Source organism: Bacillus litorisediminis (assembly GCF_022808645.1).
GTDB classification, from domain to species: domain Bacteria; phylum Bacillota; class Bacilli; order Bacillales; family JC228; genus Bacillus_BF; species Bacillus_BF litorisediminis.
Genome location: NZ_JAKZKT010000007.1, coordinates 57,672 through 115,342, shown reverse-complemented (window position 1 = coordinate 115,342; position 57,671 = coordinate 57,672). Strand labels below are relative to the sequence as shown.

47 protein-coding genes, 1 pseudogene and 1 riboswitch (1 of these 49 only partly in view) are annotated in these 57,671 nt (G+C 41.8%); of the genes and pseudogenes, 41 read left to right on the top strand and 7 right to left on the bottom strand.

Features of this window, described 5'->3' with window-relative positions:
- The 3 genes and pseudogenes from MLE14_RS22700 to MLE14_RS22415 form a co-directional block, all read left to right on the top strand.
- Window positions 1-367: pseudogene (locus MLE14_RS22700) on the top strand (HAMP domain-containing protein) (its annotated part extends 407 nt beyond the left edge of the window); the annotation flags it as partial.
- Window positions 362-1,324 carry a methyl-accepting chemotaxis protein gene (locus tag MLE14_RS22695; protein WP_390628295.1) on the top strand — a complete coding sequence of 321 codons (963 nt, stop codon included), beginning with the start codon at window positions 362-364 and terminating at the stop codon, window positions 1,322-1,324. The pseudogene MLE14_RS22700 and the gene MLE14_RS22695, both read left to right, overlap by 6 nt.
- A 190-nt stretch (window positions 1,325-1,514) precedes the next feature.
- Window positions 1,515-1,602, top strand: a riboswitch (cyclic di-GMP riboswitch).
- 92 nt (window positions 1,603-1,694) lie between these two features.
- On the top strand, window positions 1,695-2,324 hold the full coding sequence (locus tag MLE14_RS22415) for a response regulator transcription factor (RefSeq protein ID WP_279326215.1): 630 nt from the start codon (window positions 1,695-1,697) through the stop codon (window positions 2,322-2,324).
- 81 nt (window positions 2,325-2,405) lie between these two features.
- Here MLE14_RS22415 and MLE14_RS05635 read toward each other — a convergent pair whose 3' ends face one another.
- Entirely contained in the window at window positions 2,406-2,717 is a 312-nt protein-coding gene (locus tag MLE14_RS05635) for a hypothetical protein (protein WP_243297369.1), read from the bottom strand.
- A 432-nt stretch (window positions 2,718-3,149) separates the two neighbouring features.
- Here MLE14_RS05635 and MLE14_RS05630 point away from each other — a divergent pair, with 432 nt between their 5' ends.
- The 10 genes from MLE14_RS05630 (at window position 3,150) to MLE14_RS05585 (ending at window position 15,651) form a co-directional block, all read left to right on the top strand.
- On the top strand, window positions 3,150-4,076 hold the full coding sequence (locus tag MLE14_RS05630; protein ID WP_243297368.1) for an ABC transporter permease: 927 nt from the start codon (window positions 3,150-3,152) through the stop codon (window positions 4,074-4,076).
- 12 nt (window positions 4,077-4,088) lie between these two features.
- Window positions 4,089-5,060 carry an ABC transporter permease gene (locus MLE14_RS05625; protein WP_313897599.1) on the top strand — a complete coding sequence of 324 codons (972 nt, stop codon included), beginning with the start codon at window positions 4,089-4,091 and terminating at the stop codon, window positions 5,058-5,060.
- A gap of 13 nt (window positions 5,061-5,073) precedes the next feature.
- Window positions 5,074-6,072: an ABC transporter ATP-binding protein gene (locus MLE14_RS05620; RefSeq protein WP_243297367.1), complete on the top strand. Its 999-nt coding sequence runs from the start codon at window positions 5,074-5,076 to the stop codon at window positions 6,070-6,072.
- Window positions 6,072-7,058: an ABC transporter ATP-binding protein gene (locus MLE14_RS05615; RefSeq protein ID WP_243297366.1), complete on the top strand. Its 987-nt coding sequence runs from the start codon at window positions 6,072-6,074 to the stop codon at window positions 7,056-7,058. The genes MLE14_RS05620 and MLE14_RS05615 overlap by 1 nt, the downstream gene beginning before the upstream one ends.
- 111 nt (window positions 7,059-7,169) lie before the next feature.
- A complete protein-coding gene (locus MLE14_RS05610; RefSeq protein WP_243297365.1) occupies window positions 7,170-8,780 on the top strand; it encodes a peptide ABC transporter substrate-binding protein in 1,611 nt (536 codons plus the stop codon).
- 1,082 nt (window positions 8,781-9,862) lie between these two features.
- Entirely contained in the window at window positions 9,863-10,804 is a 942-nt protein-coding gene (locus MLE14_RS05605) for a S66 peptidase family protein (RefSeq protein ID WP_313897733.1), read from the top strand.
- 274 nt (window positions 10,805-11,078) lie between these two features.
- Window positions 11,079-11,957 (top strand): UTP--glucose-1-phosphate uridylyltransferase GalU, encoded by an 879-nt coding sequence (galU, locus tag MLE14_RS05600; RefSeq protein WP_243297364.1) that lies wholly within the window; start codon window positions 11,079-11,081, stop codon window positions 11,955-11,957.
- 39 nt (window positions 11,958-11,996) lie between these two features.
- Window positions 11,997-13,316, top strand: a complete 1,320-nt coding sequence (locus MLE14_RS05595; RefSeq protein ID WP_243297363.1) for a UDP-glucose dehydrogenase family protein — start codon at window positions 11,997-11,999, stop codon at window positions 13,314-13,316.
- Between the two features lie 205 nt (window positions 13,317-13,521).
- Window positions 13,522-14,979 carry a cardiolipin synthase gene (cls, locus tag MLE14_RS05590; protein WP_243297362.1) on the top strand — a complete coding sequence of 486 codons (1,458 nt, stop codon included), beginning with the start codon at window positions 13,522-13,524 and terminating at the stop codon, window positions 14,977-14,979.
- A 126-nt stretch (window positions 14,980-15,105) separates the two neighbouring features.
- Window positions 15,106-15,651, top strand: a complete 546-nt coding sequence (locus tag MLE14_RS05585) for a plasmid pRiA4b ORF-3 family protein (RefSeq protein ID WP_243297361.1) — start codon at window positions 15,106-15,108, stop codon at window positions 15,649-15,651.
- Between the two features lie 70 nt (window positions 15,652-15,721).
- Here the strand turns inward: MLE14_RS05585 and MLE14_RS05580 are convergent, their stop codons facing one another.
- Complete coding sequence (locus MLE14_RS05580; protein WP_243297360.1) at window positions 15,722-17,023, bottom strand: M14 family zinc carboxypeptidase; 1,302 nt, start codon at window positions 17,021-17,023, stop codon at window positions 15,722-15,724.
- A gap of 369 nt (window positions 17,024-17,392) precedes the next feature.
- On the opposite strand from MLE14_RS05580, the gene MLE14_RS05575 reads away from it, so the two are divergent.
- On the top strand, window positions 17,393-17,959 hold the full coding sequence (locus tag MLE14_RS05575) for a histidine phosphatase family protein (RefSeq protein WP_243297359.1): 567 nt from the start codon (window positions 17,393-17,395) through the stop codon (window positions 17,957-17,959).
- A 29-nt stretch (window positions 17,960-17,988) separates the two neighbouring features.
- Here MLE14_RS05575 and MLE14_RS05570 read toward each other — a convergent pair whose 3' ends face one another.
- Window positions 17,989-18,825 carry an EcsC family protein gene (locus MLE14_RS05570; RefSeq protein ID WP_243297358.1) on the bottom strand — a complete coding sequence of 279 codons (837 nt, stop codon included), beginning with the start codon at window positions 18,823-18,825 and terminating at the stop codon, window positions 17,989-17,991.
- A gap of 787 nt (window positions 18,826-19,612) precedes the next feature.
- On the opposite strand from MLE14_RS05570, the gene MLE14_RS05565 reads away from it, so the two are divergent.
- From MLE14_RS05565 to MLE14_RS05520, 10 genes are all read left to right on the top strand, one after another.
- Window positions 19,613-20,803, top strand: a complete 1,191-nt coding sequence (locus MLE14_RS05565; protein WP_243297357.1) for an ROK family transcriptional regulator — start codon at window positions 19,613-19,615, stop codon at window positions 20,801-20,803.
- Window positions 20,804-20,823: 20 nt separating this feature from the next.
- Entirely contained in the window at window positions 20,824-21,891 is a 1,068-nt protein-coding gene (locus MLE14_RS05560) for an extracellular solute-binding protein (protein WP_390628293.1), read from the top strand.
- Window positions 21,892-21,953: 62 nt separating this feature from the next.
- A complete protein-coding gene (locus MLE14_RS05555; protein WP_243297356.1) occupies window positions 21,954-23,024 on the top strand; it encodes an ABC transporter ATP-binding protein in 1,071 nt (356 codons plus the stop codon).
- Between the two features lie 10 nt (window positions 23,025-23,034).
- Window positions 23,035-24,765, top strand: coding sequence for an ABC transporter permease (locus tag MLE14_RS05550; protein WP_243297355.1), 1,731 nt, complete (start codon window positions 23,035-23,037; stop codon window positions 24,763-24,765).
- Window positions 24,766-24,806: 41 nt separating this feature from the next.
- On the top strand, window positions 24,807-25,544 hold the full coding sequence (locus MLE14_RS05545; RefSeq protein WP_243297354.1) for a creatininase family protein: 738 nt from the start codon (window positions 24,807-24,809) through the stop codon (window positions 25,542-25,544).
- 19 nt (window positions 25,545-25,563) lie between these two features.
- Complete coding sequence (gene argH, locus MLE14_RS05540; protein WP_243297353.1) at window positions 25,564-27,084, top strand: argininosuccinate lyase; 1,521 nt, start codon at window positions 25,564-25,566, stop codon at window positions 27,082-27,084.
- Window positions 27,077-28,099 carry an N-acetylglucosamine kinase gene (locus tag MLE14_RS05535; protein ID WP_243297352.1) on the top strand — a complete coding sequence of 341 codons (1,023 nt, stop codon included), beginning with the start codon at window positions 27,077-27,079 and terminating at the stop codon, window positions 28,097-28,099. The genes argH and MLE14_RS05535 overlap by 8 nt, the downstream gene beginning before the upstream one ends.
- 546 nt (window positions 28,100-28,645) lie before the next feature.
- Entirely contained in the window at window positions 28,646-30,382 is a 1,737-nt protein-coding gene (locus tag MLE14_RS05530; RefSeq protein WP_243297351.1) for a phospho-sugar mutase, read from the top strand.
- A gap of 134 nt (window positions 30,383-30,516) precedes the next feature.
- Window positions 30,517-31,446, top strand: a complete 930-nt coding sequence (locus MLE14_RS05525) for a manganese-dependent inorganic pyrophosphatase (protein WP_243297350.1) — start codon at window positions 30,517-30,519, stop codon at window positions 31,444-31,446.
- A 1,203-nt stretch (window positions 31,447-32,649) separates the two neighbouring features.
- A complete protein-coding gene (locus MLE14_RS05520) occupies window positions 32,650-33,408 on the top strand; it encodes an HD-GYP domain-containing protein (RefSeq protein WP_243297349.1) in 759 nt (252 codons plus the stop codon).
- 64 nt (window positions 33,409-33,472) lie between these two features.
- Here the strand turns inward: MLE14_RS05520 and MLE14_RS05515 are convergent, their stop codons facing one another.
- Both MLE14_RS05515 and MLE14_RS05510 read right to left on the bottom strand, forming a co-directional pair.
- A complete protein-coding gene (locus tag MLE14_RS05515) occupies window positions 33,473-35,095 on the bottom strand; it encodes a glycosyl hydrolase family 18 protein (protein ID WP_243297348.1) in 1,623 nt (540 codons plus the stop codon).
- Window positions 35,096-35,133: 38 nt separating this feature from the next.
- Window positions 35,134-35,817: a hypothetical protein gene (locus MLE14_RS05510; protein WP_243297347.1), complete on the bottom strand. Its 684-nt coding sequence runs from the start codon at window positions 35,815-35,817 to the stop codon at window positions 35,134-35,136.
- A 72-nt stretch (window positions 35,818-35,889) separates the two neighbouring features.
- On the opposite strand from MLE14_RS05510, the gene MLE14_RS05505 reads away from it, so the two are divergent.
- The 3 genes from MLE14_RS05505 to MLE14_RS05495 all read left to right on the top strand — a co-directional run bounded on the left by MLE14_RS05505 (window position 35,890) and on the right by MLE14_RS05495 (window position 38,041).
- Window positions 35,890-36,087, top strand: coding sequence for a hypothetical protein (locus tag MLE14_RS05505; protein ID WP_243297346.1), 198 nt, complete (start codon window positions 35,890-35,892; stop codon window positions 36,085-36,087).
- A 316-nt stretch (window positions 36,088-36,403) separates the two neighbouring features.
- Entirely contained in the window at window positions 36,404-37,102 is a 699-nt protein-coding gene (locus MLE14_RS05500) for a gamma-glutamyl-gamma-aminobutyrate hydrolase family protein (protein WP_243297345.1), read from the top strand.
- Window positions 37,103-37,114: 12 nt separating this feature from the next.
- Complete coding sequence (locus MLE14_RS05495; protein ID WP_243297344.1) at window positions 37,115-38,041, top strand: dipeptidase; 927 nt, start codon at window positions 37,115-37,117, stop codon at window positions 38,039-38,041.
- On the opposite strand, the gene MLE14_RS05490 is transcribed toward MLE14_RS05495, so the two are convergent.
- The gene (locus MLE14_RS05490; RefSeq protein ID WP_243297343.1) at window positions 38,026-38,403 is read right to left on the bottom strand and encodes a DUF3899 domain-containing protein; all 378 of its coding nucleotides are present in this window, start codon (window positions 38,401-38,403) and stop codon (window positions 38,026-38,028) included. The two genes, MLE14_RS05495 and MLE14_RS05490, sit on opposite strands and share 16 nt — an antisense overlap.
- A 141-nt stretch (window positions 38,404-38,544) precedes the next feature.
- Between MLE14_RS05490 and MLE14_RS05485 the strand changes: the two genes are divergently transcribed.
- From MLE14_RS05485 to MLE14_RS05425, 13 genes are all read left to right on the top strand, one after another.
- A complete protein-coding gene (locus MLE14_RS05485) occupies window positions 38,545-40,218 on the top strand; it encodes a peptide ABC transporter substrate-binding protein (protein WP_243297342.1) in 1,674 nt (557 codons plus the stop codon).
- Between the two features lie 112 nt (window positions 40,219-40,330).
- Window positions 40,331-41,263: an oligopeptide ABC transporter permease gene (opp3b, locus tag MLE14_RS05480; RefSeq protein ID WP_313897732.1), complete on the top strand. Its 933-nt coding sequence runs from the start codon at window positions 40,331-40,333 to the stop codon at window positions 41,261-41,263.
- Window positions 41,260-42,321 (top strand): oligopeptide ABC transporter permease, encoded by a 1,062-nt coding sequence (opp3C, locus tag MLE14_RS05475; RefSeq protein ID WP_243297341.1) that lies wholly within the window; start codon window positions 41,260-41,262, stop codon window positions 42,319-42,321. Before opp3b ends, opp3C begins: the two co-directional genes overlap by 4 nt.
- Before the next feature lie 12 nt (window positions 42,322-42,333).
- The gene (locus MLE14_RS05470) at window positions 42,334-43,356 is read left to right on the top strand and encodes an ABC transporter ATP-binding protein (RefSeq protein WP_243297340.1); all 1,023 of its coding nucleotides are present in this window, start codon (window positions 42,334-42,336) and stop codon (window positions 43,354-43,356) included.
- The gene (locus MLE14_RS05465) at window positions 43,356-44,324 is read left to right on the top strand and encodes an ABC transporter ATP-binding protein (protein ID WP_243297339.1); all 969 of its coding nucleotides are present in this window, start codon (window positions 43,356-43,358) and stop codon (window positions 44,322-44,324) included. The genes MLE14_RS05470 and MLE14_RS05465 overlap by 1 nt, the downstream gene beginning before the upstream one ends.
- Window positions 44,325-44,913: 589 nt before the next feature.
- Window positions 44,914-45,762 carry a MurR/RpiR family transcriptional regulator gene (locus MLE14_RS05460; RefSeq protein ID WP_243297338.1) on the top strand — a complete coding sequence of 283 codons (849 nt, stop codon included), beginning with the start codon at window positions 44,914-44,916 and terminating at the stop codon, window positions 45,760-45,762.
- Window positions 45,763-45,780: 18 nt separating this feature from the next.
- Window positions 45,781-46,911: a M20 peptidase aminoacylase family protein gene (locus MLE14_RS05455; RefSeq protein ID WP_243297337.1), complete on the top strand. Its 1,131-nt coding sequence runs from the start codon at window positions 45,781-45,783 to the stop codon at window positions 46,909-46,911.
- A gap of 3 nt (window positions 46,912-46,914) precedes the next feature.
- The gene (locus MLE14_RS05450; protein WP_243297336.1) at window positions 46,915-47,748 is read left to right on the top strand and encodes a GNAT family N-acetyltransferase; all 834 of its coding nucleotides are present in this window, start codon (window positions 46,915-46,917) and stop codon (window positions 47,746-47,748) included.
- A gap of 19 nt (window positions 47,749-47,767) precedes the next feature.
- Window positions 47,768-48,877 carry an o-succinylbenzoate synthase gene (gene menC / locus MLE14_RS05445; RefSeq protein ID WP_243297391.1) on the top strand — a complete coding sequence of 370 codons (1,110 nt, stop codon included), beginning with the start codon at window positions 47,768-47,770 and terminating at the stop codon, window positions 48,875-48,877.
- A 22-nt stretch (window positions 48,878-48,899) separates the two neighbouring features.
- Window positions 48,900-50,051: a YkvI family membrane protein gene (locus MLE14_RS05440; protein WP_243297335.1), complete on the top strand. Its 1,152-nt coding sequence runs from the start codon at window positions 48,900-48,902 to the stop codon at window positions 50,049-50,051.
- A 227-nt stretch (window positions 50,052-50,278) separates the two neighbouring features.
- A complete protein-coding gene (locus MLE14_RS05435) occupies window positions 50,279-53,089 on the top strand; it encodes a M14 family metallopeptidase (RefSeq protein WP_243297334.1) in 2,811 nt (936 codons plus the stop codon).
- A gap of 850 nt (window positions 53,090-53,939) precedes the next feature.
- Entirely contained in the window at window positions 53,940-54,392 is a 453-nt protein-coding gene (locus tag MLE14_RS05430) for a hypothetical protein (RefSeq protein ID WP_243297333.1), read from the top strand.
- 771 nt (window positions 54,393-55,163) lie between these two features.
- The gene (locus tag MLE14_RS05425; protein ID WP_243297332.1) at window positions 55,164-55,976 is read left to right on the top strand and encodes a glycosyltransferase family 2 protein; all 813 of its coding nucleotides are present in this window, start codon (window positions 55,164-55,166) and stop codon (window positions 55,974-55,976) included.
- Between the two features lie 141 nt (window positions 55,977-56,117).
- Here the strand turns inward: MLE14_RS05425 and MLE14_RS05420 are convergent, their stop codons facing one another.
- Window positions 56,118-56,879 (bottom strand): SDR family oxidoreductase, encoded by a 762-nt coding sequence (locus tag MLE14_RS05420; protein ID WP_243297331.1) that lies wholly within the window; start codon window positions 56,877-56,879, stop codon window positions 56,118-56,120.
- 195 nt (window positions 56,880-57,074) lie between these two features.
- On the opposite strand from MLE14_RS05420, the gene MLE14_RS05415 reads away from it, so the two are divergent.
- Window positions 57,075-57,659 (top strand): TetR/AcrR family transcriptional regulator, encoded by a 585-nt coding sequence (locus MLE14_RS05415; RefSeq protein ID WP_243297330.1) that lies wholly within the window; start codon window positions 57,075-57,077, stop codon window positions 57,657-57,659.
- The last annotated feature ends 12 nt before the right edge of the window (window positions 57,660-57,671 follow it).

The window sequence follows — 57,671 nt, the reverse complement described above, 5'->3', positions numbered from 1 at the left end:
CGAAGTATTCGCTGAATATGACAAGGGGAATACAGAGTCGGCTATAGAAATATTGGCCACAAAAGTACAGCCTATGGCTGAGGGATTAATTAGCGGGTTTAGAACTTTGGCAAATAATCGGGAAGCGGCCATGGAAGAACAGGGACAAGAGATTGTTGAAAGTGGTGCTTCGACTATTTTAGTTGGATTAATGGTTTCGCTCGCTGTGATTATTTTAGGAATTGTAACAGCTGCCATTACTTCAAGAACCATTACAAGACCGATACAAAATGTAATGAATCGAATGAGAACCATCGCAGCAGGGGACTTAAGTCAGGAACCTTTGTCAACCACATCTAAGGATGAAATTGGGCAGCTCGTAATGGCCTCCAATCAAATGAATGAGAGTATAAGAGATCTTTTGGAAAAAATTAGCCAGGTTTCTCAAGCGGTCAACGGACAAAGCGAAGAATTAACGCAGTCGGCTAATGAGGTAAAAGAGGGCAGTTTCCAAGTAGCTTCCACGATGCAAGAACTTTCAGCTGGGTCCGAATCACAAGCAAATACGGCAAGTGCGCTTTCAGCAGCTATGGAAACCTTTTCGGCAAAAGTTCAAGAAGTCAATAGCAACGGAGAACATATTTTACATACTTCCCATCAGGTATTGGAAAAGTCCAAGGCTGGCGGTGAATTGATGAGATTATCTGTTGAACAAATGGCGAAGATCGATTCAATCGTGCAAGAGGTTGTTAATAAAGTTAAAGGATTAGAACAGCGGTCAAAAGAAATTTCAAAGCTGGTCTATGTCATTAGAGAGGTTGCAGAGCAAACCAATCTGTTATCCTTAAATGCTGCCATTGAAGCTGCAAGGGCTGGGGAACACGGAAAGGGTTTTGCTGTTGTAGCAGAAGAGGTAAAAAAATTGGCAGAACAAGTTTCACAATCAGTAACTGAAATTACTGTCATTGTAAACAGAGTCCAAAGCGAAACAGGAGCCGTCACGGCGTCTCTTGAGGGCGGATATAAAGAGGTAGAGAAAGGAACCAGTCAAATCGTAACAACTGGTGAAACCTTTGCTGAAATTGAGTCATCCGTTAATCAGATGGTCACTAGTATTCAAGGTATTGCTTCCAATTTATCTGATATTGCAGCAAGCAATATGGAAATGAACCGGTCCATCGAGGAAATTGCAGCCATTACAGAAGAATCTGCTGCAGGGATCGAACAAACCTCAGCCACCGTACAGCAAACAAGCAGCTCCATGGAAGAAGTAGCAGGCAGCGCCGACCACCTTGCCAAACTCGCCGAAGAACTAAACGAACTAATCGGCCGTTTCAAATTGTGAAACAGAGGGACGGTTCTCCCGTTTCATTTTCCGCCACATACTCATACTATTTTTTGTTAAAAAAGACCTAAGACTGTCAGAGAGTCTTAGGCCTTTTCATTGTTTAAGCTAGTACATATTTACCCTTTTACGTAATATCATTGATTTTAAGGTTCTATTATTTATAACATGTTAAAGAGGTTCGTATAAAATTGAGTAAAGGTCAACTTTCCGAAAGGGTAGGACGCAAAGTCATGGGTCTAAGGTCCAATTAAGGCTATGATAGCCGGGCTGCCAAAACAAGGTAAGTTTATTTTAATCTTTTTGGCTATTCTGTCATCGTTATGGAATAATATTTTTGCTCAAAAAGAAAGGATGTCAGTAAACAGGAATGACTAGCATATCTGTTTTAAAAGAGCCATGCCTGAAAAGGTCTTGGCTCATCAATATTTTAGAAAAACATTTAGCCGGATTTTCTATTTCAGCTTATAGTTCGTCTAAAGAAAAGGAACTTTATAAGAATGTAGCGGACTTGATTATTGTTGACCTGGATACAGATGCAAACCATTTTCAACTGGTAGACTTCTATAAGCGGAATCATAAAAAAATTATTGTAGAAACCTCAAATGTTAAACATGCCGACCTTTTGGAATGGTTTAAAAAAGGACTAAACGGCTATTTTTATAAGGATATGGAAGTACAGGAAGCCTTACACGCCATCAAATCGGTTTTACAAGGGAAAACATATATTCATCCCGAATTAGCGTCTGTTTTACTGGCGGACTACGTTAAAATCAGAACGGAACATGTAAGCAGACCAGAGGGGCTTTTGACAAAAAGGGAATGGGGGATTCTTGAGTTAATGGCAAAGGGTTATTGCAATCAAGAGATCGCCGAACTTCTCCATATTTCAGAAAGAACTGTAAAAAATCACGTAAGCTCCATTCTAGGAAAACTAGAGGTCCCAAACAGAACAAAAGCTGTACTTCTCGCCCAACAAATGAGATGGATTTCTATATGATACAAAGGGACGGTTCTCATGTTTCAAAAAGATTGAAACATGAGAACCGTCCCCGTGTTTCACCCCCCAGTTCTTCCGTATTTATCTGTTTTTTGACTCAACAGTAACATCTCCATCTTCTGTAATAACTAAAGTGTTATAGCTTTCAAAGGTTTGCATGTTTGTGATTTCATGTTCTTCAGGCTTAGGGCTGGCAAAGCTTTCCATATATTGATGGTAGACTTCAGGATTTTTAACGAGATGATACAAGTAAATTTTCCTGCCGTCTCTTGTATCGCTCCCTCTAAACAAACAATTATCCCGAAAATGCTCTTTGAGCCAGGATCTTGCTTCTTCATGATTAGTAAACTCCGGCATTTGGTCAAAAAATGAAGCTATTTCGTTTGCATCCATCCACTGCCGACTCCTTTCCAAAACTCCCAAGTATGTCTTTTGATTGATTTAAAGTTACTTTATCCAATCTATGAAAAAATATGAGGCATTTAAAGGAATGACTAGCAGATAGTGAGTTTAAATCTTTTAATTTAGAAGTGATATGAAGGGATTTGCCCCAAATTCTATCTATAATGAAAATTATGAATATTTTGTATAAAAGGATGGAAAGATACACTTTCATGTAGTATATTTGAATCTATTAAGATTTCCTGTCTTACAATAGCGTAAATCCATCAGCCAGTTTGGTTCTTTTCTTTTGTATTGGATGAAACAAGAGAACCGTCCCTCCGTTTCACTAAAATAGGTAGTTTGGCTTATCTAAATTGGGCGGGACGAGGCATATAATGGAATAAATTTCTGAAAATTGGGACTTTGAGAGGAGGTAGGGTTTTGGCGGGGTACATATTTAAGCGAATTCTTGCTGGTGTTGTTACTTTGTTTTTTCTGACTACGATTACTTTTTTTCTCATGCATGCCATTCCGGGCGGGCCGTTTAGTCCTTCTGAGCAGCGGAATGTTCCGATTAGTGTGATTGAAAAGGTTGAAGAGAAGTATGGGCTAAATGAGCCATTAATTGTTCAGTACCAGAATTACTTAAAAAGCTTAGCACAATTAGACCTGGGTATTTCATTTAAGCAGCCGGATGTCACAGTCAATGAATTAATTGAACAAGGATTTCCTATATCCGCAAAAGTAGGAATCATAGCTATTATAGTTGCCCTGATAGTTGGTATTCCACTAGGGATTATTTCCGCCGTGAAGCGGGGAAAATGGGCAGATTGGCTCTCTATGATTATTGCAACCATCGGAATTTCGATCCCCAACTTTGTCATCGCAGTTCTTCTCCTATTTTTGTTCGCAGTTGTTTTAAAAGTCTTGCCAACCTTTGGACTAACAAGCTGGGAGCACTACATCCTACCAGTGGCTGGTCTTTCCTTTTATCCGATTGCCTATATTGCCAGACTAATGCGCTCTAGTATGCTAGAGGTCATGCGCCAGGATTATATTCGGACCGCTAGAGCTAAGGGTGTCCATGAACTGAGTGTTCTCGGCAAACACGCGTTACGAAATGCCATCATTCCCATCATTACGTATCTTGGTCCTCTAGTGGCCATTCTTTTAACAGGAAGCTTTGTCATTGAACGGATCTTCTCGATTCCAGGCATTGGCCGAGATTTCGTAACGGGTATAAGCGACCGTGATTATTCGATTATTTTATCCTTAACTGTCTTTTTTGGAGCATTGATTATCATAGCGAACCTTATCGTTGATATTCTGTATGCTGTGATTGATCGGCGCGTCAAAATCAATGAGTAGGGTGGTGATGATGTGAGCCATATTTTAAAAGTTAGCAAAGAAGAGCCATTCCCAAATGACAATTGGCATGATATACCTGATGAGCTTTTTGAGAGATTAGGAGATTCAAAGAAACGGGATAATGAGGTAATTGCACGTCCCCGCAAAACCTATTGGCAGGATGCGTGGTCAAGGTTTCGTAAGGATCCGCTGGCGATGATCGGCTTGTGTGTGATCATTATCATAACGCTGGCGGCGATTTTTGGACCGATGCTTTCACCGTATACATATCATGGGCAGAATTTAGAAAACGGAAATCAGGGTCCTTCTGCTGAACATTGGTTTGGCACTGATAAGTTTGGGAGGGATATTTTCACCAGAACACTGTATGGAGCGCAAATCAGCTTAACGATTGGGTTTGTTGCAGCAGCAATTAACATGGTGATTGGGGTAATTTACGGGGGGATTTCAGGTTATTTTGGCGGCCGCGTCGATATGATTATGATGCGCATTGTTGATATGCTGATCGCGATCCCTGACCTTTTGTACATCATCCTGATGATGATGTTCCTTGGCAACTCGCTCCAAAGCATCATCATTGCATTATGTATTACTTCTTGGATTGGAACAGCACGAATTGTACGATCACAGGTGATTACTCTCAAACATCAGGAATATGCGTTAGCGGCACGATGTATTGGAGAGTCCAAGTTAAGAATCTTATTTAGACATTTGCTGCCGAATAGTATCGGTCCGATTATCGTAACGGTCACCTTTTTAGTACCTTCTGCTATATTCTCTGAAGCCTTTTTAAGCTTTTTAGGTATCGGGATTCAGGTGCCGATTGCAAGCTGGGGTACACTCGTTAACGATGCAATCCCAACAATATTTACACAGCCTTATCAAATGCTGTTCCCGGCTCTCGCAATTAGTATAACGATGTTTTCATTGAATTTTATTGGGGATGGACTAAGAGATGCGCTTGATCCGCGGCTAAAGAAATAGGGGGTGGCAGACGGTGAAATTACTTGAAGTGGAAAATTTACGGACGAATTTTCATATTGATTCCGGAAAGGTTCAGGCAGTGCGAGGCATATCTTTTCACATTAATAAAGGCGAATCAATCGGCATCGTCGGCGAGTCAGGTTCTGGCAAAAGTGTTTCGATGCTTTCAGTGATGGGGCTGCTTCCTGATAACGCAACAGTTGAAGCAGACCGGATGAGCTTTGAGGGAGTAGAACTGCTGGATATGGATCCGAAGCAAATCAGAAAGCTTCGCGGAAATGAGATTGGCATGATCTTTCAGGATCCAATGACGTCGCTCAATCCGCTTTTTACGATTGGCAATCAAATCATGGAACCGATACGCATTCACTTGCATGTATCAAAAGCAGAAGCCCGGCGAAGAGCCATTGAGCTTTTAAAGATGGTTGAAATTCCTAGTCCTGAGAGCCGTTTAAATCAGTTTCCCCATGAGTTTTCCGGCGGGATGAGGCAAAGGGTCATGATTGCGATTGCTCTTTCCTGTAATCCGAAGCTGCTGATAGCGGATGAGCCAACCACTGCTTTAGACGTAACAATTCAGGCTCAAATTTTAGACCTGATGAAAGACCTGAAAAGAAAGCTAAATACCTCTATTGTGCTGATCACCCATGATTTAGGCGTAGTTGCGAGTATGTGCGAGCGAATTATCGTGATGTACGGCGGTCAGATTGTCGAGGAAGGCACGACCCGGGAGGTTTTTTATAACCCAAAACATCCGTATACCTGGGGGCTGATTCGGTCCTTGCCTAAGGTCACAACAGGTGAGAAGAAAAAATTGATTCCGATTCCGGGAAGTCCTCCAGATTTATTGGACCCGCCTAAAGGATGTCCGTTTGCCGCCAGATGTGAGCATGCGATGAAAATTTGTGAGTTACGCCCGCCGCAGGATACGCAGGTTTCGGATACGCATCGGGTTTCTTGCTGGCTGATGCACCCTAAGGCTCCGAAAATAGCGAAGGAGGTTATGGTGTAATGGCGGCAGCAACTGAGAATTTAGTTGAAGTTAAGCATTTAAAAAAGCATTTCACCTTGAAAAAAGGCTTCTTTTCAAAAAACGCAAGCGTATTAAAGGCGGTAGATGATGTCAGTTTTACGATAAAAAGAGGTGAAACCTTTGGTTTGGTCGGTGAATCAGGCTGCGGCAAATCAACAACGGGCCGGACGCTCCTGAAACTTTATGAACCAACTGCAGGACAAATACTTTTTGACACTCATCCAATCGAAAATTTGGAACATAAGGAAATGCTGCCATTTCGCAAAAAAATGCAGATGATCTTTCAGGATCCTTATGCTTCTTTAGACCCAAGGATGACGGTTGCCGATATTATCGGGGACCCTTTAGATGTTCACCACATCGCAAAGGGGAAGGAACGGATGGACCGGATCAGAGAATTAATCGAATTGGTCGGTTTAAAAAGTGAGCATCTGAACCGGTATCCTCATGAATTTTCAGGCGGTCAGCGCCAGCGGATTGGGATTGCAAGAGCTCTAGCGGTTGAACCTGAATTCATTGTTTGTGACGAGCCGATTTCTGCTTTGGACGTATCGATTCAGGCACAGGTCGTTAATATGCTGGAAGAGCTGCAAGAGAAGTTTGGCTTAACCTATTTATTTATATCCCATGACTTGGCGATGGTCCGATATTTATCTCATAAAATTGGGGTTATGTATTTAGGATCATTGGTGGAGGTTGCCGAAGCGAATGAACTTTACACAAACATGCAGCATCCATATACAAAGGCACTGCTTTCGGCTTCACTTTTACCAGATCCAGATATGGCTGAAAAAAATGAACGAATCCGTCTCAAAGGGGATATCCCGAGCCCAGTCAATCCGCCGAGCGGCTGTGCGTTCCGAACCCGCTGCCCTTACGCGGTGAACGTCTGCAGTGAAGTAAAGCCACAATTAAAGGATATCGGCAACGGTCATCAGGTAGCGTGTCATGTTGTGGGTGACTGACTCTTGTTGCACTAAAGTATGACAGAATATGGACAGATCGCATCAATCAGGTAATAACCAGTCTCATTTCATCTGGTTATCATATAAATTTTAAAAAATAGGGGGAAAACAATGAAGAAAAAAGCTGGTTTATGGCTGCTGTTTTTGTTTAGTGCTTTTGTAATGGCCGCTTGCAGCTCTGATGAGGCTAATAACGATGATTCTGAGAAGGAGAAAAAGATTATTTACGCCCTGCCAGATGAACCTGAGACCTTAGATCCGACGCTTAACGTGTATTCACGTTCATCTGTGGTGATGCAAAACTTATTCAGAGGTCTTTACACGATTGGACCAGAGGGTGTTCCTGTTCCTTCATTAGCAGCGGAAACAATTGTTGATGAATCAGGAACCAAGTATACCTTTAAAATCCACGAAGATGCCAAATGGAGCGACGGAAAGCCCGTTACGGCACATGACTTCGAATATTCCTGGAAACGAGTATTGAATCCAGATGTAGCATCTGGTGCAGCTTTTGACTTGTATTACTTAAAAAATGGCCTTGCTTATAACGAAGGGAAGGTCTCTGCAGATGAGGTTGGCGTCAAAGCAATTGATGATCATACCCTTGAAGTCGAACTTGAAAATCCAACGCCATATTTCTTGAATCTGCTTTGTGCTACTTCTTATTACCCAGTCAGACAGGATGTAGTCGAGGGTGAAGAAGAATGGACGAAATCACCAGAAACCTATTTAGTGACAGGTCCATTCACGCTTGAAGAAATTAAGCCCAAGGAAAAGGATGTCTTGAAGAAAAATCCAAACTATCTGAATGCTGATAACGTGAAGCTGGATACACTTGAAATTGTCTTTATTGAAGCTCCTGAAGCGGAGTTGGCCGCTTATATGAACGGTGAAATCGATGTTTCCGATAACCTTAGTGCTGAAGCAATGGCTCAATACAAAGATTCACCTGAATATACAGTATCCCCGCGAATTGGAACGTATTACTTCGATATCAATGTCACGAAAGAGCCTTTTGATGATCCTCGGGTAAGAAAGGCATTTGGAATCTCGATCAACCGTCAGCAAATTATCGAAAATGTGATGCAATCTACTGAAAAGCCTGCATATGGATTTGTTCCTTATGGGATGCCGCATGGTGTTGAGACTGATAAGGAATATCGGGATGTAGTCGGGAACTTATTTGAAGAAGACGTAGAAGAAGCCAAACAATTACTTGCTGAAGCGGGATATCCTAACGGGGAAGGCCTGCCTGAAATTGAACTCTTGACAATGGCGAGTCAATCAGACAAAGATATCGCTCAGGCCATCCAAAGCATGTGGAAAGAAAATCTGGGCGTGGATGTCAGCATCCGTACCATGGAGTCTAAGGTCTATTGGGACGAACTTTCAAATGGAAACTTTATGATTGCCCGGGATGGCTGGACAGGTGACTACCTCGACCCAATGACAAACTTAACCTTATTTGAATCGGTTAACACAGCGGATGATACACGCTGGGTAAATGAAGAGTATGATGCCTTATTACAAGAGAACAGGGAGATTCTTGATCAGGAAAAGCGGATGGATAACTATGCGAAAGCCGAAAAAATCCTAATGGACGAAATGTCTGTCATCCCACTCTACTTCTATGAAGACTCCTTCCTTGTCAAACCGCATGTCAAAGGAGTCGTCAAGAACTATATTGGCCACACATACTTTGAGTATGCAGATGTAGAGTAGGTAATTTTCACTCGTAGTTCTGGGGATGGCTGTCTCGCCCTGGATTTTTAGAATTCAAAATTGGAAGTACGGGTCAGAATGTTGTTCTATCAGTCAAAATTGGTTTCTATGGGTCAAAATCCCGTTCTATCGGTCAAAATTCCGTTCTATGAGTCAAATCGGGTTGTCTATCGGTCAAAAATGAGGTTCTATCGGTCAAACCCAGGGTTCTATCGGTCAAAATTGAGCTTTTATCGGTCAAAATCAGTTTCTATGGGTCAAAATTCCGTTCTATCAGTCAAAATTAGTTTCTATGGGTCAAAATCCCGTTCTATCGGTCAAAATTGGTTTCTATGGGTCAAAATCCCGTTCTATCAGTCAAAATTGGTTTCTATGGGTCAAAATCCCGTTCTATCAGTCAAAATTGGTTTCTATGGGTCAAAATCCCGTTCTATGAGTCAAATCGGGTTGTCTACCGGTTAAAATTGAGCTTCTATCGGTCGAAATTAGTTTCTATCGCTCAAAATTCCGTTCTATGAGTCAAATCGGGTTGTCTATCGGTCAAAATTGAGCTTCTATCGGTCAAATCCAGAATTCTATCGGTCAAAATCAGTTTCTATGGGTCAAAATCCCGTTCTATCAGTCAAAATCAGTTTCTATGGGTCAAAATCCCGTTCTATCGGTCAAAATTCCGTTCTATGAGTCAAATCGGGTTGTCTATCGGTCAAATCCAGAGTTCTATCGGTCAAAATCAGTTTCTATCGGTCAAATCCAGAGTTCTATCGGTCAAAATCAGTTTCAACGGGTCAAAATCCCGTTCTATGAGTCAAATCGGGTTGTCTATCGGTCAAAATTGAGATTCTATCGGTCAAAATCAGCTTCTACCGGTCAAACCCAGAGTCTATCAGCCAAAATCAGTTTCTAAGGGTCAAATATTTGGTCTTTCACGTAGTACTAATAAAAGAACGAAAGAAAGAGGGGCTAGAGGAGGATTCCTTCTGGTCCCTCTTTTCTCTTTTTATAAAGTAGAATTATTGGTAGTTTCTACTAATATATTTAATTTAAAATAGTGGAAAGTCATTTTTTAAGAGGAGTGGTAGAAGGTGAATGGACTGAAAAAACCAAAAGCCATTAAAAAAGGGGATCGAATCGGGTTAATCGCTCCTTCCAGCCCAGTCAGTCATCCGGATCGGGTAGAGGCCTCCGTTCAAAAGCTAGAGGAATTTGGATTTGAGGTTGCAGTTGGCGAAAGCTGCTATGGACAGTATGGTTATCTGGCAGGCGAGGATTCCCTAAGAGCAGAGGATATTAATCGCATGTTCGCCGATCCAGAGATTGACGCGATTGTTTGTATACGGGGAGGCTATGGCACTCCTAGAATCATCGATCAGCTAGATTATGAGATGATTGAAAAAAATCCCAAACTATTTGTCGGCTATAGTGATATTACAACCTTACATATCGCTTTAAACCAGCGATGTAAAATGGTCACCCTGCACAGCCCAATGCCAGCGTCTGACATGCTGCGCGATTTTGATGAATATTCAGCTGCAGGTTTCCTCCAGGCGATTTCTTCATCGGAGCCATTAGGAGAAATGAAAAATCCGGAAGGGGAAGAAGTCCAATGCCTGGTCAAGGGTGTAGCAACTGGACCAATAGTGGGAGGGAATCTATCATTAATAGCCGCCACGATCGGGACTGCCTATGAAATCGATACGAAAGGAAAGCTATTATTTTTAGAGGATACCGATGAAGAGCCTTATAGCATTGACCGAATGCTCTCTCAATTGAGATTAGCCGGCAAACTGGATGATTGCAACGGGATTATCCTAGGAGACTGGAACAATTGTGTTCCAAAAGATGCTAAACCAAGCTTAACCCTTCATGAAGTATTTCAAGACTTGCTTGTTCCGACCGGTAAACCTATTATCTGCAACTTCAAAGCCGGCCACTGCAAACCAACGATGACTCTCCCCCTAGGTGTAGAAGCTATTTTAGATGCGGACCATTGCAAATTAACGATTACAGAGAGTGCAGCAGTATAGTGCAGGTAGTGCCTCCACATCCGATGCTACTGTTCACTCACCTGGTAAATCTGGTTCGCAAAGAATGTTTCATTTGGCGGAAGGTATTTTTGATCAAACGATTGATTAATGGTTTCTATGCCTTGTTTCAGTAGGTTTATAGAATTAACATAATATTTTTACAATTTGTTAGCCTAATCTTAACACCTTTCATGTTATAACTTTAATAATAACTAGTATAAATAGGTTATAAGAGCTTGGTTGAGTTGCAGAAAAATAAGTGGGGGCTGTCAAAATGATTAGAAAAGCAATTATACCTGCTGCAGGACTAGGAACAAGATTTTTGCCAGCAACGAAAGCAATGCCGAAAGAGATGCTGCCAATTGTAGATAAACCAACGATTCAGTACATTGTTGAAGAGGCGGTAGCCTCAGGGATTAGGGATTTAATCATAGTGACAGGGAAAGGCAAAAGAGCGATAGAAGACCATTTTGACCGCTCTTATGAACTTGAGCAGCGCCTGCTTGAGCGTTCTAAAATTGAAATCTATAAGGAAATTAAAAGTATATCAGACATGATTGACGTTCACTATATCCGGCAGAAAGAGCCAAAGGGTCTGGGGCATGCAATTTGGAGTGCCAGACATTTTATTGGCAATGAGCCATTTGCGGTTCTGCTTGGAGATATTATGATCCATTCAAAAGTACCATGCCTGGCACAGCTTATTCATATATACAGCAAATATCGGCAAAGTGTAATCGGATTAACTCATGTACCAGATACAGAGGTTAATAAATATGGAATCGTAAACCCCTATCAGTTTGAAGACGGACTAAGTCTGATTCAGGATGTGATTGAAAAACCCCTTCAGAAGGAAGCCCCTTCTAACTTAGCCATTTTAGGAAGATATATTTTATCGCCTAAAATTTTTGATCTGCTCGAAAAACAGGAGGCAGGCAAAGATGGAGAGGTCCAGCTGACTGATGCCATTCGTGCACTGATTGGATTAGAGCCGGTATATGGGTTGGAGATACAGGATAAAGTCCTCGATACAGGGAACAAATTAGGATTTATTAAAGCAACCATAGAGATTGCTATTCAACGGGATGACCTTAGACCAGATTTAATCGAATACCTGCAACAGGTCCTTAAGGAAGTCACGATTAATCAATAGCAGGCGAGCGGAAATAAAATGTTTTAAAAGGGTGGGCATATGAAAATTACAGTTGTTGGAACAGGGTATGTGGGCTTAGTAACAGCCGTTTGTTTAGCGGAAACGGGACATCATATAACATGCTTGGATATCGACAAAAAGAAAATTGAACTGCTGCGAAACGGTAAGTCGCCGATATACGAACCTGGTGTGGAAGAGCTAATGGTAAAAAATGCGGACCGATTAGTTTATACGACTGATCCTTTCGAGGCTTACCTGAACGCTGAGGTGATTATGATTGCCGTAGGGACACCAGAGAAAAAGGATGGATCCGCTAATTTGCGCAACGTCTACGAGGCAGGGGAGCAGATTGCAAGGATTGTCCGGCATGACTGTATTGTCGTTGTGAAATCGACAGTTCCCGTTGGAATAAATGATAAACTTGAAAAACTGATCAATGAAAATGCGAGAGACTATGTAAAAATTGAGGTTGTTTCCAATCCTGAATTTTTATCTCAAGGAACCGCAGTTAAAGATACTCTTCATGCCAACAGAATTGTAGTGGGAGTCGAATCTCAAGCAGCGGCTGAAGTGATGAATCGGGTGTACGAAGGATTTAACGTCCCGATAGTGGTAACGGATAGACGAAGCGCTGAAATGATCAAATACGCAGCTAACGATTTTCTCGCCCTTAAAATTTCCTATATCAACGAAATCGCTAACCTTTGTGAAATTGTGGGTGCCAATATTGAAGACGTCACAAAGGGAATGGGGCTTGACCCGCGGATTGGAGACCGTTTCTTAAATGCGGGGATCGGCTACGGAGGCTCCTGTTTTCCTAAAGATACAAAAGCCTTGCACTGGCTTGCTAACTTCAATGATTACGAGATTAAAACCATCAAAGCAACAATCGAAGTAAACGAAAATCAGAAATTAAAACTTATTAAGAAGGCCCGGAAATACTATGATAGCTTTGCCGGCTTAGAAGTAGCCGTTTTGGGACTCACTTTTAAACCGGGAACTGACGATTTGCGGGAAGCCCCCTCTCTCGAAAATATTCCGATCTTACTGGAAGATGGAGCGAATGTCAGAGTATGGGACCCCGTTGGAATGGAGAACTATAAAAAATTGTATCCGGAAGAATTGAGGTATTGTGACCGGATGGAGGAAGCAATTATCGGAGCAGATATCTGTTTGATTTTCACAGAATGGGATGAAATAAAGCATTTTGATATAAATAAATATCGTGAATTAATGAACACCCCAATCGTGATTGACGGGCGGAATTGTTACCGGTTAGAAGATGCAGGGCACGCCGGAATTACATATGAATCAATTGGAAGACCGGTGGTAGAGGTGAAAACAAGGGCGCTTGTTTGAGGCAGGTGCAAGGTACCTGTTTGGCCCTAAATTTTCTTGTTTCACTGGGATGCTTCACAAAGAAGATATGGGAGGGTCGAAGGAGACTCTCCTTTTTAATTAGCATGAAATTTTGTTAAAAAAATAAACTTTAAAGTGGACGTTTAAGTAATATGGTTTTATAGTTATGATGGAGAAAAGGCTACGAAAAAAAGGCGTGTCATAAATGGATTCAGGAACAATTCTGATAATAACCGTATCAACGATTACCATTATTAATATTATCCTTGCGGGCGTTCTTATTTTTATAGAACGCAGGGATATAGGGACAACCTGGGCTTGGCTTATGATTTTATTTTTCTTGCCGATTGCAGGGTTCTTTGCCTATCTTTTATTCGGGAGACAATTAAAGCAGAAGAATTTCTATAATCTATCTGCCGAAGAACGTGAATCCTTTAAATTGGCGATTGATGAGCAGGTAGAGGAAATTAAATCGAGTGAAAAATTTCGCAATAACCACCTTTTGGAGAAACATAGACAATTATTGCTCATGAATTTAAAGTCTTCTACTTCGATTTTGACAACAGATAATGATATTGAAATCTTTAGTGATGGCGAGCATAAGTTTAATGCCTTATTTGAGGATATTAAAAATGCTAAAAAGGAAATCAATATTCAGTATTACATAATTCAACGGGATGCTTTAGGAAAAAAACTGCGTGATGCGCTGACGCAGAAAGCTAAAGAAGGCATAAAAGTCAGGGTTCTTTATGATGAAATCGGTTCAAGAAGGATGACTCGAGGATTTTTCAAAGAGTTAATTAAATACAATGGCGAAGTAGAAGTTTTCTTCCCGTCCTTTGTAAAATTCATAAATCCGCGGATGAATAACCGAAACCACCGGAAACTTTGTATCATTGACGGAAAGATAGGCTATATCGGCGGCTTTAATGTTGGTGACGAATACCTCGGGAAAAATAGGAGGTTTGGCTACTGGCGCGACACACATTTAAGGGTGACAGGGGAAGCCGTCGATCACTTGCAGGCCCGTTTTATTTTAGACTGGAAACAAGCGACCCGGCAAAAAGAAACCCATTATGAGGAATTCTTTTATACGACTGTACGAAATAGCGGAAGTTCTCCGATTCAAATTGTTGACAGCGGTCCTAATACAGATACTGAGCACATTAAAAATATGTATATCAAGCTTATTTTGACTGCGAAAAAGCAGGTTTTAATACAAAGTCCATACTTTATCCCAGATGCGAGTTTTATGGATGCCTGTAAAATTGCCTTACTTGCAGGGGTAGATGTTCGGATTATGATTCCAAATAAACCGGACCATCCTTTTGTCTACTGGGCAACCCTGTCTTACTGCGGTGAATTATTGTCCTATGGAGCAAAGGTATTAATTTATGAAAATGGCTTTATGCATGCGAAAACGATTGTGGTCGATGGAGAGGTCGCTTCGGTGGGAACAGCTAATATTGATACACGCAGCTTTAAGCTCAACTTTGAAGTCAATGCCATCATATACGATGATCAGGTAGCACAGCGACTTGAAGCGCTTTTTATGGAAGATAGTCAAAAAAGTACAGAATTGACTTTAGAAAGCTATAGACAGAGGTCCAATGGCATTAAGTTTAAAGAAGCGATATCGCGTCTGCTGTCGCCAATTTTATAGAAAACATGGGGACGGTTCTTGCGTTCCATTCGTTTCGCGAAACGAATGAAACGCAAGAACCGTCCCTTTGCTTCGAAATTATGCTAAGATGAAGAAAAACGGACATTTGAAAGGGTTGGGCCTTTGATGATTTACCAGCTTAAGATCTCTTTAAAACGAACAAGTCCTCCTGTGTGGCGCAGAATTGAAGTAGATGAAAGCACAACTTTTCATTCACTCCATCATTTAATTCAAATTGCATTTGAATGGGAAGACTATCATTTTCACGAGTTTCAAGTTAGGGATCCGCAAGGGCCGAAAACAACCAGGTTTAACGAGAGCCGCATTGTGATTGGAGATTTGGACGTAGATATTGATTATACATTTTATGTCGATCAAGCTATAAGCGAAAAGCAGGCATTGTTAAATGAATGGCTGGTTCAGGAAAAAGACAAGTGCCTGTATGTATATGATTTCGGAAATTACTGGCAGCATGAAATTCTATTAGAAAAAATCAAGCCTGCCGAAGAGGGAGCTTCCTATCCTCGTTGCATAAAAGTAATGAGAGGGGCACCTTTAGAGGATAGCGGAGGCTCTTTAGACGAAGAAATCGAAATTAATGAAAACGAGGAATTGGAGCAAATTAATACGGCTTTTGCCTGGCATTCATTAGCGATAGGAGTAAAATTATAAAAATAAAAAGAGAAGTAACCGACTTCATTTTTGCGGTTACTTCTTTTTAAATATTCCTTAAAGCGCTATATTAAAAATCTCTAGTCGACGGATCTCCTATACCGCCATAAGCAGGGGGTATATCTTCGTAAAGACTTGCATCGACATCACGAATACTGCCATCTGCAAGGGCTTTCATAATTTCGTAAATTGGAGTTTTCACAGTTTCTTTTAGCATTCCGCTTTGTTTTTGTCCTAACGTTTGGGTTTGACCTTTCACTTCAATGAGTGTAGTGGCTGCGCCATTTAATTGAATGGCTCCAAGACCAGAACCTGGATAGTTCACTTGCGGATACTGCTGAATGGCGCCAAAGGAGGAATATCCTCGCTGTAAAGATTCGTATGCCACTACTGTCATTTGCTTACTTAGTTCCAGGACATCCTCATCGATTTCATACACTTTGCCTGTAAATGGATCTGTGTACGGAACAGTTGTGAATTGGCCAAGAACAGAGATGGAAACAGAACGGTCATCCTCTTCAGATAATTGATTGAAGCCACGATGATGCACGTCAATAACGGCATCAGGCTCAAACTCCTGCACAACACTTGTCACTGCCTTCGCTTCAGGTGAAACGAGGAATCCCGTATTCCAAATATTATTGGTTTCAGGGTTGTTTAGTATAGCTTCAACTTTAGCAGGATCTTCTTTCGTAATGTCAAAATTAAAGTTAGGGTGAAAATCACGGTTAAGGTCATAGCCTGGAATGCCGTAGTCAATCCGGCCATTATTTCCTTGGGCTCTTTCTGTACCCTCGTTATAGTACCAAGGTGCACTTGTGTCTGGAGCCAGCCCAAGTGCTTCTGGATTCCATTCCTGATGACTATACCGAACCGGATATTGTTCACCTTCATACTCCGTCATTGTTCCATCTGGGTTGACCCGGGGCATAATCCAAACCGAAACCTGATCAAGCAGCTCGTTGATTTCTTGCCCGCCAGAATTAAATTTCTGCATCAATTCAACCACAGCTTCTGTGCCTAAAGGTTCGTTACCGTGGATTTGCGTATAAATCAGTAATTTTTTCTTATTTGGGTCATTATCGCCGTATTTTGCTACATACAAGGGACTGCCTTCGTTGGAATAGCCGGCAATATCAAGCTCCATTTTCCCTTTGGACTGTTCTTGAAGCTGTTGCAGACGTTCGAATAATTCCTCATTTGTCATAAAACTTGAGAGTGACACATTTTGTTCAAGTTCTACATAAGGACCATTTGGAGTTGTCTGTGGCTGGGCTAGTACATTAACTGGTGTGAGCGCAAATGGTGCTGCAATGATGGAAGTAGCCAGCACTCCTGTCATTACTTTTTTAATGGTGTTATTAGGTTGCATTCCAATTCCTCCTCGTCAGCTTGGACCAAAATACTGTTTCGTTTCCAAAATACTACTAAAATTCACAATTATCAATAAATTGCGTGAAAAATAGTATAAATATACCAAACTATGTCTTTTGTCTATATATGTAATTCGCTAAAATATCTTATTTTTCTCCAAATTATTTAGTTTAAGTTTTTAAACAAACGTTTGTTTATAGAATGGGGGTTTATGGTCGAATCAAAGACTTTCCTTGTTCTTTCACAAAAACTTTTGTCAAAATTTGAATGTGAAAATTGTAATAGAAACTAGGAAAAATATACTTTATAAAAACTGGCAATTAAACTAAAGTAGTAGAAAAAGACTATCATTAAAGGTGGAAATATGATGGAGACCCGTTTGTATTTTGTAAGACATGCTCACTCTATTTACACTCCTGATGAATTAAAGAGGCCATTGTCTGACAGAGGATCAAAAGATGCAGTAAGAGTTACTGAGTTTTTAAAAAACGAGGGTATTAATCAGGTGGTCTCCAGCCCGTATCGAAGAGCTGTGCAAACGGTAGAAGGGATTGCTTGTTTGATAGGAAAAGAAATAGAAATCGCGGAGGATTTGCGCGAGCGAACCTTAAGCGGGGAACCGGTTGAAGATTTTCAGGCTGCCATTATTAGAGTATGGGAGAATGAGAATTATTCCTGGGAGGGTGGAGAATCTAATTTAGAGGCTCAACAGAGAGGTGTCAGTGCAACTTTTCATTTAATAGAAAAATACCGGGGGAAAAATATAGCCGTTGGAACGCATGGGAATATTATGGTTTTGATTATGAATTATTTTGATTCCAGGTATGATTTTCAGTTTTGGCAGAATCTCGAAATGCCCGATATTTATCAGTTAACTTTCATAGGAACGGAACTAGTCGAAGTAAGGAAGGTATGGGAAAGAAGCAATGCTTAAGTTTAGGTGAAAGCATTACTTCTTTTCTTTTATTCTGACGGGATGAAAGACTGTGCTTCGTTTTCAAGCTGGCGCATTCTTTCGATGATTCTCCGTTTCCGATACAGCATGGTTCCTGCTTCTGAAATGTCTTGCAGCATTGAGCGATTGTTAAACGCACCAAAAAGAATACCGGCAATCGGAATCATTTGAAAGAATTTCTTCCACCCGTATTGGTCGCGATAGGTATAAACCACTTCGCGCCATCCCTGAAGCTGGGAAAGCATCTCGTTAGACTGTGTTTCTCTGCTATAAAAATGTGAGAGTTGGTTCAAGATTGCCTTTTTCCCAACAATATCGGCCGAGGAAAACTGCAGACATTTGACGATAAAAACTCTTTCACTTTTATCATTGGGGTCATACCCATGAATGATAGCGATTTCCTGCAGAGTTTTAAGCGATAGGCCAAGCAGGGCGGGGATGTCAATCGCTAGCGTAAAAATTCCGCCGATACCAGTCGTAGCCCCTTGAACAGTTGCCAGCTTAATCCGGCTTTCCGACAATTCCTGACTCGCTTTTTCCATCACTTCTAACGGCAGGCTGGCAGCACCTGAAATACTGTGGACTTGGGTTCCTGTCTGTTTTTCAAGTGCACGTAAAACTAGCTTTTCAGAAGTTAAATATTGTCCTCCCGTTGAAATATAATTCCCAAGCTCATCTAGAAGAATCCCAATTTTCTTATGTATAAATTTTGGCGTAATCTTATCCAGCAGTTTAAACGGAAGCCGTCCAATCCGCTCCCAAAACCATAGCCCGCTCTGATCCTTCTCCCATTTTTCAATTTTCTTCAACTCATCCTGCAATATTTGCAACTGATCACTCGACAAGCGCCGTCACCACCTGAATATTCTTGTTTCACATAATTAATCTACGGCTTGCATGAATGTATTGTAGCATATTGGGAGGGGAAAGGCTTAATGGGGGCTGGTGATTGGTGGTGGGCTTTGAAAAAGGGGAGCTGAGTCCGAAATTGGGAGTGCTGAGTCTGGGATACGGAGTGCTGAGTCTGGGATACGGAGTGCAGAGGCTGGAAACGAGGGTGCTCGGTCCCAAATATGGGGTGTGAGTCCGGAAAAGAGAGTGCTCAGTTCGGATAAACCGATTTAAGTTCGTTTATATGAGGTCTTAGTTCTGTGAAACTGATTTAAGTTCGTTTAAATGTGGTCTTAGTTCTGTGAAACCAATTTAAGTTCGTTTAAACGGTCCTTGAGTTCGGAAAACCAGTTCTGAGTTCAGTAAAATGAAGTCTGAGTTTCGAAAAACTTTTCTGAGTTCGGTTAAATGGGTCTAAGTTCGGTCAAACGAAACTGTGTTTGATTAATTGGCTCTTCTTTTAACCAAAAGGGCAAATTTCGGAAAAAAGATCACACTCGGTACTATGAACAAAGCTTTGAAAAAATCATCCTTTTCTAAAGAAAATCCACAGTTAATCCTGGCTATAAAGACCAATCCGCGGTGTAACAGGCACTGCATGAATTCACCCTAGTCCTTATAACTATTTATTCTGAATATATTGACTTGTAAGCGATTGCCTAAGTATAATAGGTTTTAAGTTTGTTAGGTTAACTAACTAACTTTGTCCAACCCGGAACCAAAGTGTGTGGGAGGCTGGAAATGAGAGCTGTGGCAAATAATAAGGCGAGTCCGAAGCTGGTGAAGCAGATGAATCGTCAGATGATTTTAAGTGAATTAAAAAGCAATCCGCGGCAATCGCGTGCAGATCTTGCGAAGCAGACGAAGCTGAGCCGGCCATGTGTATCCGAATTAGTTAAGGAAATGATTGATGAGGGATTGATTATTGAAGTGGGTCCCGGTGCTTCAACAGGCGGGAAGCGGCCAATCTTGCTCGAGTATAATGTTAAATCCAATTTTGTGATTGGGGCAATGATTGCGAATAGCCGTCTTTCAGTCATTCTTGCGGATATGCAAGGGGAATGGATTGATCTCGTTCATCGCGATTTTACGATTCCGACGGATGGCTATTTTATCGTACAGCTAATTGAGCAAACGGTTCGAAAACTGTTAGCGGAACAGCATATCCCTCCAGAAGATGTTTTAGGGATGGCGATTGGGATTCCCGGAATTACCTCGAAAACCCAGCAAAAGATTGGTTTTTCGCCAGGGGTTGATTGGGATCAGGTCAATCTGGTTGCAGAGCTTTCTGACAGACTTTCAATCCAGGTGGTTGTTGATAATGATGTCAATATGATGACACTTGGTGAGTACCACCGCGGGTTTGGCGTAAATGTAACAAATCTTGTTTATATGTTTGTCGGTCATGGAGTTGGAAGCGGCATTATTTTAGATGGAAAATTTCACAAGGGCTCACATAGTGCTGCTGGTGAAATTGGTCTCATGCGCCTTGGCAATGATCAAAAGAAAAGTGCCAGCATGGGTGTTTTTGAGAGTAACTATGGTTTACTGGGGATTCAGGAAAAGCTCCAAGAAAGTGGTCTTTCCGCCCAGCAAAATCAGTCTCTCCTTGATTATTTGCAGCAGGCAGAAGCCAGTAATAAAACAGCGAGGTCGATTTTGCATGAAGTCATTGACCATTGGGCAGCAGCTGTGATCAATCTTTCTAGTATTCTTGATCCGCAAATGATTATATTATCTGGTGAGATGGCGATGTTAAATGAAAAGTCATTCAAGCAGTTTACCAGAATTATAGAAAGCTATTTGCCGGAAACTCCGGAAATCAGAGTAACCACTCTCGGTTCTAAAGCAGGCTTACACGGAGCGGTTCATTTAGCATTAGAAAGCTTCTCGCAAGCCGGGCTTATGAATAAAAATGGTTTACATATGTGAAGGGGGTAAAAACATTGAAGTTGAAAAAATGGCTTATTTTAGTTGTAGCTGCTGTGATGATGTTTTTAACAGCATGCAGCTCGGAAAGCAGTAACGGAAATGGCAGTGGAAATGGAGATGGTGAAGCTTCAGAAGGCGGATCTGGAAAACTGGTTATCTATACGGCACGTGATCAGACAATTGTAGATAAGGTCGTAGATATGTTTAATGAAAAGTATCCAGGTGTCCAAGTGGAAGTGTTAACGATGGGAGCACAGCAGATTTTGGAGCGGGTTCGAGCTGAAAAAGCAAACCCACAAGCTGATTTTTGGTGGGGCGGAACTCAAGCTGCACTAATGACAGCAGCAAACGAGGACTTGCTCGAATCATTCACACCTAGCTTTGATGAGTTTATTAAACCTGAACATAAAGACCCTGAAAACCGCTGGTATGGGGAAATGCTGCTTCCTGAGGTTATTATGATTAACAGTGATGTATTAACGAAAGAAACAGCACCACAGGATTGGGATGATTTGCTTGATCCAAAATGGAAGGATGAAATTATTATCCGCGGGGTAATGGCCTCTGGAACCATGAGAACGATTTATTCTGCTATGATTTACCGTCAAGGAGCGGATGATCCTGAAAAAGGATATGATTGGCTCCGTCAGTTAGATGCCAACACGAAGGAATATGCACAGGACCCAACGAACCTTTACTTAAAATTAGCACGTCAGGAAGGAACCATTTCATTATGGAATCTTCAAGATATTTTACTGCAAAAATATGAGCACAATCAGCCATTTGATTACGTCTATCCGGAAAGCGGTGCGCCTATCCTTGTCGATGGGGTTGGTCTAGTCAAAGGTGCGAAAAACATGGAAAATGCAAAGCTATTCTATGAATTTATTTTTGACCCTGAAGTAAGAACCGTATTAGCTAAGGATCTATATCAAATTCCAACTCGTACCGATATTCCTGCAGATCAAATGCCAGATTGGTATAAAGAGCTAGATCTGAAAGAATTAGATATTGATTGGCAAGTAATGGCTGATAACGAAGCAGAATGGATGCAATATTGGGACGAAAACATTAGAGATCAAAACTAAAAAGCTAAAATCAACAGGGTGAAGGATCCTTCACCCTGTTATACATAAGAGAGGTGTCAGCATTGAAAGGTGTCAAGCTTGAACAAGTAACAAAGACTTTTGGGACCGTCAAAGGTGTTGAAAATGTCGATATCCATGTAAAGCCCGGGGAGTTTTTTACGTTTCTTGGTCCCAGCGGCTGCGGGAAAACCACAACACTCCGAATGATCGCCGGTTTTTATTTTCCTTCAAGCGGAAAAATTTATTTCGATAATCAGGATGTGACTACTCTAAAACCAGATAAGCGCAATATCGGAATGGTTTTTCAAAACTATGCACTTTTTCCCCATATGACCGTTTTTGAAAATATTGCGTTTGGGCTTCAGGTGAGGAAGCTTTCTAAAAGTGTAATCCAAGAAAAGGTGGAGCGGGCGCAAAGGCTCGTTCATCTGGATGGATACGGGCATCGGAAAATTACCGAGCTCTCTGGCGGACAGCAGCAGCGGGTTGCGCTCGCGCGTGCCCTCGTGATTGAGCCGGATATTCTGCTTCTCGATGAGCCTCTTTCCAATCTTGACGCCAAGCTTCGCGAGGAGACGAGACTTGAAATCAAAAGGCTGCAAGTCGAGCTGGGTGTTACCACCATCTACGTAACCCACGACCAAACTGAAGCGATGGCCATGTCTGACCGGATTATGGTTATGAATAAGGGTGAGGTTCAGCAAATCGGGACGCCTCAAGAAATCTACAATAAGCCGGTCAACCACTTTGTTGCATCCTTTATTGGAGAATCTAATTTAATAGATAGCGAGATTGTGGAAGTCAATGGAAATAGGGTGACGGTAAAAATCGGCAACGGAACGCTGTTAGTAGGGGATAGAAACAATGCGGCCCCTAACACAGCTTTTAAAAAGGGCAGTCAGGTTAAACTCTCGATCCGTCCAGAAGTAATTGTCCAAGGTGACGGTGCGAATTCTGTCACAGGGGAAGTTCAGCTTGTTGAATTTACGGGCGTAAGCATTAACTATATCGTAAAAGTCGCGAATGAGATGATAAAGGTGATGATCATCAATAAAGGGGAAAAAATTTTAGAGCGCGGCGATTCCATTACACTTCAAGTTCCGGAACATGGAATCTATTTTATAGGCGAATGAAGGTGAGAGCATGAGTGTAGAGCAAACAGAAATACAGGCTAGAAGCAAATGGAGCCGCCTGACTCAGTCGAAGTATTTTGTCTACGTTTTAATTTCACCGCTGTTTTTAGTGTTATTGGCGTATGTAATCTATCCGTTTTACCAAACCTTTGTGCAAAGTCTGAATGGGGCAGAAGGGGGCTTGAGCGGAGGAAATTATCAGCGCTTTTTCAGTTTAGAAAGTACCGCAAACATAGAGGCGCTTTGGACAAGTGTGTATATCTCCATTATTAGTGTCATTACTTGCGCGATTGTTGGAGTCGGGATGGCGTTTTTAATGGAACGCTACAATTTCCCAGGCCGAAAAATTCTATCGGTGTTGGTGCTGGTTCCAATGGCGCTTCCGCCGCTGATTGGTGCCTTGTCCTTTACGTTCTTATATGGTGAAAGCGGGATTATTCCGCGATTCTTCCAGGCGCTTTTACATACAGAGGACGTTCCTTTTTCACTAAACGGCATCGGCGGGGTTATTGTCGTTCACACATTTACGATGTATACGTATTTTTATCTGACGGCATCAGCGGCCATCAAAGAGCTCGACCCGTCGCTAGAGGAGGCTGCCACAAGCTTAGGGGCTGGGCGAATCCGGATCTGGAGAAAGGTCATCTTACCGATGCTCACTCCTGCGATGGTGGCTGCATCTTTGCTTGTTTTTATGATCTCAATGGCTTCCTACACAGCTCCATTGATGTTCGGAGTTGAGAGAACCATGACAATGCAAATCTATCTCTCCCGTACCAATGGAAACCTTGATATGGCAGCGACGCAGTCAACGATTTTATCGATTGTGTCTATTTCCTTCTTGATTATTATGAAATGGTATCAGGGCCGGCGGAATTATCAAAACCAAAGTAAAGGAATTGGGGTTCACCGGACTGAGGTCCGCTCTAAGGCAATGAAATATATTTCCATGGTTTTATCCACGATTGGCGTCATTATTTTACTTTTGCCGATTCTCGTTATTGTGCTGATTTCGTTTTCAGTGGACGGGGAGTGGACGGTGCAAATCATTCCGACTGCATATACACTTGACCATTATATTGCCTTATTTACTGATGAACGGACGTGGAGGCCAATTTGGAATAGTATTCAGATGAGCTTTGTTGCAACCATTGGGAATGTCATCTTTGGGGTAGCTGCTGCATATGCGATGGTGCGTTTGCCGTTTAAAGGGAAAACACTGTTAGATGTACTGATTATGGTGCCGTGGGCGCTTCCCGGAACGGTAGTAGCGGTAAACCTGATTGCCGCCTTTAGTGAACCAACTGTTTTTAGTTTTAATCAGGTTCTAATCGGAACCTTCTGGATTTTGCCATTGGCTTATTTTGTCCGGCACCTGCCGCTCGTTTTCCGCTCGACTTCTGCGAGCCTGATGCAAATGGATCAGTCGATTGAAGAGGCGGCCCGAAGTTTGGGTGCAAGCTGGTGGTATACGTTTAGACGCGTTATTCTTCCTGTAACCGCGACAGGTATTTTGGCGGGAACGCTGCTTGCGTTTGTACAGGGGATTGGTGAATTTGTTGCTTCGATCTTAATCTATGGCGTTTCGACGATGCCTTTATCCGTTGCGATATTTCAAAAACTATACTCCTTTGACTTTGGGACAGCTTGTGCCTATGGCGTTCTGCAGATTGCCTTAATTATTATTGTGCTGTTTATTTCGGAAAAAATCTCTGGCGGAAAAGCAGGAGCCGCTATGTAGGCAAGGTGCCAGAACCATAGTTACAGAATGGAGAGATGCAGATGAAAGCGAGTGAAATTCACGGGAGAGATTCGGAAAAAATCCGGAACGCCAAGTTTGCTGTGCTCCCGCTAGGCAGCTTTGAATATCACGGCCCTCATTCACCCTATGGAACCGATTGTGTTTTAGCCGATGGTTTTGCGGGACGGATTGATCCCTCGCTCGGGGGGCTCGTATATCCGACGGTTCCATATACGGCCTGTCCGGGAAAAACAACAAAGTATCCAGGTACGATTACCATCCGGCCAGCGGTTATACAGGAGTATCTGACCGATATAATCGAGGGGATCATCCGGAGCGGAATCTCTTACATTATCTTGCTGAATGCCCACGACGGGAATATGGGTGTCTCGCGAACGGTAGCAGAGTACGTAACCACAAAATATGAACATGCCAGATTTCTATTAATCAATTGGTGGCAAATGGTGGAGATTAATAAAGCAGAAGAATTGGGTCTAGTAGACACAAAGGGCAGGGGACATGGGGGACCTTACGAAATGTCTGCTACTAAGGCATTTCGCCCCGACCTCGTTCATGTTGAAGAGGCTGACCAGGAATTTAAAGAAACGACACCGCTTTCCAAGCTTCCGTATATTGTAGTAGAAGGAAGTCCTAAAGCATGGGACGGCTATACAGGGATGATCCAGCAAACGTCTTTGGAGCTTGGCAATAAAATTGTAGAGGAAGCCACTCGAAATATGAATGAACTGATAAAAAACTGGCTACATGCAGATGAGTGAATCGAAAGGAAGGACAGGTATGGCACCACTCAGGGAACGACTTTTGGAAAAAGAGGGAACTCAATTTCCTTCCAAAACTTATACGGAAATGGTTTTAAAACCAGCATTTGATGAAGCGAAAGGGCATTTTGTAGAGTCGATGATTCAAATTCATTTCGCTCATTTGATTATGCTGGTGGACGTTGGACTTGTTTCAAAGGCGGATGCCCGTAAAATTATAGCCGCTATTCGGAATTTAAAGGTCAAGGATATTAAAGAAAGTGAATATGAAGCTAAATTTGAAGATCTGTTTTTTAAAATTGAACAGCTTCTGATTGAGGACGCGGGAGATATTGCCGGGAATCTCCATATTGCGAGAAGCCGAAATGATATGGGGATTGCGCTTTACCGGATGACCTTGCGTGAGAAAATTTTGGGGCTGATTGAGTCCAGCCTGCTTTTACGCGAGGCATTAATCGAAATGACCCAAGAGCATATTGATACAGTGATGATCGGCTATACCCACACGCAACAGGCGCAGCCTACTACACTCGCGCACTATTTTAATGCAATGACTGACATGCTGACTCGTGATATTGAGAGATTAAAGGCAGCTTATAAAACGGTAAACAGAAGCAGTATGGGCTCTGCTGCATTGACGACTTCAGGCTTTGCGGTGAATCGTCAGCGTGTAAAGGAATTACTGGGTTTTGAAGAATTAATTGATAATGCCTGGGATGCTGTATCGGGGGCTGATTATATAGCTGAGACTGCTACAGCTGTACAATTGTCAGCCATTAACTTAGGCCGGTCGATTCAGGATTTTCTATTATGGGGAACGCAGGAATTTGGGGCATTACTGCTGGCAGCTCCTTATGTGCAAATCAGTTCAATCATGCCGCAAAAGAGGAATCCGGTTTCGATTGAGCATATGCGGGCATTGTTATCAAGTGTAACAGGAGATGCTCAGACGGTCCTTTTAATGCTGCATAATACACCGTTTGGCGATATTGTCGATACTGAGGATGATATGCAGCCTTATATGTGGCGCGCGCTCGAGAAATTAGGCGGAATCTACCGCTTGCTGGCCAGTGTCCTGATAACGATGGAAGTTGATAAGAAAAAACTGTTGGAGAGGGCACAACAAAGCTTTGCGAATGTAACAGAACTAGCCGATACAATCGTCCGGACTGACCATTTATCGTTTCGGCAGGCACATCATGTGGTAAGTGCTACGGTTAGGGAGCTAATGGATAGCAAGCAGACAGATCTATCTGCGCTTACGCTTGCGATTTTAAATAGGCATGCAGAAAAAATTATCGGCCGTAAATTGAGTCTTACAGAGGAACAATTAAAAGAGGCACTAGATCCGGCTCACTTTGTCAAGATTCGAACGCTTGAGGGCGGACCAAGTCCCGAGCGTATGAAACAAACTATAGAAAAGAGACTTGAGGATCAAGAACATTTAGAAGCATGGCTCCGGGAAAAAAGAGACCATTTAGAAAAGGCCAACCAAGAGGTGATTACAATCTTGAAGAAGTGGATGGAAGACCATGAGTAAAAGAAGGTACCCGTTGCTTGCTGTAGATGGCGGCGGCACGAAAACAATCGCTGTCGTGACCAATGAGAAGGGTGAAATTCTGGGTACCGGCCGTGCCGGGGCGACTAATTATCAGGTGGTAGGCGAAAAGCAGTCAAAGTGTGCACTCCAGGCGGCAATACAGGCAGCAGTGGATGAGGTACTTGCAGGACTTGCGGTATGCGGGACTGCTGATGAAACCGTTGAGAAGGCTGCTGAGGATGTTCACGTTAAGAATGTAAGGGATGAGGATGTTGAATTTGACCGTGCTGTCTTTGCATTAGCTGGAATTGATACAAAACGAGACGAGGCGATTGTGTCCAACATCGTGGAGGCTGCTTTAGCTGGATTGAAGGTAGAGGTTGATAAGGTTATTGTTGAAAATGACTGTTTGTCTGCACTGCTTGGTGCAACTGGAAAATCGCCAGGTGTGCTTTTGATCTCCGGCACTGGCTCGATAGTGTTTGCTCATGACGGAAAAGGGAACTTTATTCGCGCTGGCGGGTGGGGCCACCGTGTCGGCGATGAGGGAAGCGGCTATTGGATAGGCAAGGAAGCGATACGATCCGTATTAAAAATGTATGACGGCCGCGAAAAAACGAAGTCCATTTTAGCTCGGATGATCTTGGAACACTTTGGATTTGGGCACATCGAAGACCTTTACAACTGGGTCTACGGTGAGAATTATTCGGTCGATGATGTTAGTGCCCTCTCGATGGTTGTGGAGAAAGCAGCAGAGCTGGGAGATGAGGCCGGCTGCGCGATTTTAGACAGAGCAGTAAGTGAACTCGAACAGCTCCTGTATGCAGTATTAGGAGGAAATGATGCCTTTCATAGCCGATCCTTTTCTCTCGTCCTGCAAGGAGGCGTCCTCCAGCACAATCACTATATCCGCCAAAAAATCCTAAATAGTCTTAAAAAGACCCATCCGAATCTCCAGCTTATCACGACCCACCCAACCCCCATCCACAACATCATCCAGCGGGGGCTTGGGTAACCCAACCGGAGTTCTGGTAGTTCTGAGCGTGCTTGGAACGACACAGAAAAGCTTGTTTTACAAGTAAATTTTATTCAAACGTTTGTTTAACCCCTTGAAAGCTTCGTCTTTCAGGGGTTTTGTAATTTATCCGCCAATAAAGCATTAATCAAACAGAGGGTCTCATTGTGTGAAACAATGTAACCCCGTACTGACAAGGCTAACTCTACCAGTTATCGTTCAGGGGTCGTGCTAATCTGGCTTAGGGGGGAGCAGGTGACGATCGCTAAGACGTTAACTCGGTAAACCCAAGTTTTTCGAACACTGTCAACATAACTTGCCATGATTCGTAATATATTATATGAAAGTAGTAAATCTCCCTATTTTAATAAAAGGAAAGCACTTTGTTCACAAAGAAATTGGACAACCTGCTCACGGGGACTAATGTTGATATTTAAACATTCGTTTAAATTATGATACATTTCGATGTCAAAATCGATTTTTATATTATTTTAAAATTTAAATTATTGTATGATAGAAATATATAATGAGCAGGGAGTGATCGGATTGTCTTGGGAAAAAGAGTATGAAAAATGGATCCAATTTAAAAATTTAGATGAGACCTTAAAAAAGGCCTTAACTGCAATGACTGACAAGGAAAAAGAAGATAGCTTCTATAAACATTTAGAATTTGGGACAGGCGGTATGCGCGGCGAACTCGGGCCTGGAACTAATCGGATGAACATATATACGGTAAGGCGTGCTGCGGAAGGTCTCGCCAAATATATCGTGGAACAAGGAGAAGATGCGAAGCAGCGCGGTGTTGCGATTGCCTTTGATTCACGCCGCCAATCTCCTGAATTTGCCCTGGAAGTTGCGAAAACGATGGGTAAGCATGGCATAAAATCCTATGTATTTAAAGACTTGAGGCCAACTCCTGAGCTGTCGTTTGCTGTACGCTATTATGGCGCTTTTGCCGGTGCTGTCATAACCGCGAGTCATAACCCTCCAGAATATAACGGATTTAAGGTCTACGGGGAGGATGGAGGCCAGCTTCCCCCTGAAGCAGCTGATACAATTATTCATTACATTAACAAGGTAGAAAACGAGCTGACTGTTGATGTGGCGGATGAAAAAGACCTGCTTGAACAAGGTATTCTCCATTATATTGGGGCAGAAGTCGATCAGGCCTATCTGGAAAAACTAAAAACCATTCAATTAAATCGTGAATTGGTCAGCCGCATTAGTAAAGACCTGAAAATTGTATTCACACCTCTTCATGGTACGGCGAATCATCCTGTCCGTGATGGGTTAAAGGCGTTTGGATTTGAAAATGTAACGGTTGTGAAAGAACAGGAAGAGCCAGATCCAAATTTTTCAACTGTAAAATCACCAAACCCAGAGGAGCCTGCAGCATTTGAAATTGCGATTCGCTACGGAAATGAAACAGGAGCCGACCTCTTGCTTGGGACCGACCCTGATGCCGACCGGCTTGGAGTTGCCGTGAGAAACGAAGGCGGAGAATATGTAGTCTTAACAGGAAATCAAACGGGTGCCTTAATGCTCTATTATCTTTTGTCACAAAAACAAGAGAAAGGAATTCTCCCTGCTAACGGAGTTGTATTAAAAACCATTGTTACCTCTGAACTTGGGCGTGCGATTGCCGAGAGTTTTGGATTAAAAACGATTGATGTGTTAACTGGCTTCAAATTTATCGGTGAAAAAATTAAGGAGTATCAAACAACTGGAGAGTATAGCTTCCAATTTGGGTATGAAGAAAGCTATGGCTATTTAATCGGAGATTTTGTTCGTGATAAAGACGCGGTCCAATCAGCCCTGTTTGTTGCAGAAGTGGCTGCTTTTTATAAATCACAAGGAAAAACACTATATGACGGACTGTTAGAAATCTATCAAAGATACGGCTATTACCGTGAAGGCTTAAAATCTTTAACGTTAAAAGGAAAAGATGGCGCGGAACAGATTCAAGGTATTCTCGAAAGCTTCCGCCAAGACCCTCCGACGTCTATCAACGGGGTTTCAATTGTAACCGTTGAAGACTATGATTCTAGTGAGCGGGTTCACCTTAAAACAGGGGAAAAGGAAAAAATCTATCTGCCAAGCTCGAACGTCTTGAAATACTACTTGGAGGATGGATCATGGTTCTGTGTCCGTCCATCCGGTACTGAGCCAAAATGTAAGTTTTACTTTGCTGTAAAAGGATCGTCACTAGCGGAAAGTGAAGACAGATTAAATCAGCTGCAAGACGCCGTAATGGACAAGGTTCAGGCACTTGTCAAAGCCTAATTAAGAAGCGGGGCACTAAAAGTGCTCTGTTTCTGCCATAAATGAAATTCTGGAACTTTAGAACAAGCCCGAGTATAATTTTACATGGTAATGGGTTAATACATAATGACAGATAGAAAGGAGTCGATCAATCGATGAGTAAAGTATTAGTTTTTGGACATAAAAATCCTGATACAGATACGATTTGCTCTGCCATCGCGTATGCAGAATTGAAAAATAAATTAGGGGTAAATGCGGAACCAGTCCGGCTTGGGACCATTAATGGCGAAACACAATTTGCCTTAGATTCCTTTGGTGTTGAGGTTCCCCGTTTAGTTGAAACAGTGGCTAACGAAGTGAATGAGGTCATTTTGGTCGACCACAATGAGCGCCAGCAAAGTGTAAGTGACATTGATCAAGTCCGCGTGCTTGAGGTTATTGACCACCATAGAATTGCAAACTTCGAAACCAGTGATCCATTGTACTATCGTGCAGAACCAGTTGGCTGTACCGCCACTATCTTGCTGAAGTTATATAAAGAAAAAGGAGTAGAAATCCGTAAGGAAATCGCCGGATTAATGTTATCTGCGATTATTTCTGACTCTTTATTATTTAAATCTCCTACTTGTACAGATGAAGACATCGCAGCTGCAAAAGAATTAGCAGCTATTGCAGGAGTGGACGCTGAGAGCTATGGACTCAACATGCTTAAAGCCGGAGCAGACTTAAGTGAAAAAACGATTAAGGAACTTATCTCTCTTGATGCAAAAGAATTCCAAATGGGCAGCGCAAAAGTCGAAATTGCCCAAGTCAATGCAGTCGATGTCAATGATGTTCTTTCTCGCCAAGCCGAAGTTGAAAGCGAACTCAACAAAGTAATTGCTGAGAAGAACCTAGATCTCTTCTTCTTTGTTGTGACTGACATTCTAAACAACGATTCTGTCGGAATTGCGTTGGGTGACAAAGCAAGTGCCGTCGAACAGGCCTTTGGTGTAAAATTGGATGACAATAAAGCCATTCTCAAAGGCGTAGTTTCCCGCAAAAAACAAATCGTCCCTGTATTAACAGATGTTTTGTCAAAATAAAGGTGTGAAAAAGAAACAACTCTCCGTATAGAGCGGGGGTTGTTTTTTGTTTAGGATATGGGTCGAAATCTGGTTCTATCGGTCAAAATCAGTTTCTATGGGTCAAAATCAGTTTCTATGGGTCAAAATCTGGTTCTATCAGTCAAAATCCTGTTCTATGGGTCAAATCCTGATGTCTATGGGTCAAAAAAAGGTTTCTATCGGTCAAATCACAGGTTTTATCGGTCAAAATCAGTTTCTACGGGTCAAAATCTTGTTTTATCGGTCAAAATCAGTTTCTACGGGTCAAAATCTTGTTTTATCGGTCAAAATCAGTTTCTACGGGTCAAAATCTTGTTTTATCGGTCAAAATCAGTTTCTACGGGTCGAAATCTTGTTGTATCGGTCAAAATTGGCTTCTATCGGTCAAAATCTGGTTTTATCAGTCAAAATCCTGTTCTATGGGTCAAATCCTGATGTCTACGGGTCAAAAAAAGGTTTCTATCGGTCAAATCACAGGTTCTATCGGTCAAAATCTAGTTCTATCAGTCAAAATTGGCTTCTATCAGTCAAAATCCTGTTCTATGGGTCAAAAAAAGGTTTCTATCGGTCAAATCACAGGTTCTATCGGTCAAAATCAATGGCTACAGGTCAAAATTTAGTTCTTGTTGGCGGGGTGGGGTAATGCAGCAAAACTCCAAATAAAAAAGCAACCACCCTACCCCAGACAGGGAAGGCAGTTGCTGTTTTTGAAAACTTTCGAGCGGTCACAGTTCAACTCAAGTGTTGCCGGCACCTGAATATCGGTTAGACCCAAGTTTCCAAAAGGATCAAGTGTTACCAGCACCTGATCTTTTTTAGTGTTGACCATTACTCTCGACTTCATGCAGAACTATTTCGGAACAACGAAGCAGAGGCCATCTTTCGCAATAACCCCATTCGTTTTCCTCCATTCATGTAATTTCCCTCTTTTTGTAAGAATTTTATCTGGCAATCATTGAATATTTCACCAAGTGGCACAAACTTTAGAGGGAAAATTTGAATACCTATAAAAAGTTATCGATATGAATAGTAGTCAAATTGCTTAAAATTCCCGTACTATTGCCGATAAATAAAGGAAGAATGTTCACATTAAGAAAAAATTAATTTTAAATATCCTGGTTTTTAATAAAGAAAAACCACAGCAGCAGCTAATGGCCAAATCAACGAGGGGGTACATACTTAGTGCATATACAGAAGCTTCCACCACATACGATTACTCTCAGAAAGAGAGATATAGTTGAACGCAGAAATCACCTAAAGGATGATTTTTATCATGCGTTAACGGTTTTAGGGTCTGAAAAAAGGTTTGGTCAATTATTGCTGAATCCCGATGATTTTTCATTTGTTGAGGATCTCTTTATCCAAATTGTATTAAATGAAAAAGTATATGCCCTTTTACAAACATTAAAAAGCTGGGAAAAATACTCCTATTTTCATTCGATTGATGTTTTTATATCAGGTATTTTACTGTTAAAAAAGTTTCGAGTCGCTAATCTTGAAACAATGGGAGCCGGGCTTTTACTCCATGACATTGGAAAAATTGAAATCCCAAGGGAAGTTCTCGCAAAACCATCATCGCTTTCTGATCAAGAAATTGAAATTGTAAAGGAGCATCCGGTAAAAGGCTACGAGATTTTAAAGAAATATTCATTTTCAGAGCAGATATGCAGGATGGCGCGAGATCATCATGAACGCTTAAATGGCAGCGGGTATCCGAATGGAGTATTCGAAAAGGATATTCCGATTGAAACAAAAATTTTAATGATTGTCGACGTATATTCAGCCCTTACACTGGAAAGACCCTATCGGCCGCCGATGTCTGCCGTCGTTGCCATGCAAGTACTCCTGCATGACTCCGGTATGTTTGATACTCAATGCCTGCAAACTTTTATGGATATGGTTCATATTTTTCCAGAAAAGCCGGTTATGCAAAACTTCTAGTAAAGAGAAAAACCTGTCACTGAACCTCAAACGGTTGGGTAACAGGTTTTTTTATTAGGGCGACTCATTCATTCCTTATCCTGAAAAAGTCCTCTTTCATCCGGTCCATCAGTGCTGCCATTTGCGCTCTGGTTGAATTGGCTTCAGGTTTAAAAAGGTTGTTGTCATAGCCTTGTATATACCCTTGCTGATAAATCGCAATGATAGATCTATACGACCACCTATCCATTTCCACATCGGTGAATGGACTTTCCGCAGCTGGCTCAAGCGGGTAGTTAAAAATATTATTTAAAATTTGCGCGAGCTGTTCTCGTGTAAGCGGGTCATTAGGTCCGAAAACATCAGGCCTTTTCCCGTGCAGATATCCTAATTCTCTTGCAATCTCAATTTCGTTTCGGGCCCAGTGCCCTTTTAAATCTGTAAACTTATATGCGTTTGGCTTCATTTCATCTTTTCCGAGTGCCCGTACTAAAATAACAGCTCCTTGAGCACGAGTCAGAGTAGAGTTAGGTGCAAAGGTCGTACTCGTTGTTCCGAGCATCCACCCTTCCTGTGAGACAAAATGGATATTATTTTCTGCCCAAAAGCCAACCGGTACATCCTTAAAATAACGGCCATTTAACCATAACGTATAAAAATCCCAAATAGAGTGAGTTTCCTGAGATAATGACCACGAGCCTGTCCCATTAATGCCATATTTCATAGGAAGCCGGAGCTTCGATTTAATCGATCGTTCATTTTCATACCAAACCACATATCGGCCTTCTGTTAATTTTGTGCTTCCAAGAAAAGTGGATTTTCCTTTCGGAATAGTAAACTCAGCGTAGGGAGTCTGGCTCTTTTCATCAAATCTGTATGCCCCATTAAACTGGTCAACGAGGGGTTCAACTTTATTCATGGAAATTCCTTTTCCTGTAATAACCTGATTCTCTAATGTCGGCCCGTCTAGCTTCCAGATTCGTCCATAGAAGGGGAGTCCAATCACAATTTTATTTTTGGGAACCCCCAGATTGATCGCATATTGAATCGAACGTTCAGCAAACCCTAGGCTGGCAACAGCCCCAATTGGACTGTCTGGGGCTTCCCATGTTTCATCATAGGCCATAATCATCAGGTAATTAGCATATTTGGACAGGGCTTTATAATCATAAAAACCGTGCCAGCCTGTTTTCCAATGATTCGGATTGGCTGCAACGGAAACAGAAAGCTCTTTCTGACTTGGAATCTTACTTCGCAGCAGCTTCACAAACTCGGTAAAAGCGTCCCGGTATTCATGCCCCACGCCTTCAATATCGACGTTTACTCCATCTAAGTGATAAGCATTTATAGCCGCAACAATGTCATTTACAAGTTGCTCTTTATTGTTCAAAGCATTGATTCCCGCAGTTTTATTCCAGTGGTTTGATAAAAAAGGCACGACTTTGATCCCGCGTCTGTGCATCTCTGTAATAAAAGCTGATTGGAGAGTCCAATTTACATTCAGCTTACCTTGATCAGTTATATCAAAGTAATTTGGAGAAATAACATTGAGGCTGTCATTCGTTCGGCTGATGTGGGTTATATACTGGTTTGGATTTCCAAAATATAAGTAAGACATATTAAACTTAGCAGACGCAGGCACAGCAATGGTAAGAAAGACAACCGTAAATGAAAGGACTACAATCATGAATGTATTTTTATCGTTCATTTTTATATCCTTTCAATTTATTATTAATCATTTATTAACTAGTCAACATAGAACGCGTCAAACTGATACTCCTCATCCTTAGGAGTAATCGTATATTGAATCCCATTGTATTCAATCGTTCTTTGCTGAACATTTTCAAAATTAGCGTTTGGCCCAATCCCAAACTCATTAAACAGATAATCCGCATGATGGGGCTCTGTTCCGGGATTAAGGATTAAATAAATTTGACTCATGGCAGTCAATAGCTGAAAACGCTCCGTCATGGTTTCTGCACGTTCATTTACCTGTAAGCCTCTGATGGTATCATCGTAAACATATACGCGAAGAACGAGGCCATTCTGGAAATCTGATATATACATGACCCCTTGATCAATTGGAGTTTTTTCAAATCTCCTTATTTCTAAGGCAGTGCCTTGTTCTTCTGATAAAGAATTCCATCTCTCTTTGAAATCATGAAAAGCCAATCTATCTGCCTGAGAAATCTTTTCGCTTTGATCCGTCTCGTCATCCATTTCATTTGGTACGAGCTTTGTTTGGTGAGGAATCTGTCCTGTAGGATTCTCTATTTGATCGGGAGCCGGAGGCAATTGGTTTGTTAGTTCCTGATACGGGTCAGACCCATCAAGATTTTCTTGTGATTCATCCTGTTGCTGGGGACTGCAGGATACCAAGAGAGACACTACTGCAATACCTTGAAGGAAATGTAAAAAATGCTGTTTCATACAATCACCTTTCTTTTTGAACATCTTTCTTAGTTTCTTCAAAAAGCGGCGAAATATGAGAAGAAAAGGAAATTGATGAAAGATTGGGAATCGAAAGGGGAAGTAATTCTTAGCAAGTTTGATCCACTTATATCAGCAATCGCCATATACTATTCAGAGAGTGAAATCGGTGGAACACCAGTCGCCCCATTGTACGTTCCAGTTGATTTTGCTTTTCTTAGCGGATTAATGTTCCGCTATTTCGAAAAAAACCGCTGTTTTGCAGACTAAAGCGGATTAACGTTCCGCTATTTGACGAAAATCATTTAAACATTGCTCGGTTTCGTGTAAATAACGGAACCAGGGACCGATAACTTTTGAAAAATGCCGGTTTTGTCTTAAATAGCGGAACCATGGCCCGTTTGCACTCCGGCCGCTGTTTTATTGCTTGCAAAAAAGGACACCAGCTCCGTTGAACCGAATGTTCAATCCAAACAACGATTAAAATTTATACACTTAATGCGAAAGTTGACTTATTAAAAAAATAAGTTGTTCGAAAATTAAAATAGTAATAAAGTTAAACTAACAGATGATAGGGGGTTATGATTTGAAACCAGTTATTGGGATTACATCACATGTGGAACTAGACTGTAAGCATACCTTAAACCATGATTATATTCAGGCTGTATTGGAGGCAGGGGGAATTCCGGTTATTTTGCCGATTGGCATAGATGATGATGTCGACCAGCTGCTGGAAAGACTGGATGGAATCCTGGTTACGGGTGGCGGGGATATAGATCCGACTTTGTTTGGAGAAGAGCCTCATGCGAATTTAGGGATGATTTCACCGGGGCGTGATAGTTCTGAGTTGGCAATTATTGTGAAGGCACTAGCCCTAAATAAACCGATTTTGGCAATCTGCCGCGGGATTCAGATTCTCAATATCGCGGTAGGAGGAGATATGTTCCAGGATATTTATGCGCAGCATGATCAGCAGCTTCTTCAGCATTCACAAAAGGCGAGCCGCTCTCACTTATCCCATTATGTCAATGTAGAGAAAGATAGTTTGCTAGCTGACATTGCGGGACAGACCAAATTTAAGGTCAATACATTCCATCATCAGGCAGTCCGTCATGTTCCGAAACCACTCACAATTTCGGGAACCGCATCCGATGGAATCATAGAAGCGATAGAGAGTGTAGAGCATAAGTTTGTACTCGGCCTGCAATGGCATCCTGAACCACTAGCTGCCAATGGGGATGAGATTTCGAAAAAGATTTTTAAACGTTTTATCCAATCTTGTTAAGAGGTGAACATTATGAATGTAATTGACTTACACTGTGACGCACTAATGAAATTGTACGATTCTAAAGGAAACTTGACGTTTAGTGATTCTCCCGAGCTAGATACCAATAAAAGAAGGCTTCAGGAAGGCGGCGTAAAGACTCAAGTATTTGCAATTTTTATTGAACCTTCCATGAAGGCAGAAGAAAAGTGGCAGGCTGCGCTTGATCAGGTTCATTATTTTTACACGGATGTGCTTGGCAACAACCCTGAGATGAAGCAAATCAAAGCATGGGAGGATTTTGACAATCTTAAGGACGGCGAGATTGGTGCGATGTTAAGCCTTGAGGGCGTTGATGCGATTGGCAATGATATGCATAAGCTCAGTATCCTTTACCAACTAGGCGTCCGTTCCGTGGGGTTAACCTGGAATAACGCGAACCTGGCAGCGGATGGAGCTGGAGAGCCGCGCGGTGCCGGTCTTACGAAGTTTGGCCGTGAAATTGTTGCGTTCCTCAATGAGCATAAGATGTTTACAGATGTCTCACATTTATGTGAAAAAGCTTTCTGGGATGTCATGGATTGTGCCGACTACCCAATAGCCAGCCACTCCAATGCGCGGGTGCTCTGTAATCATGTCCGAAACCTGTGGGATGACCAAATTAAAGCGATGTTTGCGAAAAATGGTTTAATACATGTTGTGTTTTGCCCGCCGTTTATCAATGAGAGCGGGAGGGCAACCATTGCTGATATAATTAAACACATCGATCATCTTTGCTCATTAGGAGGAGTCAGCCAAATTGGCTTTGGTTCGGATTTTGACGGGATTACAACCTACCCTGTTAACTTAGAAGATTCCTCTATGTATCAAAATTTAATCAATGAACTATTAAAATATTATTCAGAGGATCAAGTGAAGGGCTTTGCATACCAAAACTTTTTAAATCATCGTCCTAAATAAACGATATATGTGGAAAACAGTAAACTGATTAAGCAAAAGCTAAGACCGACAAACCAATAAATTTTCGCAGAAGGGAAGGATTTTCGGTACCCCCGAGTCCTTTCTTCTTTTTTACCTTCAATTTCTTGAATAATCTGCTCTTTTTTACTAATAGTTTTAAAAAAATGCTTAGTACTCCTAATAAAAGCTGTAAAAAACTGTCCTTCAATTAAAAGTAAGACCCCGCCAATCATTAATAAGAAAAGTCCTATTAAAAAAACACTATCCATCCAGTATAAAAAACTCCACCCCTGATCATAAAAGAAAGGAATGATAACGGATAAGAGCAGCGATGTGCCAATGATCGAAATATTTTTTTTCAAAACAAAACAACTCCTATATCTCTAGTATTCTCAGTGTATCATGTTACATAAATATTTCGAATAGTTTAATAGATATCTTGCTATTATTGGTTGGAACATTTACAATTATTAAAAAATTCTATTTTAAGAGGGGGAACATGGATGAAGAGAAAAGGCTGGTTTTCAATATTAATTCTACTGTTACTGGGCTCTATGTTTTTGTCAGCATGTAATTTTGGATCATCGGGCGGTGACAGTAGCTCAGACGGTAATGGTGAGGGAGATGGAAGCGGAACAGATAATACAGATACTGAAGTCGCCCAAATTTTAAAAATGGATGCCTCAGCTGATATTCCTACATTAGATTCGACGCAAGCACACGATGCTGTTGCTTTTACTGTTCTGAATAATGTCAATGAAGGATTATATCGTCAGGATCAAAAGCATCAGCCAATTTTAGCGATGGCAGAGAATCACGAGAAGAGTGATGATGGACTAGTACATACCTTTACTCTAAGAGATGCAAAGTGGAGTAATGGTGAGCCTGTCACAGCCCATGACTTTGAGTATGCTTGGAAGCGGGTTATGGCTGAAGCAGGACCATATAACTTCATGTTTGTAACGGCAAGCATTAAAAATGCAGAAAAGATTATGAATGGTGAGGCAACTGCTGACCAATTAGGTGTTACCGCAAAAGATGATAAAACACTTGAAGTTACTCTAGAAGCACCAAACCCATTGTTAGAAACCTTGCTTACTTTCCCGACATTCTTGCCACAAAATCAGGCATTTGTTGAAGAAATGGGTGACCAGTACGCTCTTGAAGCGGAAAATATCTTAGCAAATGGACCATTTAAATTGGTAGAGTGGACACAAGAGCAAGGCTGGAAATATGAAAAGAACCCGGATTATTGGGATGCAGCTAACGTAAAATTGGATGAAATTCATGTCACGGTTGTAAAAGATTCAATGACGTCAGCTAACCTATTCGAAGAAGGTACACTGGATCGCGTGATATTATCTGCTGAATTAGTTGATCAATATAGCTCTCACGAAGATTTTTCACTTTCCACACTTTCAGGGATTGGGTTTTTACGTTTTAACCATAATCACCCGGCTCTTAAAAACGAAAATATCCGCAGAGCAATTGACATGGCCATTGATAAACAAGGCTTGACAGATGTTATTATGAAAAATGGTGCACAGCCATTGTATGGAGTTGTCCCAGCTGGCTTCTATTTCTCACCTGACGGAAAGGATTACCGTGAGTTGAACGGTGACTTCAATAAGGGAACAGTCGAAGAAGCTCAGGAGTTATGGCAAAAAGGTCTAGAAGAGATTGGCCAAGATAGTGTTACTGTATCGATTAATACTTCGGATGCAGAGTTAAGCAAGAAAATTTCTGAGTATCTGCAAGCGCAGCTGCAAGAAAATCTTCCAGGATTTACGCTGGAAATTAAGGCTGTTCCTTTTGCACAGCGTCTCGAAATTGAAAAAGCGGTTGAATATGATATTTCTTTATCAACTTGGGGGCCAGACTACAGTGACCCTATGACATATCTTGATATGTGGGTTGAAGGCAACTCTACAAACAGAATGGATTACGTTAATAATGATCTAGATTCTCTTGTAGAACAAGCCAGATCAGAAACGGATCTTAGTGCACGTTATCAGATGCTTCTCGATATTGAAAAAATCCTGCTTGAGGAAGATGCTGCCATTGCACCTTTATATCAATCAGGTCAAGCTTTATTACAGCGGAGTAAGATTAAGGGGTTAGTCCAACATCCAAGTGGTCCAGATTATTCATTTAAATGGACATACATTGAAGAATAAGCATCACGTGTAAATGCGGCAGAAACGCGAGAGTGTATCAACTGGTGCACTCTCGTTTTCTTTTAAATGTCCTGTCAGTCTAAAATGCTTTTAAAAGAAATGAGGTGTTCATGTGAATCGATATTTCATACAACGGCTAGGCTATATGCTCATTACGTTATTTATTATCGTAACGATGACATTCTTTCTCATGAATCTGCTCCCCGGAACACCGTATACCAACCCTGAAAAATTAACGGACCAGCAAATAGCTGTTTTAAATGCAAAATATGGTTTGGACAAGCCTGTGGCGATTCAATATGTCCAGTATTTAGGGAATCTTATTCAGGGCGATCTTGGTTATTCCTTTCAAAAAGAAGGACGTACGGTTGAAAGTATGATTAGTGATCGGATTGGTCCTTCTGCCTTAATTGGTTTTCAGGCCCTTATCTTCGGTACGATTGTAGGGCTTGCCCTCGGTATTCTTTCAGCTTTGCGGCACAATACGATTTATGACTATGGTTCTGTAATCCTGGCTGTTCTCGGGATGTCCATTCCCTCATTCGTCTTTGCCGCCTTGCTCCAATATTTTATCGGTCTCAAATTAGGCTGGCTTCCTGTTGCCTTATGGGAAAGCTATGAATATTCAATTCTCCCATCTCTAGCCCTGTCGGTTACGGTAATTGCGACGGTTGCCCGTTTTATCCGGAGCGAAATGCTAGAAGTATTGGGACAAGACTACGTCATAACGGCAAGAGCGAAAGGGCTTAATGAAACAAGCGTTATTACCAAGCACGTAATTCGTAATGCCCTCATTCCGGTTGTGACGATGCTCGGACCTCTTGCCGTATCGATTATGACAGGAACACTCGTTATCGAAAAAATATTTTCTGTTCCGGGACTAGGTGAACAATTTACATTATCCATCCTCGTGCTCGATTACAGTGTCATTATGGGAATAACGATATTCTATAGCACGCTGTTTATTCTTGTCGTATTTATCGTCGATATTTTATACGGAATACTAGATCCTCGGATTAATTTAAAGCGAGGTGAAGCAGCATGAAGCTAGAGATCAACAAACCAACGAAAGTTGCCATTCATAATAACACAACTTTTCATACACAACCTACTGAAATTACAGATGATTTGTTTGTAGCAGCCCCGCTTGATCCGGAAAAAGCAGAGGAAATTACAAGCCCGCCGATGTCCTTCTGGAAGGAAGCCTTTTATCGTCTGGCAAAAAATAAAGGAGCCATGATTTCCCTTGTCCTGCTAGTGGTTCTTGGTGCGATGTCGATTATCGGTCCGCTTTTAACAGATTATCGATATGACGAGCAGAATATAGCTCATACGAACCTGCCGCCCAAAATACAAGGGCTAGAGTGGTTAGGGTTTGATGGGATAGACGCTAATGGGGTAGATCAATATGAAACCCGCGGAATTGAAGCAAATCATTGGTTTGGAACCGATGAATTTGGCCGTGACTTATGGACGAGGATTTGGACAGGTACTCAAATTTCCTTGTTTATTGCAATCGTTGCTGCCCTTCTCGATCTGGTGATCGGGGTCGTATACGGAGGAGTCTCTGCCTTCTTTGGAGGCAAGGTAGATAATGTGATGCAGCGGATTATTGAGGTATTGGTAGGGATTCCGAATCTTATCGTTATCATTTTATTTATCCTGATTTTAGAGCCGGGTATAAGATCTATTATTTTAGCGATGATTATCACCGGTTGGGTTGGGATGGCCCGGATTGTTCGCGGACAAGTCCTGCAATTAAAGGGGCAGGAATTTGTGCTTGCGTCAAGGACGCTGGGTGCTTCTAATTCACGTCTGATTTGGAAGCATTTGTTGCCAAACGTAATGGGACCAATCATAGTAACTGTAATGTTCACGATCCCAACTGCGATCTTCTTTGAAGCTTTTTTAAGCTTCATAGGTTTAGGTCTTCAGGCACCACTAGCCTCATTGGGGGTATTAATTGAAGACGGATATCAAGCGATGAGGTTCCACACCTATAAGCTGTTCCTCCCAGCCTTGATTATTAGTGTGGTTATGATTTGTTTTAATCTTCTAGCAGATGGACTTCGAGATGCGCTCGATCCGAAAATGAGGAAGTAGGGGGGATCGATTATGACAGAAACGATATTACATGTAAATAATTTGCATATTTCTTTTAACACCCAGACAGGGGTAGTTCGTGCAGTCAGAGGGGTAAATTTTGAGATAAAAAAGGGAGAAACGCTTGCAATCGTAGGTGAATCAGGCTCCGGAAAGTCAGTCACAGCCAAGTCGATTATGCGATTATTGCCTAAACATAACACCATTATCTCTGACGGGACCATTACCTATGAAGATAAAAGTCTCTTAGATTTGTCAGCGAAAGATATGGCCCATATTAGAGGTTCTGAAATTTCGATGGTCTTTCAGGATCCGATGACCTCTTTAAATCCGACGATGAAAATTGGAAAGCAGATTATGGAGGGATTAATAAAGCATCAAAGCCTATCTAAAAGCGAAGCTAAGAAACGGGCAGTTGAAATGCTGGCGATGGTTGGAATTCCAAACCCTGCGGAACGACTAAATTCGTATCCTCATCAATTTTCTGGAGGAATGCGGCAGCGGGTTGTGATTGCAATGGCCTTAGCATGTAACCCGAAGATTTTAATTGCTGATGAACCAACAACAGCACTCGATGTTACAATTCAGGCGCAAATCCTGGATTTAATGAAGGATCTCCAGGAAAAAACAGGTACTGCCATTATTTTAATTACGCATGACCTTGGGGTAGTTGCTAATATGGCAGATCGGGTAGCCGTTATGTATGCAGGCAAAATTGTCGAACAGGGAACACTTGATGAAATCTTCTATAGCCCTCAGCATCCGTATACATTGGGACTATTACAATCGATGCCGAAACTTCATGCCAAGCGGTCAGAACCTTTGATTCCAATTCCGGGAACACCGCCAGATATGGCAACCTTAGGAAGCGGCTGCTCCTTTGCGGCTCGTTGCCCTTATACCATGAAGGTTTGCCATCATTTCTCACCGGAAGAAACAACGATTGAAGGCAATCATACGGTCTCATGCTGGCTTCAGGATAAGCGTACACCTGCGGACCTCCGTCCAGCCGCGATTGTAGGGGGAGTGAAATAATGAGCGCCAATGAAGTTTTAGTCGAGGTAAAAGACCTCGAGAAGCATTTTAAACTGGGGAAAAAGAGCATTCTCCGTGCCGTGGACGGCATTAGTTTTTCCATTCATAAAGGGGAAACGCTTGGTCTCGTTGGAGAATCCGGATGCGGAAAATCAACAGTTGGCCGAACCATTACCCAGCTTTACACGCCCACTGGCGGGGAAGTCCTTTTTAATCAAGAGAAACTTCATGCTGCAAGATCTAAAGAAGAACAAAAGAAATTCAAACGCAGCATGCAAATGATATTCCAAGACCCGTATTCTTCACTCAATCCGCGGATGACGGTGCAGGAGATTATTGGGGAAGGACTTCTAATCCATCGTCCGAACATGTCCAAGAAAGAACGGGATTACCGAGTTGTCGAATTATTAGAAATGGTAGGACTAAACCAAAAGCATGCCTACCGCTATCCCCATGAGTTCAGCGGCGGCCAAAGACAGAGGGTTGGGATTGCCCGTGCACTGGCAGTAGAGCCGCAATTTATTGTAGCAGATGAACCGATTGCGGCCCTAGATGTATCGATTCAGGCGCAAATTGTAAATTTGCTGAAAAACCTGCAAGAGGAAAAGGGATTGACCTATTTGTTTATTGCCCACGATTTATCAATGGTCAAGCACATCAGTGACCGGATTGCGGTTATGTACCTTGGGAAAATCGTTGAAATGGGTGAAAGTGAAGAGCTCTATGAAAAACCGCTGCACCCTTATACAGAGGCACTGCTGTCAGCGATTCCGCTTCCGGATCCAAAGCTTGAGCGAACCAGGGAACGGATTATACTTAAAGGAGACGTACCGAGCCCAACCGATTTACCAAGTGGCTGCCGTTTCCGGACACGCTGCCCGAAAGCAATGGATATTTGTTCTCAGGCGGAACCAGCGTTTCGCGAAGCAGAACCTGGCCGGTTTGTCGCATGTCATTTGTATGAATGAGAGTTTTATAGATTATTAGTTTTGCGGCTAGTCCCCGGGCAGGGGCTAGCCATTTTTTATATAATTTTTAAAAATTCGTGGAGAGTTTTTTATGAGTAAGTGAAGCATTCTCTATAGTGGGGCAATCCCGCAGTAATTTTTATTAAATATTTTATATTTTTATTAGTATTCTCTGTTTTAATAATGGGGGATTTTACTATTAACTTTAGTTCGGTATTGGAATCGCGCAAGAATCGATAAATGCGCGCAACAATCAAAAAATACGCGCAAGAATCGAAAAATACGCGCAAGAATGGGTCTGAATTGCGCAACTGTTAATTAATGGAAACAAAAGAGCGTGAAAATGTGAATTGATAGATATAACCCGCATCCCCCTATCACCTCCACATTCAATGTAAGGATACCGCACGTCATCCACACCCTTGAACTGCAGCAACTTCAAAAAAATAAAATTAAACAAAATATTGAGAAAATTCACCATATGTGTTATCCTCGTTAAAAGGATTTCCTTCAACACCGTCAATTATTGAAGTTTTTCCTTCGCTTTGCTCCAATTTAAAAATATTAAATTTAAAAATAGGAGTCTGCCATGCAGCAATTGAAGATGTCGATTGAGAAAAAGTTTAATACACTATCTAAAGGGGTTCAAAAGGTTGCTGGCTATTTTTTAAAGGATCCGGAGGCTTTTGCTGTCTACCCTGCTGATCAGATTGGCAAGATGATCGGGGTAAGTGAGACGACGGTGATTCGGTTTTGTCAGGCTCTCGGATTTAAAGGATACAGCGGATTCCAAAGGGAGATTCAAGAGGATGTTCTGAACCGAAGAAGCAGTCTTTTGGATTATCAGTCTGGCAAACACGCATTCAAGGAATCTCGGAATTTTTTACAAGAGGTTATGTTTACGGATGCGCGTAACATTGAGAAAGTTGCTTCTCAATTAAATGAAACAGACTTTCACCAGGCTGTTCACCGATTGGCGACTGCGGATCAGGTTTTAGTGGCTGGGGTTCGATCCTCGTATTCCTTGGCTAGCTGGTTTAGTTTTAGTCTTGATTTGATTCAAGGAAAAGTGAAACAATACCGTTCTAATCACGACGACATTCTTCTTTTGTTTAGTGAAATGAATTGTAATAAAGTTTTGGTCGCCTTTTCGTTTCACAGGTATGCATTAGAGACTATTAATCTGGCAAAAGAAGCGAAGAAACGGGGGGCTTATGTCATTGGCATAACCGATTCTGCGGTAGCCCCGATTCGAGAGCATTGTGATCTATTATTTCCGGTTGAGCTTCCTGTCCAATCGACGCTCGATGCAACTCCTGCCGTTTTTTCATTAGTAAATGCTATGGTAGCCGGCGTCGCCGTGCAAAACGGGGAGGAGTTTGAAAGACGAAGAAAGAGATTTGAGTCCGTTCAGCTGGATCATTATTTTGTTAAATAACGAGAAAGAAGGTTCAAAATGGTGACTGAAGTTTTTACCAATCAATTAAAGGAAAAGGTTTTACATATATTCCAACACCTCCACACCCATCCGGAGGTGAGCTGGAAGGAAGTTGAAACGACCGTCTACATTGCTTCGATTTTACAAGAAAATGGCTGTCGGGTACAGACATTTCCGGATTGTACCGGAGTAATTGGCGAAATAGGTGAAGGGAAACCCGTGGTGGCCGTCCGTGCCGATATTGATGCTCTTTGGCAGGAAGTAGAGGGAGAGTTCCGCGCTAATCATTCGTGCGGTCATGATGCCCATATGGCAATGGTTCTGGGAGTTTTATATTCTTTGAAAAATAAAAAACTAAAAGGGACGGTACGCTTTATTTTTCAGCCAGCTGAAGAAAAGGGAACCGGTGCACTAAAAATGGTAGAAAAGGGCGTCGTAGATGATGCAGATTATCTGTATGGTGTTCATCTCCGGCCAATTCAGGAAATCCCGCACGGTACAGCATCACCTGTTATCCTTCATGGAGCAGCCCGTTTTATTAGAGGCAAAATAACAGGGGAGGATAGCCATGGTGCCCGTCCTCATTTAACAGCCAATGCGATTGAGGTTGGAGCTGACCTTGTGAAAATGATTCACGGCATCCATCTTGATCCGATGGTTCCCTACTCCGCCAAAATGACAGCATTTCAGGCAGGCGGCGAAAGCTCTAACATTATTCCAGGCTCTGCGACCTTTAGTTTAGATATCCGTTCACAAACGAATGAGATCATGGAGGCGTTGGTTGAAAGAATTGAAGCGGGTGCTGCAATGCTGGCTCAATATCATGGGGTTACAATTGAATTGGAGACCGGAGCTAATGTGGCAGCAGCAGTTCCCAATGAAGAAGCCCAAGCGAAACTTCAAAAGGCGATTGAAGCCGTTCTGGGGAAAGAAAATGTAAAACCTCCTCTTATAACAACGGGAGGGGATGATTTTCATTTTTATACGATTAAACGTCCGCATCTAAAAGCAACGATGCTTGGTCTAGGCTGTGACCTTAAGCCGGGGCTGCATCATCCGAATATGACCTTTAATCATGATGCATTAATGAATGGGGTTCAGATTTTAACAGCGGCTATTGTTGAAACATTAGACGAAAGCAGGGAGTAAGAGATGAAGGAATCGATAAAAATCCGAACATTGACTTCATTGCAGGAAATGCGAGAGGTGGCCGAGCTTGAAGAGCATGTTTGGGGTCCACCGGCTACTCCGGTTCATCAAACCCATACGGCCGTTAAAAATGGCGGACTTGTGATAGGCGCCTATGATGGGGAAAAGCTCGTTGGGTTTCAATATAGCTTTCCGGGATTTAAAGAAGGACAGGTATACCTCTGTTCACATATGCTCGGGATCCACAGTGACTACCAAAAATCAGGGATCGGTGAGAAATTAAAACAGAAACAACGTGAACTCGCCATTGAGATGGGATATTCGTTTATTACCTGGACCTTTGACCCATTGCTGGGTGTTAATGCATATTTAAATCTACATAAGCTCGGCGGGATTGCAGGAAGCTATTCGGAAAATCATTATGGAATGATGGAGGATGCCCAAAATGCCGGACTGCCTACCGACCGCTTTAAAGTGGAATGGTGGATTAAGAGCAAGTATGTGTCTGAGCATAAGCCTAAACACGATGCGATTGACTCCAAAAAAATTCTGTTGCTAACAGAAATCAATCAGGCTGGTTATCCTTATGTGTTGGGTAAAAATCAGGAGGTAACCTTCGATCCAACAGTCGATGGCTGGCTCGTACCGATTCCAGGAGATTTTCAAAGTATCAAAAACAATGACTTTGAATTGGCGCTCGACTGGAGGCTTCAAACAAGAGAAGTATTTCAACTTTTAATGGCTCATGGTTTTGTAGGGGATAATCTAATCCGTGATTCGGAAAAGCAAGTTAGTTATTACCGTTTTACATTACGTGATCGTTTAGATTTAAAGTAGGAGGGACATAGCTTTGACACTGCCAATATCACAAATTATTTTGCACAAACTCCGTATGAATTTAAAAAGTCCATTTACAACAAGTTTTGGGACATTTCAGGAAAAGGACTTTTTTGTCATTGAAATGGTGGATAAGGATGGCTGCCGTGGATTTGGTGAATCAGTCGCCTTTTCAAGCCCATGGTACAGCGAGGAAACGGTTGGAACCAATGAACATGTAATGGAGGATTTTTTAATTCCACTGTTAAAACAGAATTCCGTTTCACACCCTGATGAGGTTACCAGCCTGTTTGCACCGATTCGCAGAAATAATATGGCAAAGGCCGCGATTGAAGGAGCGGTTTGGGATTTATACGCAAAACGAAATCAGATGTCTCTTGCCAAAGCCCTTGGCGGTGAGAAAAAAGAGATCGAAGTCGGAATCAGCATCGGGATCCAGCCGTCTGTAAAAGATCTGCTCAATACCATCGAGTGGGCAGCAGCAGAAGGATACAAACGGATGAAAATCAAAATCAAGCCCGGCTGGGATGTCGATGTTTTACGCGAGGTACGAAAGCACTTCCCGACAATGCCGATCATGGCTGATGCAAATTCCGCTTATACACTAAAGGATATTGATCATTTAAAGCAATTGGACGAGCTCGATTTAATGATGATCGAACAGCCGCTTGAACATGATGATATCGTGGACCATGCCTTATTGCAAAAAGAAATTGAAACGCCTGTCTGCCTGGATGAAAGCATTCACTCGTTTGACGATGCCCGCAAAGCGATTGAACTGGGAAGCTGTAAAATTATCAATATTAAAATTGGAAGGGTTGGCGGGTTAACGGAATCAAAAAGAATTCATGATTTTTGTAAAGCCAACAATATCGCCGTCTGGTGCGGCGGCATGCTTGAGGCAGGTGTGGGGAGAGCTCACAATATTGCACTGACCACACTGGATCAATTTATTCTGCCTGGGGATACAGCGGGCTCTTCTCGCTATTGGGAAAAAGATATTATCCAGCCGGAAGTAGTGGCAGTAGACGGGATGATTCAAGTACCGGATGCACCTGGCATTGGGTACGAGATTGACCGTAAAGCCTTAGAAGACTTTACTGTTTCAAAGAAGGTGTTTACGTTTTAATAATTGACAAGGAGCTGACATCATGAATAACTTTATCAATGGTGCTTTCGGAAGACTGATCCTCCCTGGCATCATCCTCCAATCCGTATTAATCGGAGGAGGGTTTGCCACAGGAAGAGAAATTGTAGAGTATGGAGCTAAATACGGCGCCCTGGGCTGGCTGGGCGGAGTTGGAATTTTTATTGGATTTACAGTGATGGCTATAGTAAGCTTTGAACTGGCCCGTATGTACAAAGCTTTTGATTATCGAAGTTTGCTGCAAGCTGTAATTGGTCGGTTTTGGGTATTATTTGATGTTTTATATCTATTGCTTGCGATTCTGATTATAGCTGTCATGGCTTCGGCAACTGGGGAAATATTAAAAGGTACCCTCGGTCTTAATTATTGGGTAGGTGTGATTTTAATTACGATTTTAGTAGGAATTTTAAATTTCTATGGATCCGGACTCATTGAAAAGTTTAAAACATGGGGAACTGTTGCACTTTTTGCAGGGTATATTATTTTTAGTATTTTAGTCGTTTCTAATACTTGGGACCATGCCCGACAGGTTTTAGCGTCAGGTGATACAAGCTATGTGGGCGGGGATGTTAGTATTTTAGCTGTGTTATGGACCGGTATCCTTTATGTTGGATATAATCTTGCGGTTTATCCGGCAGCGCTATTTACAGTAAAAAGGCAACAATCCAGAAAGGATACCGTCATTTCCGGAATTGTGGCTGGTATTTTAATGACAATTCCTTGGTTCTTAACCTATGTAAGTATCATTGGATATTATCCATCTGACGAAGTACTAAGCGCTACAGTTCCTTGGCTTGTGATGCTGGATGGATACGGTTCATGGGTAGTGATTCTTTTTGGAATAGTAGTCGGCTGGACATTGGTTGAAACTGCAACTGGGATGATTCATGCCTTTATCGATCGGGTCAACTCCCACATGGAGGAGCGAAAAGGAACAACTCTAAACAAAAATCAAAATGCGGTTATTGCCATAGCAGCCTTGGTTTTAGCCATTCTCTTCTCACAATTTGGCATCATTGATTTAATTTCAATCGGATACACATGGTTGGCATATGGAATGATTGCTGTGTATGCAATTCCATTCCTGACTATTGGTATTGTCCGGATTATTAAACATAAGGAAAAGGCGGATACAAAAGAATCAACGGTTGCATAATGAAAAAACGGAAGAAGGCAAGGGAAAAAGTTCCCTTGCCTTTTTTGTTCTGCATAGAAATACATCTGCCTATGCCAAAATTCAATACCGCAAACAACTTTAGAACTACTACCATTCTACTGTTTTTTGAAGAAGTTGCAAAATCCCATTTTTCCCTCTATGTATTTTTATTCCTAGTAATGTATGATTATATAATAATATAGTTCTTACATAGAAAGGGAGATTTTATGAGAAAGCATTTCATACGCTGGACCATACTTTTAATGATGTTATCCATCCTTACACAGGTCTCTTCTTCTGTTCTTGCAAATGAAGCAGCGGAACAGAACAATGTGGTGGAGCTGGAGGTAAGCAGGGATTTATTCTCGCTTACTGAAGCTAGAACAGTTGAGGTTCAAGCTGATTTCGGAGAGACCATTGATTTAAGCCAACTGGAGTTTCAATTCGGGGGCAAAAGTCTTTCGGAATGGAGAAAGTGGACAAGCGGAACCCATTTTAACGGTGATCCCTTTATTACGGTGATCGAGGAACCGCATTATATCGATGGAACAACGACGATTGCGGCCACATTAGAATTTGGTCTTCTGTTTAACAGTGACAATCTGTCAAACCGAACGATTCGGACTCAATATCAGCAGTTTATCGGTGATTATGAACTGGCTTTGCTTAGTCCTGATGGAATGAAGGCAAAAGCAACGGTCAAGCTGAATGTCTACGATGAATTTCGGTTTTATGATCAGTTAAAACCTGAAATTGATCAGATCTTTGAACAAGCTAGCACCAGTAATGATCGATATTTAGAGTATCAAAGTCTTGGCAAGTCTGTACAAGGGCGTGACCTTCACTTTGTTATTTTAGCTAGAGATAAGGAAGCCGTTGACAAGTATTTAAATGAAACGCTGCCAGCGGCGTTAGAAAATCCTGAGAGTTTAATAGAAAAATTGGAAAACGGCACAATGGGTGACTATCAGGTTCCGGTTTGGATTAATAATATTCATCCTGATGAGGTGGAAGGGGTCGATGCTCAGGTTGAATTATTGAAAAAATTTGCTCTGGAGGATGAAGTAACCTTTAAAACTGGGGAAAATGGTCAAGAAGAAACGGTTTCACTTAATGTGGATGAGGTTCTGGATGAAGTGATTTTCCTTTATATGTTTACAAATAACCCTGACGGAAGGGTGGCTAATACGAGAGCCAATGCCAATGGATTTGACCTGAATCGTGACAATCACTATCAAACACAAATTGAAACCCAGGAAGTAACTCAGGAAATCGCCAAATGGTCACCGCTGTCCTTCCTTGATATGCATGGTTATGTAGGCGGATTTTTAATAGAACCGACCACCCCTCCGCATAATCCAAACTTTGAATATGATTTGCTTTACAACAATATGATTGAACAGGCCCATGCGATGGGACAGGCCGGAATCGCAAACTCTGCTTACAATTCTTATTTAATTCCGGCTCTCGATTATAAGGATGGCTGGGATGATATGACTCCTGCCTACACGGCCATGTATGCGATGCTGCACGGCTCGTTCGGCCATACAATTGAAGTTCCGGCGTTAAGCCAGGAAGGTCTTCGTGCAATGGTAGGTGCCGGTCTGGGGGCTGTCTTATATGTAACCGAAAATAAGGATCAGTTATACAAGGACCAGCTTGAAATTTTTAAACGCGGTATCAACGGTGAAGATAACCGCGCGGTCGATCCGTATTTTGTCAATGCTCTCGGTGAAGAGATCGGGCGTATAAGAGGGGAAAACGAAAACTTCTTCCCGGACTATTATGCAATCCCAACCGATGAAAACGAACAAAAAAATAATCTTGAAGCATATAAAATGGTTGAATATCTGCTTCGCAACGGTGTCAAGGTTGAACAAACCACTAAAAATATCAAAGTCAACGGGGTCTTGTATCCTAAAGGTACATTTGTTATTCCGATGAATCAGGCAAAACGCGGTCTGGCCAATGCCATGCTCTATAAAGGTGAGGATGTCTCAGACTGGGGAGCTATGTACGATCCGGTTGTCGTGAACTTCCCTGCACTGAGAGGATTTGATATCCATGAAATTCGTCAGCCTGGTGCTTTTGAACAAAATATGAAAGAAGTAGAAAGCGTAACATTGCCAACAGGCAAAATCGAAGGAAATGCGCCAAAGCAAGTGTTGTCCAACTCCAACAATGATACGATCAAACTTGTAAATGAGCTCCTTGAAAATGGAGCTGTTGTAGAAAGAGCCATTGAAACAAAAGCGGGTGTAGCCAAAGGAGACTATATTGTCAGTACAAAAGATTTAAAAGCTTACGGGAAAAACTACTATTTTGAGGCACGGCCATTCGGCAGCTCCAATTCACTAAAAACAGAGCAAATCTCACAGCCAAAGGTGGCCGTCACGGGGTCTTCACAATTGAAATACTCGTTACAAGAACTCGGATTTACTCTCGTCAACCCTGCAGACGCGGATGTAATCATTAGCGACAATAGCAGCTTTAATGCCGATTTCCTGCCAGAAAAATCCTATGTCGGTATTGGTGTAAACGCATTAAATGCGGTGAAAAACAGCGGGCTGCTTCCAGGGTATGATTTTGATTACACAAGAAACGGCCATGAAGGGCTAGTGAAAGCTAAAGTCAATGACCACATACTGACCTCTGGTTATGAGACGGATGAGCTTCTTTATACAGCTTACGGGGCATGGATTACCTCTGTGCCTGAAGATGCCGAGGTATTGGCTACCTTTAGCAACAGTGATGACTTCTACGTTTCTGGATGGTGGCCAGGACATGAAAATGCGAAGGGACAAATTATGGCCTTCACTCAGGACTTTGAAGATGCAACGATTACCCTGTTTGCCAATGACCTTTCCTTTAGAGGACACACTCAATATAGCTACAGATTCCTAGCAAACAGCATCTATGATTCGGTCGGTTCTGAGGCTGAAAAGAAAGGCAAAGGTAAAGTGAAGGAAAAACAATGGAAGACTCAAAGCAATAAAGTAGAAAAATCCTTCTTTGAGATTGGAAGAGACAGAGATTAAGCTGATATGTAGATGTAATTTTTCTTAAGAGAATCTCACCCTTTTGGTGCGATTCTCTTTTTTACTGGTATTATAAATTTTACTTAATTGGCTGGTAGTGACAGGTGCTGCTAAAAAAATCTATCGGTCAAAATCTTGTTTTATCAGTCAAAATCTTGTTTTATCGGTCTAAAACAAGTTCTATCAGTCGAATCAGGATGTTTATCGGTCAAAACAGAGATTCTATCGGTCAAACCAAGAGTTCTATCAGTCAAAATTGTTTTCTATGGGTCAAAAACCTATTCTATCAGTCAAATTTGGTTTCTATCGGTCAAAAACCTATTCTATCAGTCAAAATTGGTTTCTGTGGGTCAAAAATTCTATTCTACCAGTCAAAATTGGTTTCTATGGGTCAAAAACCCTATTCTATCAGTCAAAATTGATTTCTATGGGTCAAAACCCTATTTAATCAGTCAAAATTGGTTTCTACGGGTCAAAAACCTATTCTATCAGTCAAAATTGGTTTCTATGGGTCAAAACCCTATTTTATCTGTCAAAATTGGTTTTTACGGGTCAAAAACCTATTCTATCAGTCAAAATTGGTTTCTATGGGTCAAAACCCTATTCTATCAGTCAAAATTGATTTCTATGGGTCAAAAACCTATTCTATCAGTCAAAATTGGTTTCTATGGGTCAAAAACCTATTTTATCAGTCAAACATACTTTTTATCAGCCAAAACACTTTCTGTCAGTCAAACTCTATTTCAAAAGATCAAAATCCTATGAGAAAGCCCGTCTAAACATAACCGGCCAACCCCACTCATATATATAAAACAGGCTGTAAAAACCCTAGAACAACAAGGAGAAGTGTATGCGCAGAAAAAGAAAGGGTTGGTTGTTTGTCCTTTTGTTAGGACTTGTCCTGGTGATCGGATTTTTCGGTGTCTCGACTTTTGGAGCCAATAGTCCTGAAGAAGTCGTGGAACTATTTTATGAGTATGAAAAGGATGGCGACTTCGGTAACTCTTGGGAACTGTTCCATTCAGAAATGAAAAAACGATTTGATAAAAGCGACTATATTCAAACCAAAAACCACGTCTTTTTCGGACATATGGCAGTAGATACATTTGACGTAGAAATTGGGGATACAGATAAACTTAACAGGTGGACATTGGGGAAGGACGGTCCCGTCTTTCAAAATGTTTATCAGGTTGAGGTCACTCTTACTTTTAAAAGTCAGTTCGGGCTATTCGATATGGTGTTTTATTGCTATACAGTAGAAGAAGATGGGGATTGGAAGGTATTGTGGGATTATAACTATTAGAGGAAAGAGGTGCTTTGTGGAGAGTGCCTCTTTTTATCGTGTACTTCGTCGATTATACGAAGTGCGCAACCGTTTATGTGCCGCTTACACCTTTTATGTGCCATTGGTTCCGTTTATGTGCCGCTCCACACCTTTTATGTGCCATTCGTTCCGTTTATGTGCCGTGCGTCGCCAAATATGTGCTGTGCGTCGCCGTATATGTGCCGCTCCCCGTCATTTATGTGCGGTCTGCCGCCGTATATGTGCCGTTCGTCGATTTATGTGCGGTCTGCCGCCGTATATGTGCCGTTCGTCGATTTATGTGCGGTCTGCCGCCGTATATGTGCCGTTCCTCGTCATTTATGTGCGGTCTGCCGCCGTATATGTGCCGCTCCTCGTCATATATGTGCGGTCTGTCGCCGTATATGTGCCGCTCCACACCTTTTATGTGCCATTCGTTCCGTTTATGTGCCGCTCCCCGTCATTTATGTGCGGTCTGTCGCCGTAAATGTGCCGTTCCTCGAATTATGTGCCGTCTGTCGCCGTATATGTGCAGTTTCTCGTCATTTATGTGCTGTGCGTCGCCGTATATGTGCCGCTCCCCGTTGTTTATGTGCCGCTCCACACCTTTTACGTGCCGTTTCTCGTCATATATGTGCGGTCTGCTGCCGTATATGTGCCGCTCCTCGCCATATATGTGCTGTACGCCCATCGGTTCCTCGTTTTCTTTAGCAGATTCTCAAGCAATTGGTTTACAATAGAAATAAATCGAAGAACGGAGAGCCAAAGTCAATGAAAAAGCCTTTAGTATCAGTGATTATTCCCACTTATAATCGTTTAGGCCCTTTGTCTGAGCTGGTGGAGTCGCTTTCAAGACAGACGTTACAGGATTTTGAAATCATTATTGTGAATGATCGGGGGGAGCGGGTTGATCGGATTCCAATCCTTTACCCTGAACTTCATATAAAACAAATTACTCCGTCCCAAAAGCTGCATCATGTAGGATGCCGCAATGAGGGGCTTGCCCATGCAGAAGGGACCTTCATCATGCTTTGTGATGATGACGATTTTGTTGTTCCGGACCATGTAGAAAGGATGGTCAGCGCCATACAGGATGCCGACTTTGTCTATACCGATGTGGAGATGGTTGATTTTATAGCGGATAATGGAGTTCGTTACCCTCAATCCCGGACCATTTTTGCTTATGAATTGGATCGCGAGCTAATCCGAAAGTTTAATCCTTATATTTCTTCCGGTTCTATGTATCGAAAAGAGATTCATAAAAGGATAGGCAGCTTTGATGAGGAAGTACATAACTATTGGGATTGGGACTTCTTTCTGCAAGTTATCAACAATGGTTTTACCGTAAAAAAACTTCCAGTAGCCAGTACGATCTATGCCTTTACTCCAAATGGAGGCAACATATCAGCCGAATTAAACGAAAGGCGACAAGTCTATCTCCAGCGGTTTTCTGACAAGCATCAGCTTGGCAGTCTTTCACAAGAGAATTTTTGGACGATGATGGAACACCCTTTTGTAAAAAGTAAAAGGGCCCAGTCGAAAATCGTGTGGGACGGGAAGCCGGTCATTTATCGCGGACTATAAGTATTTTACTATAGTATGAATAGGCCTCTATATTTCAAGAGGTCTTTTTTGGTTTTCTTAAAGTACAACAGAAGACCAGCACAATTAAAAGTGCTGGCCTTCTATTTACTTATAGCAAGAAATAATTCATTTGTTTCATTATTAAAAAGCAGCTGTCCAGCCTGCATCTGCAGTAACGATGGTACCATTGACAAAACTGGATTCATCAGAAGCTAAAAATAAGGCGACTTTCGCGATTTCCTCTGGTTGACCCGCACGAGGTACAACGGATTGAGGTATTTTAGTACGACTTGCCCCAAACTCATTAATATTTTTCATAGAAGCTGCAATATTCGTGACAGTAGCGCCTGGTGCGATTGCATTACAGCGAATCCCTTTATTGGCATACATATACCCTGTATTTTTGGTAATTCCGACAACTGCGTGCTTAGAGGCTGTGTAGGCGACGCCAGCATGTGCCCCATTAAACCCTCCAGTAGAAGCTATGTTTACAATTATACCTGTACCATTTTCTAAAAAAATCGGTATAGCTTTACGGATAGCCCGTATCACACCTTTTGTATTAACGTCGAAAATGCGATCCCATTTTTCATCGGTTATATCACCGGCAGGTTCAAATCCATCCATGATGCCCGCATTATTAACGAGAATGTCTAGGGTTCCGTACTCTTTGACTGCCGTATCAATCATATTTTCAATATCTGCTAACTCAGCTACATTTGCCTTTATTGCTTTAGCCGTTCCGCCATTACTAATAATGCCGTTCGCTACTTGTTCGGCACCCTCTAGATTAAAATCTGCAAGGATAACTTTAGCGCCTTCCTGCGCGTACAATTCAGCAATCGCTTTTCCCATACCAGATGCGGCCCCGGTAACGACGGCAACTTTATTTTCTAATCTCATTCCAACCCCTCCTAGTAAAAAGAAATCTATTGTTTTACCTATTATTGAACAAGTGTTCATTATCTTGTCTCATTTATAGTATAATTAGTTCTAATATGCCGTACAATCAGCAAAATTATTGGTTTTGTCTATTAATAAACACTAGTTGGAATGAATGTCCGTTATGCTGCTGATGTTATACAAAGGAGGTATACGATGTCTAATAGAATGAGCGGGATTGACCGAAGAATTGTAAAATCGAAAATGGCCATAAGGGAAGCGCTTATATCCTTGATGCAGCAAAAAGATCTTAAGGATATTACTGTTAAGGATATTGTTCAAAAAGCAGATCTTAACCGGGGAACATTTTATAAGCATTATCAATACAAGGAGGATATACTGTCAGAGATCATGGATGATGTGATAGCTGATTTAATAGCTTCTTATCGTGAACCTTATAAGGATATTGACCAATTTAAAGTCAGTGAATTGACATCATCTGCGATTAAGATTTTTGATCATGTCAGTAAATATGCAAATATTTATTCGCTTATGATTCATTCAAATGCATTACCAGGCTACGAGGATAGAATCTGCCAAGTATTGAAAGAACTATTTTTACAGGATTTTTCAGATTATATTGCTAACGCAAAAATTAATAAAGAGCTGCACGCCAGTTACCAAGCCTACGCAATATTAGGATTGATAATTGAGTGGGTGAATGGCGGATTCAAATATAGTCCAATTTATATGGCAGAACAGCTTTTAGAAATAGTAAAGTCGAACCGGCAAAGAGTATAAGTTATAAATAGA

Coding starts and splice junctions, on each gene's coding strand:
- MLE14_RS22695 (WP_390628295.1), top strand. CDS start 362: ATGGCCTCCAATCAAATGAATGAGAGTATAAGAGATCTTTTGGAAAAA.
- MLE14_RS22415 (WP_279326215.1), top strand. CDS start 1,695: ATGACTAGCATATCTGTTTTAAAAGAGCCATGCCTGAAAAGGTCTTGG.
- MLE14_RS05635 (WP_243297369.1), bottom strand. CDS start 2,717: ATGGATGCAAACGAAATAGCTTCATTTTTTGACCAAATGCCGGAGTTT.
- MLE14_RS05615 (WP_243297366.1), top strand. CDS start 6,072: ATGGCGGCAGCAACTGAGAATTTAGTTGAAGTTAAGCATTTAAAAAAG.
- MLE14_RS05610 (WP_243297365.1), top strand. CDS start 7,170: ATGAAGAAAAAAGCTGGTTTATGGCTGCTGTTTTTGTTTAGTGCTTTT.
- galU (WP_243297364.1), top strand. CDS start 11,079: ATGATTAGAAAAGCAATTATACCTGCTGCAGGACTAGGAACAAGATTT.
- MLE14_RS05595 (WP_243297363.1), top strand. CDS start 11,997: ATGAAAATTACAGTTGTTGGAACAGGGTATGTGGGCTTAGTAACAGCC.
- cls (WP_243297362.1), top strand. CDS start 13,522: ATGGATTCAGGAACAATTCTGATAATAACCGTATCAACGATTACCATT.
- MLE14_RS05585 (WP_243297361.1), top strand. CDS start 15,106: ATGATTTACCAGCTTAAGATCTCTTTAAAACGAACAAGTCCTCCTGTG.
- MLE14_RS05580 (WP_243297360.1), bottom strand. CDS start 17,023: ATGCAACCTAATAACACCATTAAAAAAGTAATGACAGGAGTGCTGGCT.
- MLE14_RS05575 (WP_243297359.1), top strand. CDS start 17,393: ATGGAGACCCGTTTGTATTTTGTAAGACATGCTCACTCTATTTACACT.
- MLE14_RS05565 (WP_243297357.1), top strand. CDS start 19,613: ATGAGAGCTGTGGCAAATAATAAGGCGAGTCCGAAGCTGGTGAAGCAG.
- MLE14_RS05550 (WP_243297355.1), top strand. CDS start 23,035: ATGAGTGTAGAGCAAACAGAAATACAGGCTAGAAGCAAATGGAGCCGC.
- MLE14_RS05545 (WP_243297354.1), top strand. CDS start 24,807: ATGAAAGCGAGTGAAATTCACGGGAGAGATTCGGAAAAAATCCGGAAC.
- argH (WP_243297353.1), top strand. CDS start 25,564: ATGGCACCACTCAGGGAACGACTTTTGGAAAAAGAGGGAACTCAATTT.
- MLE14_RS05535 (WP_243297352.1), top strand. CDS start 27,077: ATGAGTAAAAGAAGGTACCCGTTGCTTGCTGTAGATGGCGGCGGCACG.
- MLE14_RS05525 (WP_243297350.1), top strand. CDS start 30,517: ATGAGTAAAGTATTAGTTTTTGGACATAAAAATCCTGATACAGATACG.
- MLE14_RS05515 (WP_243297348.1), bottom strand. CDS start 35,095: ATGAACGATAAAAATACATTCATGATTGTAGTCCTTTCATTTACGGTT.
- MLE14_RS05510 (WP_243297347.1), bottom strand. CDS start 35,817: ATGAAACAGCATTTTTTACATTTCCTTCAAGGTATTGCAGTAGTGTCT.
- MLE14_RS05495 (WP_243297344.1), top strand. CDS start 37,115: ATGAATGTAATTGACTTACACTGTGACGCACTAATGAAATTGTACGAT.
- MLE14_RS05485 (WP_243297342.1), top strand. CDS start 38,545: ATGAAGAGAAAAGGCTGGTTTTCAATATTAATTCTACTGTTACTGGGC.
- opp3C (WP_243297341.1), top strand. CDS start 41,260: ATGAAGCTAGAGATCAACAAACCAACGAAAGTTGCCATTCATAATAAC.
- MLE14_RS05470 (WP_243297340.1), top strand. CDS start 42,334: ATGACAGAAACGATATTACATGTAAATAATTTGCATATTTCTTTTAAC.
- MLE14_RS05465 (WP_243297339.1), top strand. CDS start 43,356: ATGAGCGCCAATGAAGTTTTAGTCGAGGTAAAAGACCTCGAGAAGCAT.
- MLE14_RS05460 (WP_243297338.1), top strand. CDS start 44,914: ATGCAGCAATTGAAGATGTCGATTGAGAAAAAGTTTAATACACTATCT.
- MLE14_RS05455 (WP_243297337.1), top strand. CDS start 45,781: ATGGTGACTGAAGTTTTTACCAATCAATTAAAGGAAAAGGTTTTACAT.
- MLE14_RS05450 (WP_243297336.1), top strand. CDS start 46,915: ATGAAGGAATCGATAAAAATCCGAACATTGACTTCATTGCAGGAAATG.
- MLE14_RS05440 (WP_243297335.1), top strand. CDS start 48,900: ATGAATAACTTTATCAATGGTGCTTTCGGAAGACTGATCCTCCCTGGC.
- MLE14_RS05435 (WP_243297334.1), top strand. CDS start 50,279: ATGAGAAAGCATTTCATACGCTGGACCATACTTTTAATGATGTTATCC.
- MLE14_RS05430 (WP_243297333.1), top strand. CDS start 53,940: ATGCGCAGAAAAAGAAAGGGTTGGTTGTTTGTCCTTTTGTTAGGACTT.
- MLE14_RS05425 (WP_243297332.1), top strand. CDS start 55,164: ATGAAAAAGCCTTTAGTATCAGTGATTATTCCCACTTATAATCGTTTA.
- MLE14_RS05420 (WP_243297331.1), bottom strand. CDS start 56,879: ATGAGATTAGAAAATAAAGTTGCCGTCGTTACCGGGGCCGCATCTGGT.
- MLE14_RS05415 (WP_243297330.1), top strand. CDS start 57,075: ATGTCTAATAGAATGAGCGGGATTGACCGAAGAATTGTAAAATCGAAA.